Here is a 57,671-nt window from a genome sequence, read left to right on the forward strand (position 1 = left end):
ACATGTGCTGAATCGGCGTCATGAGACACAGCAATAGGTGATCCTTTAAGGTGAAGTTCAATAGAAGCTCGAAATTGTTTGCCTTTGTGTTTGCTGTTGTGCGGAATATCCAGAACTACTCGGGATCGCAGAATGTCGCGGGAATATCGGGAGAGTTTCGCCATTTTTTGGTTAATGGTGTGAGCCAGGGCAGGAGAGTGATCAATATCTCTAAATACGACGTCTGCGTCGGTTCTCATGATAGGCGACCTCCATCAGTGCCAGTTGCTGTGGGTTTTTATGTAGGCCTACGATCTAATCATGGCGGTTCCTAAAAAAAATTCAAGCCCCTTTTACAAAGTTTCTGATGGGTTGTAATTTGTTCCTATTTGAACAAATTTATTGGCGAAATATTTTTTGTCTCGCTACCGAGAAATAAAACGGATGCACGACTTGAAATATATGCTGTCGCCTATATCTAGTTCTCAGCCGGGGTTGCTTAGGGGCTTCGGTAAAGTCCGGTCAAATTATTGACGGAAAATTGTAATTTATTGCTCAATTGAGGATAAACCATGAGAACTTTAGATTTTTCCCCTCTTTATAAATCAGTTATTGGCTTTGATCGTCTGGCGCAAATCCTGGATTCTGCACATAGAGCAGAACAAGCGCAGCCTGCATACCCGCCCTACAACATCGAATTGGTTGGCGAAAATCAGTATCGCATTAGCATGGCTGTCGCCGGTTTCAGTATTCATGAAGTGGATATTGAAGTGGATCATGGACTGCTGAAAATTTCCGGTAAAAAAGCCTCTGAAAATGACAGTAGACAATTTTTGTATCGCGGAATTGCTGCACGCGATTTCGAAAGAAAATTCCAGTTGGCGGATTATGTTCGCGTGATAGGGGCAACTATGGAAAATGGCCTTTTGCATGTGGAGTTAAGGCGCGAAATTCCTGAAGCTATGAAGCCGAGAAAAATTGCTATCCAAGGTGCTACAGGTCCAAAGAAAAGTGCTAGCGAAGCAGCTTGAGTTTTAGAAGTTCCAAAAGCCGCGCACAAGCGCGGCTTTTTTATTCTGCGCTAAATAATTTTGCTCTTACGGTAGTTCGATATTGGCTCGGCGTAGTGCCGAAATATTTTTTAAATAAACTAGTAAAGTGGGATAGGTCCTGATAACCGCAGCGAAAAGCGATTTCCGCAATCGATAAGTTGCTGGTGTGCAATAGTTCACCAGCGGTGCGCATGCGCACATTTTGAGTGTATTGCAGGGGAGTTAAATTGGTGGCCGTTTTAAACCGCCGATTGAATGTGCGCAGACTCATATTCAAGCGTTTGGCAATTTGGCTCATTTGTATGTCCCAATGAGCATTTTGCTGAATCCAGGATTGTGCCTGGGCGATTTCTTCATCGGGATGCGCGTGCAAAGCTTCGTGAATCGAGACTTGTGGATAGGCTTTTCTCACTTCGTGAAAAAAATGTCGTTCCACGTGACGCGCAATGGATTCGCCAAAAAATACTTCAATAAAGTAAACCGTCAAATCTGCGAGAGAGTTAACGCTGGCAGCGCAAAAAAGATTGTCCGACCGTGTAATAAAGTGATTGCGTTTTAACACCACGCGCGGATAGCTTTCGGCAAATTTGTCGAAGTAATACCAATGGGTGGTAGCAGGGCGAAAATCCAGCAGACCTGCCTCCGCCATAAAACAACAACCTGTCCCCACTCCGGCAATAACCCCGCCGCGCTGTTTTTGGTTAACCAGCCAGGGCAGTACCGCTTGGTTGTTTTTGATAACGCTTTTGGGGTTGCGCCAGAGAGCCGGCAGATAAGTGATGGTAGATGTTTCTATGTCGTGAATACTGCAATCCGGCTGGAGCATCATCCCCGTATGAGTTTTGACCGGTTTGCCATTTACGGAGGCGAGCCGGAATTCAATCGGAACCATCTTGGATCGCGAAGCGGCTTTGTGCATAGCTTCCGCAGCGTGGAATTGCTCCATGGGAAGCGCAACGCTTGTCGCCAGCATCTGCTCACATAGAAAAAAGGTAATAGATGTCATTAATGGTGGTGGCCATTTTGCCCGGGGTCGATGGCCAGTTTGCCCTTAGCGTTACGTGGTTTCAACCCTAAACTGCGCGTTATTCAAATTAAACAAAAGAAGGGTTGTGCAGTGGCAAACATTACCCGGTTACCCGTAGTTGTAGGGTTTGGTGGTTTTAATGCGGCAGGTCGATCTTCCGGTCATCGTTCATATGAGCGGATGATATTTGAAAGTTTGACATCTACAGAGAAAAACGCCGTTATCAGGTCCTTGGCCAGTCTGATGGGTAAAGCGGTTGAAGGCTTGGAAGGCGCAGCGCTGGAAAGCGCCGTTCTTGCGGGTACGCTGGTCCGTCGAATCGAGTCAAGTTTTTTCCCGGTTGAGGCAGCGCCTGTTTCACGCCGTTGTCGTGTAACAGGATCGGAATCCAATCCTATTCGTATAGTTCTCTCTCACCGCGACCTACCCAGTCCTTTGCCTGAGGGATGGAAGATCATCAGTGACAGCGCGGGCAGTTGCGCAATTGAAATCGCCCATGAGCAGCATTTCACTGTAGAGACGGCACAAGAAATGGCGGTTCAAGCGGCGGGCCAATTGCCCAGCGGTTTTAACCCAGGAGCACACTACAAATCCACTCACCATCCGCGCGGCTTGCAACTCAACATATTGGCTGCGTCAGATGCCGTTCATTCGATGGGGATCGATTGGGAAGTGATCTGTCGGGAAGTTTCACCTGATCAGATCGGCGTCTACAGCAGCAGTGTTATGAGCCAACTCGACAACAACGGGTTTGGCGGAATGTTGCAAGCCCGTCTGCGCGGTGAGCGCGTTTCGTCCAAGCAGTTGGCGTTGGGCTTGAATACCATGCCAGCTGACTTCGTGAATGCTTATGTATTGGGTAGTGTCGGCGTTACAGGCGGCGTGACGGGAGCGTGTGCCACTTTCCTTTACAACCTGCGCGCAGGCGTAGAAGACATCAAAGCAGGGCGTCGTCGCGTGGTATTGGTTGGCAGTGCAGAAGCGCCCATTTTGCCGGAAGTTATCGACGGTTATGCCGCAATGAGCGCGTTGGCAACGGACGCGGATCTGCGCAAGTTAACTGGCAGCCAAGAGATCGACTACCGACGCGCGAGCCGTCCTTTTGGCGAGAACTGCGGATTTACCCTCGCAGAATCTGGCCAATATGTTGTTTTAATGGACGACGAGCTGGCGCTGCAAATGGGAGCTCAGATCTTCGCAGCGGTCCCGGGCGTGTATGTCCATGCCGACGGTTTCAAAAAATCGATTTCCGCACCAGGTCCTGGCAATTACATCACTATGGCGAAAGCTGCATCTTTGGCGGCGAATATCCTGGGTGTGGATGCGTTACGTCACTCAAGTTTTGTGCAGGCGCACGGCTCCAGCACACCACAAAACCGGGTAACAGAATCGCGCATATTCGATCAGGTTGCACAGGCGTTTGGAGTTGAATCATGGCCGGTTGCCGCTGTTAAGGCCTACCTGGGTCATTCACTTGGCCCCGCCAGTGGTGATCAGATGGCAACCACTCTTGGTGTATTTGCCAGAGGCATTTTGCCGGGAATCAAAACCATTGATGCCGTCGCAGCGGACGTTTACGCCGATCGGCTCAGCATCTCCCGACAGGACCAAAATCTCGGCAAAGAGAAGGTCAAAATCGGCTTGCTGAACTCTAAAGGTTTCGGTGGCAACAACGCGACGGCGACCGTGTTTTCCCCGGAAGTTGCGCAAAGTTTGCTGCAGAAACGTCATGGCTCTGCAGTGTGGAGTGCTTATCTCGGTAAGCTGGAAACTGTCAAAGCGCATGCGGCGAAATATCTGCAGGATGCCGATGAAGGAAAGCTTATGCCTATCTACGAATTTGGATCTCGTATGATTTCAGAGGAGGAAATCCAACTGAATGATCACGAGATCAAAATTCCTGGCTATGACAAGGCAATTGCGCTTGGCGGCTATGACGGATTTGAAGATTTGGCGCATTGATCAGCACGGTTTCATTTATGACTGAAGACGCTGCGCAGGAATTGCAGGCATCGGTGGCAGAGCGCGACTTTGATGTTGGTGCTCGCCTGCGCCGATTGCGCCAGGAGCGGGGCCTGTCGCAGAGGGAGTTGGCGCGGCGGGCAGGAATGACAAATGCCAATTTGTCGATGATCGAACAGGGTAGGGTCAGCCCTTCCGTCGCGACATTGGAGCGGATTTTAACGGCGCTTCCTATGTCTCTGGGGGACTTCTTCCAGGCGGACCTTAATTCAACGCCCGTCGTATACTCGCCGGCGGCGCAGGAACTCATTCGGTACGAAGGGTGCGATTGTTATTTGGTGTTGGGTCAAAATGCTGGTATGCCTAGCGTAGCGCAACTTGTTTTAGCTCCTGGAGGTATGTTTCGCGGTGAAACGCTACCTTTGGCTCCCGGTTGGATTTCCGGGGTAGTGCAAGCGGGCGAATTGAAGCTTTATGTAGGAGACGCAGCCCACCTGGTAAAAAAGGGCGACATGTTTCAGTTTTACTCCCGTCGGGGTTATAGAGTAGAAAACCCTTCGCCTCACGAAGGTTCTCTTGTTATCACTAGCTTTTCCTATGATCCCAACACTCAGGTTCATTCGTAGGAAAGTCTTAATCTTCAGCGCCAGTATTTACTACTCCCGCGGAGTAAAGCTCATCCTTTGACTGTCATTCATAGTTGGATTGATCCATACTTAGGCGCAATCAAACAGGTGTTACGTTCGGCCTCCGTCGAGCGTAACGGCAGATAATGAAAAAGCGAACGGGATTGAGGGTGCGATGATTTTTTCTGGCCAAGCCATAAGAGTCGAAGACTCCGGGGAAGGGCTCCTGCATTTGCAGTTCGATTTGCAGGGCGAATCGGTAAACAAGTTTAACCTGCTGCTCTCCCGTGAATTGGGACAAGCTCTCGACGCAATCGAGAGTGCGGCGGGTGTCAAAGGACTGCTAATCTCCAGCGCTAAAAGCGCCTTTATGGTAGGCGCCGACGTCACAGAATTTGGTCCCGTCTTTGCGCAAGGTGAAGAAGCCATTCGTAAACACCTTGCGGCAAATGTCCGCAGCTTTAATCGCATCGAAGATCTCCCATTTCCGACGGTTGTGGCTATCGAAGGCTATGCCTTGGGTGGCGGATTGGAAATCTGTCTGGCCTGTGATTTTCGTATCATGAGTACAACAGCCAAAATTGGCTTACCGGAAACCAAATTAGGTCTTGTCCCTGGCTGGGGCGGAACCGTGCGTCTGCCTCGCTTGGTTGGTCTGGACACGGCCATCGAGTGGATTGCCAGTGCGGGCGAATATAAGGGCGAGCAGGCGTTAAAAGCCGGTGTGGTGGATGGTGTTGTAGCCCCTGATGTACTGCTTCCTGCTGCGCTTGAAGTCCTAAAACGCGCCGCTTCCGGTAACTTGCCTTATCAGCAAAGACGCGAGCAAAAGAAAGCTCCGCTGCGCCATAACGATATGGAAGGTTTGCTGGCTTTCGAAAGCGCCAAGATGTTCGTCGGTGCTCAAGCAGGCCGCAATTATCCGGCCCCGGTTTCAGCCATCAAAGCAATGCAGGATGGTGCGAAACTTGGACGCGACGAAGCTCAAGTCATAGAAGCCAATACGTTTATCAAACTGGCTCAGACATCCGCAGCGAAAAATCTGGTCGGCCTTTTCCTCAGCGATCAATTCATCGGTAAAAAAGCCAAACAATGGGAAAAGCAATCGGATAAAGCGGTCGCACGAGCTGCTGTTTTGGGCGCCGGTATTATGGGCGGTGGTATTGCCTATCAATCCGCCAGTCGTGGCGTTCCCATCAAAATGAAGGACATCAACCAGAAGGGTATCGATCAGGGCTTGGCGGAAGCGGCCAAACTGCTGGAAAAGCGTGTTGAGAAAGGCAAATTGACTCCCGCTCAAATGGCCGAAACCCTAAATCGAATCGAACCGACACTGCGCTACGATGGTTTTGCCAATGTGGACTTGGTGGTTGAAGCGGTAGTCGAAAACCCCAAAGTCAAAAAAGCGGTGTTGGCGGAAGTGGAACAGCATATAGATCCTTCTGCGATTCTCTGCAGCAACACCTCAACAATTTCCATTGATACTCTCGCCGAAGGTCTTACACGCCCGGAAAACTTTTGCGGCATGCACTTTTTCAATCCAGTGCATGCAATGCCATTGGTTGAAGTCATTCGCGGAGAAAAAACATCAGATCGAGCTGTCGCTCGTACCGTTGCCTACGCTAACGCTCTCGGCAAAAAGCCGGTCGTAGTGCGCAATTGCCCAGGATTTTTGGTTAATCGCGTGTTATTTCCGTACTTTGCCGGATTCTCCATGCTGGTCCGCGACGGCGCCGATTTTCAGGCCATTGATAAAGTGATGGAGCGCTGGGGCTGGCCGATGGGGCCGGCTTATCTTCTGGATGTCGTAGGCCTGGATACAGCCGTTCATGCGCAAGGCGTGATGGCGGAAGGTTTTCCGGAACGGATGGTCAATACATTCAATCCTGCGCCCGACATTCTGTTTAAAGCGGGACGTTTAGGGCAGAAAAACGGCAAAGGTTTCTACAACTACGAAACGGATAAAAAAGGTAAGCCGAACAAGGTTCCTACTCCTGAGACCTACGAATTGCTCAGCGCGCATGTGGCGCCACGCAAAGAATTTGGCGACGAAGAAATCATTGCACGCATGATCGTTCCTATGGCGACCGAATTGGCGCGCTGCCTGGAAGAGGGCGTGGTGGCTTCTCCAGCGGAAGCGGATATGGCCCTGATATACGGTCTTGGATTCCCTCCGTTCCGCGGCGGTATTTTCCGTTGGTTGGACGAGCAGGGAATATCTAATTTCGTCGCACTGGCGAAGCAGTATTCAGATCTGGGACCTTTGTATCAGGTAACCCCGGGCATGTTGTCGTTGGCCTCGGAAGGCAAAACCTATTATCAGGCGTGAGGAAAAAAGCGTGAGTTTGAAGCCAAGAGATGCCGTTATTGTTGATTACGCACGTACCCCAATGGGACGTTCGAAAAATGGCTGTTTCCGATTTCTGCGCGCAGATGAAATGAGCGCGATTCTCCTCAATCGGCTGCTGGAAAGAAATTCCGCTCTGGATCCTGCCACAGTCGACGATGTGATTTGGGGCTGTGTGATGCAGCGTGAAGAGCAAGGTTTCAATATTGCCCGCAACATCATTCTGCGCACGCGCATGCCGCACACAGTACCTGGACAAACAGTTAACCGTTTGTGTGGCTCTTCAATGTCAGCCCTTCACACCGCAGTCGCCAACATTGCCGCTGGCTGGGGCGATGTGTACCTAGTGGGTGGGGTAGAGCATATGGGGCACCTGGACATGAATTCGTCAGTCGATCCCAATCCTTTGCTTGGCTTGTCTGTTGCTAAAGCCGCAGGGTCTATGGGAATGACGGCGGAATATTTATCCCTCCTGCACGGTATCACCCGTGAGCAGATGGACGCCTTTGGCGCTCGCTCTCATCAGCGCGCTGCTGCAGCAACAAAAGAAGGCAAATTTGATCGCGAGATTATCCCTATAGTAGGGCACGATGAAAAAGGCGCTCCGATTCTGGTGACGCACGACGAGACGATTCGTCCAGAGACCACTGTTGAAGTGCTTGCAACTCTGAAACCCGTCTTTAATCCCAAGGGTGGCACTATTACCGCTGGAACTTCGTCGCAAGTAACAGATGGTGCATCAGCAATGATCGTGATGTCCGCCGAACGGGCGCAATCATTGGGAATGAAGCCCATAGCCAAGATAGTGGCGGGCACTGTCGTGGGAGTGGATCCATCAATTATGGGATATGGCCCCGTGCCGGCGTGTCAAAAGCTTCTAAAAAATGCCAATTTGAGTATGTCAGATATCGATGCTTTGGAACTTAACGAAGCTTTTGCGGCGCAGGCGCTTCCAGTTCTAAAGGATCTCAAATTGCTCGATGACATGGATAGCAAAGTGAACCTGTATGGTGGAGCGATTGCGCTTGGGCACCCGTTCGGATGCTCGGGAACCCGAATCACCGGAACTCTTTTATCCGTTATGCAAGATAAAAATGCCACCCTGGGCATTGCAACCATGTGCATTGGTTTGGGGCAAGGCATAGCGACTCTAGTGGAACGGCTCTAGCCGTTAGTGGCTGAGGTGCAATCCGGTGCGCTTCAGCCTTTCGAATCCTGATTTGTCTGAAGTGACCTCATGAATTCACACAAAGTAGTGCGAGACGTTTCGTTCTTCTTTTGTCGTCTCGTTCCCTATTTGGTTCTTTTGTGTCTTTCTTTTCAGGCAAAGGCGGAGGTCAGTCAGCCAGCATTTTGGGAAGTTCGCAAGGGCGATAGCGTTCTTTATTTAATGGGATCGATGCACTTCGGGCATCCGGATTTCTACCCCATGCCTAAGACTATAGAAGACGCATTCGCTAAAGCGGACAGGCTGGTGGTGGAAGTCAATCTGCTGAACTTGTCTCCCCAGGCTGCGCAAATTGTGTTCAAGCATGGCGGGTTGCAGCAGGGGCAAACTTTAAAGGATGTCATTTCACCCTCCACTTACCGGCTTCTGCAAAATCACGTACAGAAAACCAATGTGCCGATCAATGCATTTCATCGATTTCAGCCCTGGTACGTCACCCTATTGCTCGTAGAAACGGAAATACGTAAAACCGAGCTGCAGCAGCAATTGGGCGTCGATCTCTATTTCCTAAAAAAAGCGTCTGGAACCGAAAAGCCAATTGATGAATTGGAAACGCTGGAATCGCAGCTCAGCCTCTTCAGTACCTTTTCTCTAAAGGAGCAGGAGAGATTTTTGCGCCAGACTCTTCAGGATCTACAAAATGGCCGCGACTATCTGACGAAGATGGCTGAAGCTTGGCGTCAAGGTAATGTGGATGTGCTCGAACAAACGTTGATCGAGCCGTTTCGTGCGCAGAAAGATTCACAGCAGTTGTTCGATCGGATGTTTACCCGCAGAAACAAAAAAATGGTTTCCGCAGTAGAGCGTTATCTGCAAAAAGGCCAGCGCGTTTTTCTGGTTGTTGGCGTCGGCCACATGCTTGGGGATGATGGGATTGTCTCATTGTTGCAGCGCCGCGGCATCCAGGTTGAGCGTGTTTTAAGCGCCGCCCCGCAAAAAAATCTCTAGCCCCGCGATCCCACGGGACTTCCTTGTGCCGTCCAGCTATGGCACAATTCCCACCCCTCAAATGAGGCTCAGTCGGAGAAAGTAAGTTTTCCCTTTAAAATCAGCGGATTACTTCGATTAGCTCTCGTGTGACTTTAATTGTGCGGTCGTGGCGGAATTGGTAGACGCGCTGGATTTAGGTTCCAGTGTCCCTGGCGTGAGAGTTCGAGTCTCTCCGACCGCACCACTTATTTAATGACGCAGTCATTTCGCAGAACACCCTTTTTCCTTTTTGAATAGACGAGGCAGAGAATGCAAGTTTCGATCGAAACAACGTCTGGCTTGGAACGACGCCTGACCGTTGGAGTTCCGGCTGATGTAATTGATAACGAGGTCAACAAGCGGTTACAAGAAGCCGCTAAAAAAGTCCGCATCAACGGATTCCGCCAAGGAAAAGTGCCTCTTAAAGTGGTGTCGCAGAAGTTTGGTGCGGGCATTCGTCAAGAAGTTCTGGGAGACACTATCAGCCGATCTTTCCAGGAAGCGGTCCGTCAGAAAGATCTGAAACCAGCCGGTCAACCACGCATCGAGCCCAAGCAGTTCGAAGAAGGTAAGGATCTCGAATACATTGCGACTTTCGAGGTATTCCCCGAGATCGACGTTAAGTACATCGATGGCGTCGAAATCACCCAGTACGCAGCAGAAATCTCTGAAGCAGACGTTGATGAGATGATTGAAACTCTGCGTAAAAGCCAAGCCGGTTGGGCTTCTGTCGATCGTGCAGCCGCAGACGGCGACCGCGTCAATATCGACTTCGTGGGAACCAAAGACGGCGAAGCATTTGATGGCGGCACTGCGACTGGCTACAACCTGCAGCTTGGCTCCAATACCATGATTCCTGGATTCGAGTCCGGTATCGTTGGTTTGAAGGCTGGCGAAACCAAAACTTTGAACCTGGTCTTCCCTGAAGATTACCAAGTTGAGTCCCTCAAAGGTGCTGCTGTTGAGTTCAAGGTGACCTTGAATTCTGTCTCTGAGCAAAAACTTCCTGAGCTGGACGACGCTTTCTTCGCTTCATTTGGCGTAAAAGAAGGTGGACTGGAGAAATTCCGCGCTGATGTAAAAGAAAACATGGAGCGCGAGAAGGAGCGCATGATCAAGAACAAGCTGAAAATTCAGGTTCTTGATGCTTTGTTGGCAGCCAACCCCATCGAAGTGCCTAAAGCGCTGGTCCAGAATGAAATTGATGCATTGCGTCAGCAAGCAGTACAGCAGTATGGCCAATTGGCGGCCCGACTGGATGTGCGCTCGCTGCTGCCCGACGACCTGTTCCGTAAGCGCGCTGAGCGCCGAACTGCTCTGGGACTGCTGATTTCAGAAGTTGTTACCAAAGAAAAGATCACGGTAGACAACGATCGCGTACGTCAGCTGGTAGAAAGTATCGCTGCTACTTATGAAGATCCGGAAAGCGTCATCAAGTACTACTACAGCAACAATGAGCTGTTGTCTGGTGCGCGAGCTGCGGTTCTCGAAGACCAAGTGGTTGACCTTTTGGCTGCAAAAGCATCGATCAATACCAAGACAGTCGGCTATCAAGAGCTGATCAAGCCTGAAAACGACGCCGAAGGCGACGAATAAATACTCAAATTGTTCTTAAAATGACTGGCATCGCTGTAAAGCGGCGATGCCAGGCTCTTCAAACTGGCATATCTCCTACGCACGAGTTAAGCTTTCTAAAAGCTGTCTAATCCAACTCTTATAACCAAAACAAACTCGGCCACTCACCATATCCAAGGAAAAAGAAAATATGTCCAAATTTGATACTTTTGGTTCTGTAGCGTCATCACCTCTTAGTGCACTTGTGCCGATAGTGGTGGAGCAGACAGCCAGAGGAGAGCGGTCTTACGACATTTATTCAAGGTTATTAAAGGAGCGTGTCATATTCTTGGTTGGCCCCGTAGAAGATCACATGGCTAATCTCGTAGTGGCACAACTATTGTTTCTTGAGGCTGAGAATCCAGATAAAGATATCCATCTGTATATCAACTCACCTGGCGGTTCGGTTACCGCGGGAATGTCCATTTACGACACCATGCAATTCATCAAGCCCGACGTAAGTACCATGTGTATTGGTCAGGCATGTAGCATGGGAGCTTTCCTGCTGACAGCGGGGGCTAAAGGGAAGCGTTATTGTTTGCCAAATGCGCGCACAATGATCCACCAGCCATCTGGCGGAGCGCAGGGACAGGCAACTGACATCCATATTCACGCTCAGGAAATTCTGAAGATCAGAGAGCGGCTCAACCAACTGATGGCATTCCATACAGGGCGTAGTGTTGAGGAGATTGCACGGGACACAGAAAGGGATAACTTTATGAGCGCGCAGGAGTCGAAGGCGTACGGTTTGGTTGATGAGGTTCTTACCAAGCGCGTCCTGGCGGAGGGTTAATCAGGGGGCTGGCGCCTCTTGATACTTCCACCCTGTATTAGATGAGGAAGAACTCTTGAAACGTGAAACTCAAATAAACCTCTGTGCTGGATAGATTTGATCTTAGGCGCGTCTATACGCGTCAATCCAGTGAAACTATGGTTTAATTGATTCAATGCAATCTGGCGGAGAGGTTTAATGACCGACCACACCAACGATAATGACGACAACGGCAAACTGCTTTACTGCTCTTTTTGTGGCAAAAGCCAGCATGAAGTGCGCAAGCTGATTGCAGGGCCTTCAGTCTTCATTTGTGATGAATGTGTCGACCTATGTAACGACATCATTCGCGAAGAGATCCAAGAGAACACGCAAGAGGGTGCCGGCGACAAACTGCCGACTCCTAAAGAAATTGCTGCAACTCTAGATGAGTACGTAATCGGCCAGGTGGATGCCAAAAAGGTATTGGCTGTTGCCGTTTACAACCATTACAAACGGTTGCGGGTCGGCAACAAGAAAAAGAGCAAAGAAGATGTAGAGCTCGGCAAGAGCAATATTCTTCTGGTAGGTCCGACCGGTAGCGGCAAGACGTTATTGGCTGAGACCTTGGCTCGTTTGCTGAACGTTCCATTTACCATTGCTGACGCAACGACTCTGACCGAAGCAGGGTATGTGGGTGAAGATGTTGAGAACATCATTCAGAAGCTCCTGCAGAAATGCGATTACGATGTCGAGAAAGCCCAGCAGGGCATCGTCTACATTGACGAAATCGATAAGATCTCCCGCAAATCAGACAATCCTTCTATCACCCGCGACGTGTCCGGTGAAGGTGTACAGCAGGCATTGCTCAAACTGATCGAGGGTACGATTGCCTCTGTGCCTCCACAGGGCGGCAGAAAACATCCGCAACAAGAGTTTCTGCAGGTAGATACATCAAATATCTTGTTTATCTGCGGCGGCGCTTTCGCGGGCTTGGACAGAATCATTCGTGATCGATCTGAAAAAGGCGGTATCGGTTTCGGTGCCGAAGTGAAGAGTAAGGACAGCAAAAATATCGGTCAGACTCTAAAAGGGCTGGAGACGGAAGACCTGATCAAATATGGCCTGATCCCGGAATTTGTTGGCCGTTTGCCGGTTATAGCGACGCTTGAAGAGTTGGATAAGGCCGCTCTGGTTGCGATTCTGACGGAGCCAAAAAACTCCCTGGTCAAACAATATCGCAAATTGTTTGAAATGGAGGGGGTTGAGATTGACTTCCGTGATGACGCTTTGGATGCAGTTGCTACCAAGGCAATGGAACGGAAAACGGGCGCCCGGGGACTCCGGTCTATTATGGAGTCTGTGTTGCTAGACACTATGTTCCGTCTGCCATCGGAAAGAAATGTTGCGAAAGTTGTGATCGACGCTTCTGTTATCCGTGGCGAATCTGCACCCCTTATTGTTTACGAGAAGCAGAACACGCAGAAGGCAATGCCAGATGATTAATGGTTGCTCTGTTTTGTTGTGACATATTGCAAGAAAGGGCTCATCAGGGCCCTTTTTTGCTTTATCAAACTTGCATTTGAAATAAACGCCCCAAATTCGATGTCGTAATAATCGATCAGACATCTCGAACAAAGAGAGGGTTACATGACTAATCGCGAAAAGTCTTCCAATGGCATAACTTTACCTCTGCTTCCTCTGCGAGATGTGGTGGTCTATCCGCACATGGTTATTCCATTATTTGTCGGAAGAAGTAAATCCATTGCCGCGCTCGAGCGGGCAATGGCGGACGACAAACAAGTATTACTCGTTGCCCAAAAAACACCCTCCGTAGACGATCCCGGCGCTGACGATTTGTACACTGTCGGCACCATTTCCCAGATTCTGCAAATACTAAAGCTCCCTGATGGCACCGTTAAAGTTTTGGTAGAAGGAAAGGAGCGCTCAGAAATCAGCCAAATCGAAGGTGAAGCCTATTTTCAGGCTCTGGCGACGCCAATTTCCGGCACTGAACCAAATGCAAGAGAAGCTGAGGCCCTGGCAAAAACTCTGCTAAATGGTTTTGAGCAATACGTCAATTTGAGTAAAAAAGTTCCTTCCGAAGTGCTGACTTCGATTACCGGAATTGATGAGCCGGGCCGTTTGGCGGATACGGTTGCTGCTCATATGTCGTTGGATTTGGCTCAGAAGCAGCAAATTCTCGAGATATACGATGTCACTGAACGAGTAGAACATCTGGTCGGCCTCATGGAGACCGAGGCTGAATTATTTCAGGTTGAAAAACGTATTCGCGGCCGCGTTAAAAAACAAATGGAAAAAAGTCAGCGCGAATACTATTTGAATGAGCAAATGAAAGCCATTCAGCGCGAACTTGGTGAGTTGACTGATGAGCCTAATGAAATCGAAGAGCTCGAGAAGAAAATCGCCAACGCTGGTATGCCGAAAGAAGCGGAAGGCAAAACCCGTGCGGAATTAAATAAATTGAAAATGATGTCTCCAATGTCTGCGGAGGCGTCAGTGGTTCGCTCTTATATCGACTGGATGGTCAATGTGCCTTGGACCAAGCGCAGCAAGGTTCGACACGATCTTGCTGCAGCGGAGGAAATTCTCGAGGCCGACCATTATGGCTTGGAGGAGGTAAAAGAGCGGATCCTGGAATATTTGGCTGTGCAGCAACGGGTGAAAAAAGTTAAAGGGCCTGTGCTGTGCTTGGTTGGCCCTCCGGGTGTCGGTAAAACATCTCTCGGCGAGTCTATTGCCAGGGCAACCAATCGCAAGTTTGTCCGCATGGCCTTAGGTGGCGTGCGCGATGAGGCGGAAATCCGCGGCCACAGACGCACTTACATCGGGTCCTTGCCAGGAAAACTCATTCAAAAAATGTCAAAAGTCGGCGTGAAAAACCCGCTTTTCCTATTGGATGAAGTTGACAAAATGGGCATGGATCATCGCGGTGATCCTGCATCTGCGTTGCTGGAAGTTCTTGATCCTGAACAAAACAGCCACTTCAACGATCACTATTTGGAGGTCGATTATGACCTTTCAGATGTGATGTTTATTTGTACTTCTAATACGATGAATATTCCCGGCCCATTGCTGGATCGTATGGAAGTCATTCGTATTCCTGGCTACACCGAAGACGAGAAAGTGAATATCGCTTCCCGTTATTTGATTCCTAAGCAGATGAAAAATAACGGTTTAAAAGAAGGTGAAATTCATTTTGCGGAACAGGCGATTCGTGACATCGTGCGTTATTACACTCGGGAAGCGGGTGTTCGTGGATTGGACCGTGAGATTGCCAAAATTTGCCGAAAAGTTGTCACACAAAACGTTAAGAAAAATAAGGCAGCGGCTCACACAATCGATTCTTCTCAGTTGGAAGAATACTTAGGTGTTCGTAAACACGATTTTGGTCGAGCAGAAGAAAAGAATCAGGTGGGACAGGTTACTGGTCTTGCCTGGACTCAGGTTGGCGGCGAACTGTTGACTATCGAAGCATCGGTTGTGAAAGGCAAAGGGCGTCTGGTGAAAACTGGATCTTTGGGCGATGTGATGCAAGAGTCGATTCAAGCCGCTATAACAGTTGTTCGTTCTCGATCTCAGGTTCTTGGCGTAGCGCCTGATTTCAGTGAGAAGCATGATTTGCATATCCACGTCCCGGAAGGGGCTACACCTAAAGATGGACCGAGCGCCGGTATCGCTATGTGCACGGCGTTGGTGTCCGTCTACTGCAATATCCCGGTCAGGGCAGATGTTGCTATGACTGGGGAAATTACCTTGCGGGGAGAGGTGTTAAAAATTGGTGGACTGAAAGAGAAGTTGTTGGCTGCCCATCGCGGCGGCATCAGGACGGTTATCATTCCGAAGGATAATGAAGCAGATTTGCGGGAGATCCCGGACAATATTAAAGCGGATCTGCAAATCAAGCCGGTCAAATGGATTGATGAGGTTCTTGCAATAGCACTACAGCACATGCCAACACCTTATACGGATGAAGAGTATCGGGCTTTAGAGGCAAAAGCTTTTGATCACGCTCGTGATGAAAGCAGAATGAGCACTCATTAAACAGTTGACCACAATTGCAGCAGCTAAATTTACGGCAGATAGTCAATTTGGCGTATATCCTTGTTGTTTGCGATGTGATGCGGGCTTAAGTTAACCAAAATCAGCTCGCGTCCTTGACCGGCCAAACCGCAGTTGGTATAAATCGCAGTCCGTCGAACATTACTAGAAGGCTTGGCGCTGTAACCAAGTGAGTGCCCTTGATTACCGTCGTTCCAATGCCTAAATAATCATCTTGTCTCGAATAATAAGAGGGGTTAAACGTGAACAAATCTGAGTTGATCGATGCCATTGCCGCTTCTGCGGATATTTCAAAAGCAGCGGCTGGTCGAGCCTTGGACGCGGTGACTGAATCTATAACTCAGGCACTCAAAAATAACGACCAAGTATCATTGGTTGGTTTTGGTACATTCGTAGTTAAAGAGAGAGCCGCTCGTACTGGACGCAATCCACAGACCGGCAATCCAATCGAAATTGCAGCCGCTAAAATTCCAACATTTAAAGCTGGCAAAGCATTGAAGGACGCTGTAAATCTCTCTTAATTTTCAATGCCTTCCATGAGGGCAATAGTTCGAGAATTTCACATATATTAGTCCGACAAAATAAAGGCGCAGAAAATGCGCCTTTTTTATATACCTATTTGTTTTGAGGTGCATGATGCTGCAAAGCGTGCGTGACAATCTGAAGGGAACAGTTGCGGTATTTGTTCTTGCGATTTTTATTATCCCTCTCATTTTGTTTGGGGTTGAGCAACTGTTTGTCGGATCCCTTGGGGGCGCAGAGGTTGCGACCGTCAATGGGGAAAGCATTAATCGTGTGGACTTCCAAAGAGAGCTCACTCTGGAGAAGCAGAGGCTGCAACAGCAGTTTGAACTCGAACCAAATAACCCCCAGCTGGATGACAGCGTATTGAGCGGTCCTGTTTTGCAGCGAATGGTTCAGCGTGAAGCGCTTTATCAAGCTGCTGTCGATGGTGGAATGGGTGCCTCAACAGAAACTTTGTGGAAGCAGATAGCCGCTATTGAAGCTTTCCAAGTGGATGGCAAATTTAATTCTCAGGTTTTTAAAGACCGCATTTCTTATTTGTACACCCCGGCAACTTTTCTTGCCGCTACTGAAAAAGATTTTATTCTCAGCCACATCAACACTGGGATTGCTGGTTCAAGCTTTGTAACTCCGGAAGAGCTGAAGTTGCTAGCAAGTATCACTCAGCAGAAGCGAACATTTTTCACGGTTGAAATTCCTAAAGCGGATAAGCCCGAAGTGGCGGTTACCGATGGCGATGTTGAGCAGTATTATCAAAACAACAGCGCCCAATTTATTGAGCCAGAAAAAGTAAGCATAGATTATGTCGAGCTGAGTTTGGATCAGTTGGCAAGCAAGGTTCAGGTTTCAGAAGCAGATATACAAGCGGTTTATCAAGAAGAAGTTAGCAACTTCAAAGCAGATCCGCGTTATGTAGTTGCGCACATTTTGATTGAAGATAAAGACGGTGCGGCCGACAAGGTAAAAGAAGTTGCCGCCAAGTTGGAAGGTGGTGCTGATTTTGCTGCTTTGGCCAAAGAATATTCCGATGACCTGGGTTCAAAGCAGAGCGGTGGTAATCTCGGGATCCTGATCGAGAACGCTTATCCGAAGGAATTTGTTGAAGCCGCAAAAAAACTTGAAGTTGGTGCGGTATCCGCTGCTGTCAAAACCGATGTTGGTCACCACTTCATCAAGTTGGTCGAAAAAACCAACGTAGTACCGCCAACTTTTGAAGAGCGCAAAGATACTATCGCGAAACAATTGGCTACGCAGCTCGCCCAGGAAGAATATATTCGCTTGTCCAATGTATTGGATGAAAGAACCTTCGGGGCAGACTCGCTGAAATACGCTGCAGAAGCTTTGGGAGTTGAAGTGCAAACCAGCGAATTGTTTAGCCGATCAGGTGGCGCTGGAGTTGCGGCTATATCGCAAGTCGTAAATGAAGCATTCGGTGATGAAGTTTTGGCCCAAGGGCATAACAGCCGCGTAATTGATGTGGGCGGTGTTCGGTCGTTCGTTATCCGATTAAAAGAACATAAGCCAGAGCAATTGAAGCCGTTGGCTGATGTCAAAGAAGAAATTTTTGCGCAGTTGACTGCTCAACGTATTGCTAGCGAATCCGCCGCACGAGCTCGCGAAGTGCTGCAACAGATTCAAAGCGGTAAAGCGGCGGAAGATGTCGCCAAAGAAGCTGGTTTGGAATACAAGCTGCACGAAAACGCTTCGCGAACTTCATTTGAGATTGGCGGCGCTGTGTTACAAAAAGCGTTTTCCTTGGCTCGTCCAGCAGATGGAAATTCCGTATTTGACTTGGCATCAGTTCCGGGTGGTGGCGCTGTTGTTGTGGGCTTGAAAGAAGTGATTGACGGCACGATTGAAGATTTGGTCGATGCGCAAAAAACTGGCATGCAAAATCAGTTGCGTTTCCAGATTTCTCAATCTGAGCTAGAGGCTTTCGAAAATAACGTAATTGCGAAAGCAAAGATTAAGCGATAGCTCTAGTAAAAAGGCCGCTTCGGCGGCCTTTTTTTATTTCAGCGATGAATATTCGAATTCCCCCAGAAGCTCAAGCATAAGTGGCTTGTAGTAGGGGGCTTGTGTTGCGGCAGTATTGATAAAGAGATTCTTTTTGTTGCCCGATGTAATCTGGCTCGCTCCTTCGCCTAACAGATCCAAAACTCTCCGTGCTATGGCATTTCCTGAGTCAACCCAGAATTTGATTTGCGGGAATCCCGCAATTAGTTCTTCGCGTAACAGTGGAAAATGAGTGCAGGCGAGCACAACTGTATCCATACTTTGGGATTTCGAAATGAGCGGCCATGCTTCTCGTTTGACCTCTTCAGGATCAACTTGACCGGACCTTAGTTTTTCCTCGGCAAGAAGCACTAAATGAGCACTGCCGTGCAGAAATACTTCCCGATGATGGGCAAATTCTTTAATCAGATTGTGTGTGTAAGATCGGTTAACTGTTCCCTCCGTTGCCAACATTCCGATAACACCTGTATGTGTCAATTTGGCAGCGGGTTTGATTGCTGGCACAACTCCGACAACAGGGATGTCGAACTGTTGACGTATCGCGGGTAAGGCAACGGTACTCGCCGTATTGCAGGCCACAACGGCGAGTTGAGGTGAGATAATAGGAACCAGTTGCTCCATCAAATACACGACTCTGTCGACGATTTGCTCGCCGGATTTGGGCCCGTAAGGAAAAGCCGCCAAGTCTGCCAGGTAGGTAATATGGAGCTGAGGGCAGAGTTTGCGGATCTCCTGGGTGATGCTCAATCCCCCGATTCCGGAGTCGAGTACAAGCACGGAAGGGTTTTGCATAAAAATATCGAGATTTAACAAACACGGTTGATCTGGCCGGTAAGATACCACATCCCGATTTGTTTGATTTGGAGTTTTCAGTGACTGTCATGACCAATGAACTACTTCTGCCGATATGGTCGCTGACTCTATGGTTGGTAGCTACATTTGCGCTGCTTCTGGCAGTTGTCATAGTGGTTGTCCGGAGTCGTGCGCAGTTACGAATCAAGGAGGGCGAATGGCAAGTCCAGCTCGCTGAACTGATGGCGAAACTGAGCGCAGCAGAAAATGAAATAGCCAGTTTTAAGGCGGAAAAACAAAGGTTTTTAGCTGATTTGGCACAGGCTAACCAACAAAATCATGAGTTGAAGTTGGATTTGGCCACAGCGCGTGCGCGGTTCGAAGAGAAAGAGCAGGCGTGGCAGTCTGAGCTTAACTTATTGAAGTCATCGCGGGAAATTTTGGCCAAAGAATTTGAGAGTTTGGCCAACCGCGTCTTCGAGGCCAAACAGGAACATTTTTCTCGCCACACGAAAATTCAGTTAGAACAGCTGATTCTGCCTTTTCGCGATCAATTGAAAGAATTTCGCGACAGAACCGATGAGGCGCAGAAGCAGGGTATTGCACAACATCACCAGTTGATGGGGCAGATTTTTGAACTGCAGAAACAGTCGCAGCAAATTGGCCAGGATGCGGTAAATCTCGCCAATGCTTTAAAAGGCAATAATAAAATTATCGGCAATTGGGGCGAGCTGATTCTTGCCAATATCCTCGAAAATATGGGGCTGCAAAAAGGGCGAGAATATCAGCTGCAGGTTTCGCATAGAGACGATGATGGGCGGCGAATCCAGCCTGACGCAGTTGTCTATTTGCCGGACGAAAAATCCATCGTAATCGATGCGAAAGTCTCCCTGGTGGCATACGAGCGTTTTTGTATCGCTGAGAGCGAACAAGAGCGTGAGCAAGCATTGAAGGAGCATGTGGAATCTATTCGCACGCACATCCGAGGACTTGCCGCGAAAAATTATGCAGACGTGGTCAGTAAAGGATCCATTGATTTCGTCTGTATGTTTGTGCCCGTCGAAGCGGCATTTATAACAGCAGTGCAAAATGTTCCGGAGTTGTTGCAAGAGGCTTACGACAAACGCGTTTTGTTGGTCAGTCCGTCCGGAATTTTTGTCGTGCTGCGAACCGTGAGTGCACTATGGCAGCGTGAAAGGCAGGATCGTAACGTGGAAAATATCGTGGTATCCGCGGGTCGCTTACACGATCAATTCGTTCGTTTTGTTGAAGCTTTGGAAGATATAGGTGTCGGTTTGGAGCGGGTCGGCAAAAGTTACGAGCTGGCGATGAGCCGGTTGGTCTCTGGCAGCGGTAATCTCGTAAAACGTGTTGATGATTTCCGCAAGTTGGGCGCAAAAACCAGCAAGAAATTTTCATCGACAATCGCTGAGCGCGCTTGTCTCGATGCGGAAGCTGTAGAGGATCCTTCAAATGATTAATGCATTATGGCTTATAGGATCGGCAATCATCCTGGTGCTTGCGGGGATTGCGATTTATTTGCATTGGAAGCTTTATAAATTAAGAAAATTAAACAAACAGAAACAGGAAGAGGCGGACCGGCAGTATCAACAGGCTCGCATCCAGATTAATCAAAGTATTCAGATTATTTGCCGGGCGATGTTGGACGGTCAGGTGCGTTATGCAGAAGCCAGTTTGCGTATCTCGCGTCTTATGGATCAATTATCCGTAGATGGAGCACCGCGAGAGGAATTTGTCGCTTTTGATAAGCTTGCCCAGTCCATTGCTCATATCCCGATTCTGGATGAATGGAAACAGCTACCGAAAAAGCAGAGAAGGGAGTATGAGCAACATATTGAACGGCAGGAGGAAGAGCTGGGCGATTTTGTGCGCGATGCAGCACAACGTCTTATAGGGCGAACGTTCTGATACATCGCGCTAGGTCTTCAGATCTTGCGCAATATAACTCCGCATTCGCGATGTTCCGTGTAGGGGAACTGATCAAACAAAGCCATTTTGACAACACAATGGCTTTGTTCCAGGGTTTTCAGGTTGTCTTTCAGCGTGTTGGGATTACAGGAAATATAAATAATATTGTCAAAGCGCTGAATAAATTGATTGGTTAAAGGATCGAGTCCCGCTCTAGGTGGATCGACAAAAACCGTTGTGAACTGGTAGTCGCTTAAGGTCACATGCTTTAACCGTTCAAAGGCACGCACACCATTAAGTGCATTGCACAATTCTTCGCTGGATAAGCGCGCGAAAGCGATATTGTCAATCTGGTTTTGCTCGCAATTGAGCAGCGCCGATTGAATGCCGGATTTGGCTACTTCCGTTGCCAGTACCTTGTTGAAATTGCGAGATAAAGGCAAAGTGAAATTGCCATTGCCGCAATATAGCTCCAACAAATCTCCGGCAAAATTGCGACTATTTTCCACCGCCCAATTGAGCATATGCTGGCAAACTGGGCCATTGGGCTGGGTGAACGAACCTTCCAGCTGTTGATAGCGGTATTCTCTACCTGCGACAACAAACTTTTCCGTGACAAAGTCCTGCGTCACTATGACTTTTTGATTGCGACTGCGACCGACGACGTGAATGGACAAGGTTTTTGCTAGTTCTTCGGCTTCTTTTGTCCACGGATCATCCAGCGATTTGTGGTAAATCAGGGTAACCAACACCTCGCCACTCATGGTGGTCAAAAATTCGATCTGGTAGAGCCGGCGGCGCAATAGCTCGTTGCCGCTGAGTTGTTGTGCTAATTTCGGCATTATCTCCTGCATAGCGGGAGACCCAGCGGGAAATTGGCCGACCTTGTATGCCAAGCGGCTGCCTGGTTGATACATGGCATAGTGGACGCCATCATCCTCTTGCCACGCTCTGAATTCCGCGCGCATACGATAGCTATTGACGGGTGAGCGAAAAACTTCGATTTCTTTCACTCCAAATTCCGCAAACTCAGTCAATGTTTGCTGATATTTTTCTAGCAGCTGAGATTCGTATTCACCCGAAAGGATTTGATTCGTCATGATAATGTCAGTGGTGCTTGATTAGAGTGGGTTGGCGGCGACTGATTATTCGCCGACAGGTTTTTTGGCGAGTTTGCGCTGCAATGTTCTGCGGTGCATTTTGAGCTGGCGAGCGGTGGCCGAAATATTGCCCGCATTGTCGGCCAGTGCTTTTTGAATGTGCTCCCATTCGATTCTGCGCAGTGGAACTACGTGGGCCGTATCAGCTTCGTCCGCACATGTCGGAGCATCGTTCTCAAATGCCTGCAAAATCTGGTCGATGGTTGCAGGTTTACTTAAATAATTGGTTGCACCCAATTTGATGGTTTGTACTGCGGTTGCGATGCTGGCATAAGCGGTGAGCACAACAATTTTTATATCCGGATTTTTGTCCAGCAGCAATCCGATCAGCTCCAGTGAGGAGCCGTCTTCCAATTTGAGATCCAGCAAAGCCCAGGTGAATTCCTGTAACTGCGAGCCGCTTCGCGCCGCGCTGATGGATTCGTAATGTACTACGTCAAAGCCGCGTCGGGTCAGGGCGCGCGTGGTGACTGATGCCAGAGTTGCATCGTCTTCGACATACAAAATTCGAATCGCAGTATTGCTCATGACAAATGTGGTTGTTGTGACAGTGGCAGTTTCACCTGAACATGGGTTTGCGGTACCTGTTTAGGGGCCGCAGTATCCAGGTCAACCACGTGAATTGCAACCGTTCCCCCCAATCGCTCGATGGTGCTGTTGGCCAAAAGAACACCAATCCCTAGCCCGTCCTTTTTGCTCGAATGTTGCGGTTTTCCCCAATCCTTTACTGCCTTCAGCGGCATTCCCGGGCCATCGTCCACAATGGAGATATAGAGAAAATCCCGATCGGTATCGAAATCCACCGAAACCCGGTTTTGCGCGGCTTCAATGGCGTTATCAACCAAGTTGATTAATGCATGATGCAGCAGCAAGCTGTGCCGGATACGCTGATGTTGAGTGGATTCAGGCAGATTAATGCTGGGATAAAGCGACGGTTTGCTTAAGACATAGTGTTCGCGCAAGGTTGCCGCAAGTTCCGCGACAGATTCTTGCTGATTGGAATCATCTTCGTAATCCGCGAGCATGGACAATTTTTTCATGGTGGTGGTGCAGCGCTGGATCTGCGTCAGCATGGTATCTATATCAGTGCGTTTTTCTTCGGTATCAGCGGAATTGCGCATTTCGCCCAGCAATACGGCCAGGGTAGAGAGTGGTGTGCCGAGTGCGTGAACGGTGGAGGCTGCAAGGGTGCCGATGCCGATAAGCTGCTCGTTTTTGAGTGTTTCTTCGCGAATCTTCCCCAGTTGCTGTTGTTGCTCGCGCAGCGCATTAGCCAATTTGGAAATGAAATAACAGGTCACCAGAGAGCTGCCAAAAAAATTCACCCACATGCCGAGCAAATGGAATTGGTATTGATCTGACATGTGGTGAAAATGTTCGTTGATGTCGAGATATAAAAATAAGGAATAGACACACACGCCCACTGCGGCAAAAAGCCACGCAATTTTGCCGCTCAGCACTGTGGCGGCAACCGCGATCAGTACCAGAAAATAATAAATAAAAGGATTTTCTGAGCGACCGGAGAGAAACACTACTAATGCCAGACAACACCCGTCGATGATCAGTTCGCGCAGAATTGCGCGCTGTTCTATAAGGTGATGGCGCGCGCTAGGAATTGCCCTGGATTCAAATAGTCGGCGTTTGAAGTGGAATAACAGCCAGGCAGACCACACAATTGCGCAACCGACAATCAGCAATATCGACGAATAATGTACCGGCCATGCGGTTTGTTTATCGAGAATCCACAAAAAGCCGACTAGTGCACCGAACACCAATACGCGCAATTGCAGCAACGTGCGCAAAATAACGGCGCTATCGCCAAATAAGGCGTTTTCAAAGAAGGAAAAACTGCGCATCAAGTAGATGATCCGTTATTTAAAGAAATATCCGTCAATGCCTGCGCAAGGGTTGGATAAAACATCACCTCGCCGGGAATTGACGTTAACTTCGCGCGCTTGAGGGTTTTTAATGGCTGACTTTGTAACTCGCACAGGTAAAGAGGTGTGTTGCTCTTGTGGCAGTGATCGATCAGTTTGGTCAATGCCGCCAATCCACCTGCATCCAATAAAGTGACATCCTCCAGCTCCAGCACGAGGCCTTTGGCGTCGGCTACCAAAAAGGCCAGTTCGCTAAACACTCGGTCCGCAGCGGCAAAAAATAAGGGGCCTCTGATTCTGAATACCTTCCACCCCTCGGGTGGTGTCTTGCTTGCGGTTAAATCTTCAAGACGCGTCAGAGCGGCGATTTCCTTCATAAACAATACCGCCGCCAGCAGTATGCCCGCAGTGATCGCAATCACCATATCGAAAAAGATGGTTAGCGCGAGGCAGGTCAGTAAAACCAGAACATCGCTGCGTGGCGCCGCGCGCACAAAATGCGCAGACTTGGGAAATTCACTCATATTCCAGGCGACCACCAACAGCAAAGCCGCCATTCCCGCCATAGGCAGATGCGACAGCGCCGGAGCCAAAGCAACCAGCCCGAGCAATACCACCACTGCATGAATCATGGCTGCAACCGGCGTGCGGCCACCTGCACGCAGATTGGCGACCGAGCGGGCGAGGGCGGCAGTGGCAGTGATCCCGCCAAAAAATGGCACGATCAAGTTGCCAATTCCCTGACCGAGTAGTTCGCTATTCGCGCTGTGACGCCGACCTGTCATACCGTCCAGGATCACAGCACAGAGAAGGGATTCGATGGCGCCGAGCATGGCGATGGCAAACGAGGAGGGTAAAAGCTCGACGATCATTGGCCAGCTGATACTGAGCGGCGCGCCGCCTGGCCCCGGTTGTTGCCAAGGCCAGCTAAAGGTGGGCGGATAAGGCGGAATTCCAGCTTGTAATCCTTCGCTGGACATATAGCTAAAGCGGGTGGCGATAGTATCGACCGGGAAACCGAATTTTTGCAGCAGCCAGGCACAGAGACTAGCGGCCAGGACTGCGGGTAGATGTGGCGGAATTGGGGTACGCAATTTCGGCCATAAAAACATAACAGTAAGTGTGAGACCGCCGATAAAGAGTGCAGGCCAAGAAGCGTCTGGAATGTGTTCTGCCAAGATGGCCAGCTTTTCCGTGAAGTGCTCGGGCATGCTGTCGATCGGCAACCCCGCAAAGTCTTTTATTTGCAGCGTTGCTATGACAACCGCGATGCCGCCGGTAAAGCCAAGCGTTACCGATTCCGGCACATATTCAATAAGTCTCCCCAGGCGGGCGTAAGCCATGGCAACCATAATTGCCCCGGCCATAAGGGTCGCCAGTAGAAGTCCTCCCAAGCCGTGCTTTTGCACTACCGGGTAGAGAATCACCACAAATGCCGCCGTAGGCCCTGAGATGCTTAAGCGGCTCCCGCCAGCAAGTGCGATGATAAAACCGGCAATAATCGATGTGTACAGGCCGTGTTGCGGCGCTACGCCGCTAGCAATGGCCAATGCCATAGCCAGCGGAATCGCGATAATGCCGACCGTAATGCCGGCCATCAGATCGCGGCTAAAGGATTGGAGTGAATAGGGAGAGGCTACGCAGGATTCTCTTAATGCATGAGCAAAACGCAAAGAAAACAAATGGGAGCGGTGCGGCATAGTTTTTAGTCCCGTCGACAAACTACAAACGTGCGAATTGAAACCGTCATTCAAAAAACACCTGCATTTTTTTGCGAAGGCTTCTAATAAAGTTAGCAGGTGGAAAACTGTCGGGCGCAGATTGTATATCGCGACGCCGCTTTTCGCTCGGGTGGAATACTTAATGTCGTTTTAAAGCCCGCATCAATTCGTCGCGCGACATTTGGCTGCGGCCGGGGATATGCAATTCCTTGGCAAGCTCATAGAGTTCCGCTCGGCTCGCGTTTTGATCTATATCAAGTTCAGGTTTATTTTTTTCGCTTGATGATTTTTTAGGCGCAGATTTGGTTGCTTTTGTTGATTTTGCTCGACTGGATTTAGGCGATTCAGCTTTTCTCTCGGTCTTGCCCTCCAGACTGCGTTTCAACACCTGTATAAGGTCGATCACCTGGGCGGTTTCCTGTGTAGGCAGGTTAGCTGGATGCACCACGTCTTCCCCTTCGTCCAGTTTTTTCTCGACCAGCTCCTGCAGGCGTTGAGCTGTATCGTCAGCCAGCTCTTCCGGACTAAAAGTCTTGGTGGAGAGCTGGTCCACCTGTTTTTTCAGTCGTGCTACCAGGGTTTTATCGGCAGTCGCGGGAGAGGGTAAGCCTATGTCTTCGGGAGAGCGGATTTCGTCGTGAAAGCGCAAGGTTTCCGCGCGCAAAATGCCGCCCTCGGAAATAATCGCAATCAAATATTCTTTGTCGCGCATAACGAAGGTGGCAATTCCCGCTCTTCCCATATTGGCCATGGAAGCGGCCAATAATCGATAGGCTTTTTGCGCGCCTTCATCCGGCACCAGGAAATAGGCTTTATCAAAATACAGCGGATCTATAGATTCCAAAGGGACAAATTGCGTGAGATTGATTTCGCGGGATTTTTCCGGTTCGAGTGCTTCCAATTCCTCATCTCGAATTTCCACAAAAGTATCTTTGCTGACTTCGTAACCACGCACCAAATCGTCAGGTTCCAGGGGCTCGTCGTCTTTGGAGCAAAAATAGCGGCGGGAAAGTGGCGTGCCGTCACTATCCAACATACGCAGTGAAACCGCATTGCGCTTGCTGGCCATATAAAGATTGACTGGCAAGCTCAACAGGCCAAACGCGACTGTGCCGGACCAAAAGGAACGGGTGCCGCCGGATTCTTCTTCGTCAATGTCGTCGGGCATGTTGTTTCTCCTGAATGCTGGCTTGCAGCAGTTTGCTGAGATCCTGCGGCGGCGCTTTGCGGGTTTTGTGCAGGTGCGTCACTTTGTTTTTACCGCCTTTTGCTTTGGCTTCCACCAAGGCTTCAACCCGTTCACGGTATTCGTCGTGATATTGCTCGGGAGTAAAGTCGGCGGCGAGCATTTGAATTAATTGTCGAGCCATGGCCACTTCGCGTTCATTGGGTTCAGAGCCTTTTGGGGGGCGAATACTGCTGATGGCAACCACTTCGTCTGCGCTGCGCAGAGCAATTAAAATCGGATAACCCTCATGCAGACGCAATGCGCCGACATAGGATTTATTGCGCATGACCCAATGCGCCAAACCTTCCTTGCCCGACTCTTCCAGCACTTTAATTAAAGCGGCGTATTTCGCATCAGAACCATCTGGTCCGAGGTAATAAGGGCGGCGATAGAAGCGTCGATCAATGGCGCCTAGGGGAAGAAAATGCATCAGCTGAATTTCCCGCGAAGGTTCTGGCTGCAGCGAAGCAAGTTCATCTTCTTCCAGAATAACCACATCACCGTCTGAGGAAATAACACCGCGTTTGACCAATTCTTTGGGCACCACTTCCTCTGTCTCCGGATTCACCATGGCTTGTTTAACCGGGACATCATCTTTCGCGTGTAGAAGGCGGAAATGCACGTCGCGATCCTGTAAAGCAGCGTATAGCTTTACCGGAATCTGTTCCGATCCAATGGTAAGAGAGGCTTTCCACATGGCTCTCGCTGGCATAGCTAATTCCTCAATTGACTCCCCATTGCATTAATTGAAGTCACTGTCTTTCACTCCGAGTTTTTCCAACAATTTGCGCGTCAAGGGTTTGCGCGCTTTATCGAAATCCTGCCAGGGATCTTTTTTTAAGGCGCTGAGTCGGCGCTGGAGATTTTCAACCGTAAAACGGTTTGGTGTCAGTCCATCATTGACCTCATCCCAACTGACCGGCACAGCGACCGGCGCGCCGGGTTTGGCGCGTGTTGAATAGGACGATATAGCCGTAGCGCTGCGGCCATTGCGTAAATAATCAATAAAGGTGCGCCCGCGACGTTTGCTTTTGGCCATATTGGCGGTAAGACGGGTTTTATCGTCGGCAGCGGCTTGCGTCGCTATGGTCTTGCAAAAAGCTTTAACTGCCGGCCAATCCAGTTTGGGTTGTAGTGGCACAACTAAATGCAACCCTTTTCCGCCTGTAACCCGCGGAAAACTCACTAATCCAACATCTTCCAAGCGCTCGCGCAATTCATGGGCGACACGGAAAATTTCGTGCATCGGAATATTGGGTGCTGGATCCAAATCGAAGACCAATTGATCCGGCTTTTCTACATTGTGGATAGTGCTCCCCCAAACGTGCAGTTCCAGCGCGCCAGCCTGAACCAGGCCAATCAGGTGGGGCAGGGTTTTGACATAAAAATAGGGTTTTGTACCTTCTTTCTCGGCAATTTCAATCAGCGATATCTCTTTAGAAATCACGGAATGAGGATGTTTCTGGAAAAAACATTCGCCGGTTTGTCCGCTGGGGCAGCGTACCAGAGACAATGGGCGCTCGATAATCAATGGCAAAATCCAGTCGGCAATATCTTCGTAAAATTGTGCCAACTGCAGTTTGGTAATGCCTTCGTCAGGGAAAAAGATGCGATCTGGATTGGTCAAAGAGACTCCCGCAACTTCAGCCTGATTGCGGATATTTTTAATAGCACCTTTGGTTTTTGCTGCCGTATTTTTCACGACAGTTTTTTTGCGCGTTTCAGTGGCGGAAGATTTCAAAGCAGCCTCCGGTAGGATGATATCGCTGGGATTTTTATCTTCGCGCAGACCGCGAAAACTCGAATGACGTAATACTCCATCTCGTGTCCATTCGCTAAATTCGACTTCCGCAATCATCTCCGGCTTAACCCAACGGATGCCTTTCTCATCCAAGGGATAAACATCCAGTGGACACTCCGGAATTTCCAGCTCGCGCAGGCGTTCATAAATGGATTGCATCATTTTATTGCTAAAACCTGTGCCCACTCGGCCCGCGTAGGTCAATTTATCTTTATGCCAAGCGGCTAATAAAAGTGAGCCAAAGCCCTTGCGGGAGCCGTTGGGTCGGGTGAAACCGCACACCAACAACTCTTCATCATTGGAGCATTTGGTTTTTAGCCAGATATTTCCTCTACCGCTTTGATAAGTGCTATCACTTTTTTTGGAAACCACACCCTCCAGTCCCAAAACACAGGCCTGCTGAAGAAAATCTGGTCCATGGCCGAAAATATGATCTGTGTAGCGGATCTGTGAGGTGTCTGCAAAATCCGAAGCATCTAATACGTCTTTGAGAATGGCTTTGCGCTGCGTCAGTGGAAGCTTTGTCAGGTCGTGGCCATCGAGATACAAAATGTCGAACACCTGGTAGACCACGCCGCGCGTATCGTTTGCCGACAAAGCTTCTTGCAATCCCCTGAAGCTGCTGGTGCCATTGTCGGATAGGGAAACAATTTCTCCATCGAGCACAATTTCCTTTGCGGCAAGACCATGCAGCAAACGAGCAATTTCACCGAATCGGCTTGTCCAGTTGTGGTTATTGCGGCTGATCAATTGAATTTTGCCGTGCTGCAATTTCGTTAGAATTCGATAGCCGTCGAACTTGATTTCATGAATCCAATTTTCGTCCGACGGTGTTTCTTTGGCCAAGCTTGCCAGAGCGGGAGATAATTTTTCGGGGAAAGGCGATTTTTTGGCTCCCTTGGTTTCGGCCAAATTCCATTGGGATTTGCGTTTGGTTTTTGTGGTTTTCTTGTTTGTTTCCGCTTGTACAAGCCCTTCTGATGTCCAGCGCGCGCTATTGCCGTCGGCCGCAATTTGCTCCATGGTGCGACCGGACGCGACGCTCAAGTCCGTCAATTGATTTTGTTCTTCCAGCGCGTCGTGGCGTTTGATGAGCAGCCACTGATTATCGTTTTTTTTATTTTTGCTGCTGCCGTGAACCAGCGTCCAGGCGCCGCGTAATTTTTCCCCTGAGAGAACAAAATCAATGCGGTCGGGCGATTCCGGATGTTTGGTTTCCAACGGAGCCCAGCGCCCTCTGTCCCACAGCATCACGGTTCCGCCACCGTATTCTTTCGCCGGAATAACCCCCTCAAAATTGCCGTATTCCAACGGATGGTCTTCCACTTTCACCGCCAGGCGTTTTTCTCCCGGCACGAGGCTTGGGCCTTTAGGAACCGCCCAACTGACGAGCACGCCGTTTTGTTCGAGGCGCAGGTCGTAGTGCAGGTGACTGGCCGCATGTTTGTGAATAACAAAGGTTCCGCCCTTTGTAGAATCTGCCACTTTCAATGCAGCTTCTATAGTTCCCGGCGGTTCGGATGTACGGGAAAAATTGCGTTTTCGCTGGTAGGTTTCCAGGCTTGCCATGGCTTAACCGCTATCACAATCAATCGGTATTGCATTGGAGCAATGTTCAAGCCAGCGGTAGAAATTTTGTCTTTGCAATGGAATTCACCTTTGGAAAATAAGTTATAAGCTTCGTCTTAATTGTTATAAGCGAGGCATTGAAAGCCATTTAAGCCCCCAAAAGCTCTCTTTCAGGCGTCGCAGCGCGTCCAATCGCGGTTTCTTCATAAGCATTTCGATTTTTCTTGGTTCTGAAAGCCGCATCTCATTGATAGATTGCGGACTTACATTTCCATTGACCTATGCGTTTTACCCAGGGGGCATTTGTGACAATCAAGGCAATCAATGCACGTAACCAGTTTCAAGGCACTGTACGGCATATCAAACGTGGCGATGTGGTATCTGAAGTAGAGGTCGATATCGGTCATCACGGCACTATTACATCCATCGTTTCAACTACTTCCGTGGACGAATTGGGGCTGAAACCAGGCAGCCCAGTCATAGCGTTGTTCAAGTCCACCGAGGTGGCCCTTGCGAGCTTCGCGCCGGCTTAAGCGCTCCTTTTGAACATAAGGTCTGAGAGGATTGGTGTTATGAGTTACAGAGTTTTGGTGGTTCCGGGATTCCACGGCAGCGGTGATGCACATTGGCAGACTTGGGTCGAAAAAGAGCTGGGTTCCGCCGAACGCGTCAGGGGAATTGACTGGGAGCAACCGATCGTCAAGCAGTGGGCCAGGGCAATTACCCGTGCACTGGATGAAAGCTCTGTGCCGACAGTGGTTGTTGCGCACAGCTTCGGATGCCTTGCGAGTTCTGTAGCCATCGCCAGCCGACCCCACCTCGACCTTGCAGCGGTTTTTGTGGCGCCGGCACATCCAGAGCGTTTTGCCCCTTTCGGTGTGCGCAATGATCCTTCATTGCCGAGTATTGCCCAGTACCTGCCGGACCGAGCGCTGAATGTGCCTGGCGTGGTGGTGGCGAGTCAAAACGATCCATGGATGAAACTACAACATGCCTATGCATGGGCGCGCCGTTGGGACTTGGTATTTCACGACGCTGGTGCAGTCGGCCATATCAATGTGGATTCCGGTTTTGGTCCCTGGCCGTGGATTATCGGTGTAATCGAATCTGTTGGTGAAAATCTATCTCCGCTGCACACACGAAAAGCTGCCAAAAAAGAGTTTCTCCGTGCTCGCTTGAAGCGAGTCTCGCCCACACCTGGGCTGATCACGCGAGCTTCGGCAAAGCCAGAAATTTTGTATTACGCCTAGTTGTTTTTTTATTTGCTAACGTGAGGAAAAAAAGATGAGTTTACGTTTAGGTGATACCGCTCCAGATTTTCAACAAGATTCAACCGAAGGAGTAATTCGTTTTCACGAGTGGTTAGGTGATTCCTGGGGCGTTTTGTTCTCCCATCCAGCGGATTTCACTCCTGTTTGCACCACTGAACTGGGCTTGACCGCAAAACTGAAAAGCGATTTTGCCAAGCGCAATACCAAAGTAATCGCTCTATCTGTTGACCCGGTTGAGTCCCATAAGCGCTGGATCGACGACATCAACGATACTCAGGACGTGCAGGTGAATTTCCCGATCATTGCGGATTCCGATCGCAAGGTTGCAGAGCTGTACGACATGATCCACCCGAACGCCAACGCCACACTGACCGTGCGTTCGCTCTTTATTATCGACCCCGCGAAAAAAGTTCGTCTAATTATTACGTACCCCGCCAGCACTGGACGTAATTTTGACGAGATTTTACGTGTATTGGATTCGCTGCAATTGACGGATAACGAAAAAGTAGCGACGCCAGGAAACTGGAAGCCAGGTGATGAAGTGGTAATCGTGCCCTCACTGCAAGATGCCGAAGAAATTCAGCGTCGCTTCCCGCAGGGCTATCGAGCGCCACGTCCTTATCTGCGTCTTACCAAATTAGCAAAATAGACGATTTGTTAAGAACGAGACAATGTGCCAGCTGTTTGCACTGACCAGCCCCCAACCTATCTCACCGGATTTTTCCCTGCGCGGGTTTTTCCAGCGCGGTGGAAATACCGGTGAGCATGCCGACGGATGGGGACTGGCTTTATTCCATTCCGGTGAAACCAAAATCCACACCCACGTTACCGCGGCGCATAGTTGTAGTACCGCACGGGAAATTCTGCACGCAAAACCGCGTGCAACCACTGTGCTTGCACATATTCGCAAAGCGACTGCTGGGGCTATCTCTACAGTCAATACTCATCCGTTTATGCGCGAGCTTTGGGGCGAGTCCTGGTTGTTTGCGCACAATGGTGATTTGAAAGAGTTTTATCCTGAATTAAACGGTTGCTTCCAGCCGCTCGGTCAAACCGATAGCGAGCGCGCCTTCTGCCTCTTGTGCACAGAACTTGAAGCTCGCTTCCCATCCAAGCCGGCGGTAAATGAGCTTGCGGAGTTTTTGCAGGAGCGCAGCGCAGAAATTGCGAAATTCGGCACATTTAATTTTTTGCTCAGTAATGGCAATTTGCTCTTTGCCCATTGCACCACCGAGCTGTATTGGACATGCAGAAAACCGCCATTTGGAAAAATTCAGTTGGTGGATGTGGATTTTTCCATTGATCTAGCGGAGATCAATCGGGCCGAAGAGCAGATGTTCGTTATTGCCACTAAACCTTTGACTCGAGGCGAACCTTGGTCGCCGATGGGAAGAGGGGAACTGCGCGTTTTCCAAAATGGCGACATGATCATTGGACTGTTGCCAACTCCATCAACGCCAGCGGCATCACTCGATTGGAATCGGGGCTGGCAGTCTCAACAGATCGTTATTTCTTGAGAAGTGCGCCGGTTCCCGCCCATCTATAAGGGCAATGTAAAGGAGCCGGAGCATTTCAAATATCTAGATAAGCTAAGCAGAATATCTTGGTTTTCGATAAAAACACCTTTGAGTAAGATCACACCCGTCATAACGCCAAACGGTAAATTAAGATGACTAATCGAGATATCAATGTTCTCGGCGGACTGGAAGAAGTCCTTGAAGATATCCGAGGACAGCTTTCCCAAATTCAGTTCGGTTCGCTTGAAATATCGGTTCATAACGGACAAGTCGTTCAAATCGAACGCCGCGAAAAAAAGCGATACGAAAGAAGAGAACAGCAAAAGTCGTTACGCTGATATTGAAAACAATTCGCCGACCGGTAAACCGAAGGCTCTTTAAACCTAAACCAAAAAACATTTGTTATGTGCGCCCCACCGAATAAACGGACGGCGTTAACCAAAAAAATATTGAGAGAGAGAAAATGAAAAAGTTGCCATTGTATGTTGCCCTTGGGGTTGTTTTTTCTGGTGCTCAGCCGGTTTTGGCTGACGACACTGCTGGCTTGAAATTTTATGGCCGCGCCCACGTTTCCACAGATTATCTGGACAACGGCGAAGACAGTGATTTGAACGTTTCCAGCAACTCCAGCCGAATTGGTGTGCGTGCCAGTACTGATCTCGGAAATGGCTTGAAAGGTATTTTGCAAGTTGAAACTCAGATTAACTACGACAATGGTAATGGTAATCTCGCAAGCCGTGATACCTTTGTTGGTTTGGAAGGTGGTTTTGGTCGAGTTCGATTCGGTCAAATTGATACCCCACTCAAGCAAATCCGCACTGCGGTAGATTTCTTCGGTGATCAAATTGGTGATTTGCGTGCTCTGACTCGTCTTAACGGCAGTACTGGTGCGCCTTTCACTGGGCAAGATTTTGATGCTCGCTTCCGCAACGGCGTTTATTACAACACCCCTTCTTTTGGTGGTGGTCTGGTATTCAATTTCCACTACACCCCGGAAGTAAAAGAAGCAACCAATCTGGAAGACAAATCTGCCGCTTACAGCACATCGCTGACTTACGATTCAGGAAAACTTTATTTAGCTGTTGCTCATGAACAATGGGAAAGCGTGGAAGATTCCAGTGCACTGCGTCTGGGTGCTCGTTACAAATTGAATGATTGGACTTTCGGCGCATTGTTCCAACAAGCCACCATCAAAAATATCCCAACTGGCGATGAAGATGTACAAGTGGTTGGCTTAGGTGCTTCTTACAAAATTTCTTCCAAATGGCTGGTTAAAGGTCAAGTCTACAACCTGGATGCAAAAGATCGAGAAGATAGCGGCACCAATCTGTTGGCCATAGGTGCTGACTATGTTCTCAGCAATCAATTCCGAGTTCTCTTTGCGTATGCGCAAGCTGACAACGAGGATGTTGCTGCTTACCGGATCACCGGCGGTGGCGGTTATGGTGATTCCATCGCGACCAAACCGGGCGAAACTGCTAGCGGTTTGTCAGTTGGATTTCGCTACGACTTTTAATGGTTTGGCCCACAACATTGTTGCGGGCTCCTAGTTCAACTTTTTTTATGAATGCCGCTTATCGGTATTTGCTAACGGTCTCTAGATAAAAGGAATATTCCATGTTGCTTAAAAGTGTTAAAAAGTCCTTGCTGGTCCTGACCCTGGGGCTCACCGCCAGCGCCGCAAGCTGGGCTCAAGAAGTGAAATTGTTGAATGTCTCTTACGATCCAACTCGCGAACTGTACGCAGAATTCAACAAGGCATTTGTTGCCCACTGGCAAAAAACTGCGAACCAAAAAGTGACTGTGAGTCAGTCTCACGGCGGTTCTGGTAAACAAGCTCGTTCCGTTATCGACGGTTTGGCGGCAGACGTGGTGACTTTGGCTTTGGCGTACGATATTGACGCTCTGTACGATGAAGCCAAGCTGATTCCAGAAAACTGGCAATCTCGTTTGCCCAATAACAGCTCTCCTTACACCTCTACCATCGTATTCGTAGTGCGTAAGGGCAACCCAAAAAATATCAAAGACTGGGATGATCTGGTAAAACCGGGCATTCAAGTGATTACGCCAAACCCCAAAACCTCGGGTGGAGCGCGCTGGAACTACCTGGCTGCATGGGCTTACGCGAAAAAAGCCTACGGTTCTGACGAAAAAGCACGTGAATTCGTTGCCAAACTCTACAAAAACGTTCCAGTTCTGGACTCTGGCGCTCGCGGCAGTACCACCACATTTGCCCAACGCCAATTGGGTGATGTATTCCTGTCTTGGGAAAACGAAGCCTTCTTGATCGAAAAAGAATTCGGTGTTGGCAAATTCGAAGTAATCGTTCCATCACTGTCAATTCTCGCGGAACCGCCGGTAACTGTCGTCGACAAGAATGTCGAGAAAAATGGTACTCGTAAAGTGGCTGAAGCTTACCTGAATTTCTTGTACTCCAAAGAAGGTCAGGAAATTGCGGGCAAAAACTTCTACCGTCCACGTGATCCAGAAGTTGCTGCGAAATTCTCCAACATCTTCCCTGAAGTCAAGTTGGTAACCATCGACGAAGAATTCGGCGGCTGGCGTAAAGCCCAAACCGAACACTTCAGTGATGGTGGAATTTTCGACCAGATCTACCAGCCACAGTAAGTAATTAATAGGTAGCATTCACCTGCACCGGCATTCGCCGGTGCGGTTTTATCCAAAACAAGAAAATAGAAACATGCGCTCTATTAGAAAACCCTCCGTTATACCCGGTTTCGGATTATCATTGGGATTTGCCGCATTTTACGCCAGTCTCATAGTGTTTATTCCTTTAGCCGCCTTGTTTGCCAAGTCATTTACGCTGACGTGGGATGAATTTTGGAAAACGGTGCTCCACCCTCAAGCTATAGCAAGTTATAAACTAAGTTTGGGTGCATCCTTTATTGGTGCCTGTATCAACCTTGTTTTTGGCTTTATCGTCGCTTGGGTTTTGGTGCGTTATCAATTTTTTGGAAAAAAGGTCGTCGACGCATTAGTTGATCTTCCTTTTGCTCTGCCTACAGCTGTAGCTGGTATCGCATTAACAACGCTTTATGCTCCCCAGGGTTGGATAGGTCAATTCTTGTCCCCACTTGGGATTAAGGTTGCTTATGCCCCATTGGGCGTAGTCGTGGCACTGACTTTTATTGGATTACCTTTTGTCGTTCGCACAGTGCAGCCAGTATTGGAAGAATTGGAAAAAGAAATCGAAGAAGCGGCTGCGAGCTTGGGAGCAGGACGCTGGGCTACCTTCCGTCGAATTCTTTTCCCCGCATTGTTACCTGCGCTTTTAACCGGTTTTGCTTTGGCATTTGCCCGAGCTGTAGGTGAGTATGGTTCGGTGGTATTTATCAGCGGCAACATGCCTTACAAAACTGAAATTACTCCGCTTTTGATCGTCACCAAGCTTGAACAATATAACTATGCCGGAGCAGCTGCGCTTGCCGTCGTATTGTTGACGTTTTCATTTGTTCTTCTGTTGCTAATCAACATTTTGCAACATTGGAGCAGCAAAAGGGCTGGAGGTTAAGATGGCAGGTGCTGTTTCCAATTTAGGGCGACGTAGCGCAAATATAACTGACGCTGTTAGCGAGCCTTTTTTGGTTCGTTGGGGTTTGATCGCGGTTGCGCTGATATTTTTGGCGTTATTCCTTGTAATACCACTGATTGCAGTATTTAAAGAAGCTTTTTCAAAAGGCGTGGAAGTTTATTTTGCCTCGATTCGCGAGCCGGATGCGTGGGCTGCGGTTAAACTGACACTGCTGGCCGCTGCTATTGCGGTACCTTTGAATGTGATTTTTGGTATTTCCGCTGCATGGGCTATCACTAAATTTCGTTTTCGCGGAAAACAGGTGTTGATTACCTTGATCGATTTGCCATTTGCCGTATCGCCAGTTGTTGCAGGTTTGATTTATGTATTGTTGTTCGGTACGAAAGGCTGGCTTGGTCCCTGGTTAGGGGAACATGACATCAAGATTATTTTTGCGGTACCCGGGATTGTTCTCGCCACAATTTTTGTGACCTTCCCGTTTGTTGCGAGAGAGTTGATTCCCTTGATGGAAGAGCAGGGGACTTCTTATGAAGAAGCCGCTCTTACATTGGGTGCAAGTGGTTGGCAAACCTTTTGGAAAGTCACTTTGCCATCGATTAAGTGGGGTTTGTTGTACGGCATTATTTTGTGTAATGCGCGCGCTATGGGCGAGTTCGGTGCGGTATCGGTTGTATCCGGACATATTCGCGGTCAAACCAATACGCTGCCGCTGCACATTGAGATTCTTTACAACGAATATCAATTCGCAGCCGCATTTGCAGCAGCTTCGCTGCTGGCGGGATTGGCGTTGGTAACGCTGGCTGTCAAATCCTTTTTGGAGTGGCAGCACGTTCGCGATAGAGAAAAAGCGGCGCGGGCGGCAGCGCAACAAGAATAACCGCAACTGAGGATATCGTCATGAATACAGCAGTCGGCTTGGGGTCAGGTACATCCGATCAAGTATTCGAAGGAAGCACTGAAAGATTTTCTTTGAGAGAGACTATGAGTATCGAAGTCAAAAACATACAAAAGAAATTCGGCGAATTTAAAGCGCTGGACGATGTATCACTGGATTTCCCTACGGGAGAACTGGTTGCGCTGCTCGGTCCGTCTGGTTGCGGAAAAACTACGTTGCTGCGAATTATTGCCGGTTTGGAAACGCCAGATGCCGGGATTGTACAATTTCACGGTGAAGATGCGACTCATGTACATGTGCGTCAGCGCAAGGTCGGTTTCGTATTTCAACACTACGCGCTGTTCCGCCATATGACCGTATTCGACAACGTCGCATTCGGTTTGACGGTGCGTCCGCGTGACAAGCGTCCGAGCAAAAAAGAAATTGCCGAGCGCGTGCACGAGTTGCTGCGTTTGGTTCAATTGGACTGGTTGGCAGATCGTTACCCGGATCAATTATCCGGCGGTCAGCGCCAACGTATTGCCTTGGCTCGTGCTTTGGCGGTAGAACCTAAAGTACTGTTGTTGGATGAACCCTTCGGTGCTCTGGACGCTAAAGTTCGCAAGGATCTGCGTCGCTGGCTGCGCCGTCTGCACGATGAACTGCATATCACCTCTATCTTTGTGACACATGATCAGGAAGAAGCAATGGAAGTTGCGGATCGCATAGTCGTGTTGAACAAAGGAAAAATCGAACAGATTGGCACTCCAGACGAAGTCTATAACAACCCGGCAACGCCGTTTGTTTACGACTTTATCGGCCAGGTGAATTTATTCCACAGCCGTGTTCAGCAAGGTTGGGCGCATATTGGCGATATAAAACTGCCTGCGCCCGAGCACAACGAAGTGCATGATCAAGCGGCTGTCACCTATGTGCGCCCGCACGATATCGAATTGCAGGCCGGCCCTGGCGAAGGATTTATTCCGGCGACTGTCGACAGTATAAGTACCGCAGGTGCGGTGTTGCGTATCGAACTGCGTCATTCCCTGGGTGACAATATCATTCACGTGGAATTGCCGCGTTCTCAGGAGCGCTTGTTGGATTTGCGTCCGGGTGCGCAGGTTTATGCACGGCCGACCAATTCCAAAGTGTTCCTGCAAGGTTAAAGTTAGTATAGAGAGAAGATCAGCGGCTTAGATGGCCAATGATCTTCACGGAAGGTAAAAAAATTCAAGGACGGGATATTCCCAAGCCTGGGATTCTAAGAGTTGCGAGAGAGAGCTGACCAATGAAAAAAATACTATTGTCGTTTTTGGTTTTGTTTGCTGCGGGTAATGTTGCAGCACAAGAAATTCTGAATGCATCTTACGATGTATCGCGCGAACTGTTCGCGGCCATCAACCCGAAATTTGAAGCTGAGTGGAAAAACAGAATGGTCAAGAGATCAAAGTGCAACAATCGCACGCTGGTTCGTCTACACAGGCCACGGCAATTTTGCAGGGCTTGAAAGCCGATGTTGTCACTTTCAATCAGTCAACGGATATTGATGTACTTCATCAAAAAGGCAAGTTGGTCAGCCCGGATTGGCGCAACAAGTTCCCCAATAACGCCTCGCCATTTTACTCGACTACTGCATTTTTAGTGCGCAAAGGCAATCCCAAAAATGTGCAGGATTGGGGTGATTTGGCTCGTCCTGACGTAAAACTGGTTTTCCCCAATCCCAAAACTTCTGGCAATGCCCGTTACACCTATTTGGCAGCATGGATTTATGCCAACGAAACCTTTGCCGGAGACCAGAAAAAAATCCGCGATTTCGTCGGGAAAGTACTTGGCAATGTAGTGGTATTTGATACCGGCGGTCGCGGTGCAACCACGTCATTCGTCGAGCGTGAGCTTGGCGACGTGCTCTTGACCTTTGAATCCGAAGTCAATTTGATTCGCAAACAATATGGTGAAGACAAATATGATGTTGTTGTGCCGAAAATCAGTGTATTGGCTGAGTTTCCTGTTGCTGTAGTGGAAAAAGTGGCTGCCGCAAAAGGTACTAGCAAAGCTGCTCAAGCTTATTTGGATTATCTCTACTCAGCGGACGCACAAGAAATTCTGGCGAGTTTCTTTTATCGCGTTCACCACCCAGACGTAGTTGCTGCACATACGGCCCAATTCCCTGCGCTCAAGTTGGTAGCGGTCGAGAACGTGTTTGGCGATTGGCAAAAAATCAATGAAGAGCATTTTGCTACAGGTGCGACATTGGATCAGTTACTGCGCCAGATTAGCCGTAAATAGGCCCATCAACATATATGAACGGTAGCCATAGTGTTTTACCTGGCTTCCGCCTGAGCCTTGGCCTCGGGGTCCTTTATCTGAGTCTGATTGTGTTGTTGCCTGCAACCACTTTGGTGTTGCAGGCCTCACAAATCCGCTGGTCGGAATTGGTGTTTTATTTCACCGATCCAAGATTGCTGGCGGCGATTCGGGTAACGTTCCTCGCGGCCATTTGTGCGTCTTTAAGTAATGCTGTGCTCGGGCTGCTGCTGGCTTGGATAATCTCTCGTTACGAATTCCCCGGTAGACGATTTGTCGATACGCTTATTGATTTGCCTTTTGCGCTTCCCACTGCTGTTGCCGGTTTAACTTTATCTGCGCTATTTGCAAAAAATGGCTGGATAGGGCAATGGCTTGCGCCTTTAGGGTTTGAGGTGTCTTACGGTTTTGTGGGGATTGTGCTGGCCATGACCTTTACCAGCCTGCCATTTGTGGTGCGAACCCTGCAGCCGGTGATCGAAGATCTTGCGCCGGAATATGAAGAGGCAGCCGAATGTTTGGGTGCTACGCGCTGGCAAATTTTCTATCGAATTATTTTGCCCCCGTTAATGCCGGCATTAAGCATTGGTAGTGCCCTTGCTTTGGTGCGCAGTCTCGGTGAATTTGGCGCGGTCATTTTTATTGCTGGTAACAAACCATTTGAGACGGAAGTGGTGTCGCTCATGATATTCACTTATATCGGTGAATATGCGTATGAAGCTGCATCAGCGGTAGCATTTTTCCTGTTGTTGACGTCTTTGTTGATTCTCTTGATCGTGCAACTGCTGCAGCGACGTTATCGCGCCAGGGGGGCTGCATGAGAATTTCTCATTCGCATTTGCGTCGACCATCAAAAAGCGCATGGTTGCTAATCGGCACTGGATTGCTATGCGTTCTTCTACTGCTGGTGCTACCACTGATTTTAATTGTGGTTTCAGCCTTTAGTAGCGGTTGGAAATTGTTTGTCAGAAATTTGCTGGATGCAGATATGTTGGCGGCGATTCGGCTTACACTTTGGGTGGCATTACTCACGGTGCCGGTTAATTTGGTGTTTGGTACTCTGACCGCGTGGTGTGTAACGCGTTTTGAGTTTTTCGGCAAAAAACTTTTGCTCGCTTTGGTAGATACGCCATACGCCATATCGCCGGTAGTGGCAGGGCTTTGTTATTTATTGCTATACGGCAATCAAGGCTGGTTGGGAAGCTGGTTGGATGCGCATGGTATCCAAGTAATGTTCGCCTGGCCGGGCATAGTGTTGGTTACCATTTTTGTGACCAGTCCCTATGTTGCGCGGGAATTGATTCCATTGATGCAAGTGCAGGGAAGTCAGGAGGAAGAAGCCGCAGTATTGCTCGGCGCAGGTGGTTGGACTTTGTTTCGGCGAATTACGCTGCCCAATATTCAATGGGCGTTAATTTATGGAACGGTTCTGACCACCGCGCGAGCGGTAGGGGAGTTCGGTTCTGTCGCCGTTGTTTCGGGTTCTATTCGCGGCCAAACCAATACACTAGCACTGCAAGTGCAATTGCTGCAGCAGGACTATAACGCCGTAGGAGCATTTACTGCGTCTTTATTGCTGGCCTGTATTGCGTTGCTCACCTTGTTTTTAAAAGTTTTATTGGAATACCGGCAAAGGAAAGCTCTCAAAGTTTAGTAAAAGCGAGCGCTGTTTGGCTTTGGCTGAATACGCGCTCTTTTTCTATTTCCGTATTTCGTAATAATTCCCGGAGAGATTCAAATGGCGCTGTCCACTTACGTCGACGCCAATTATCGGTTTATTGCAGCTTATCAGGAAGTCAATGCGCGAATTGCGCAACGGCAGCAGGCGTTGATTCTTTACACAACTTTGGTGGTGAGTTTGCTGGCGGCATTGGTGGCCTTGCAGTCCACCCCTAGAATTCAGGAAATTCCCGTTGAGTGGTTGGCGTTGGGTTTTCCGGTCGCGTCGATTTGTTTGGCGTGTCTGAATTTTAAAACTGAGCGCGCTATTACCCACTTACGCCATTTTCTTTCCGCTCTTGAACAGTTACAGGATGCTCATAAATCGCTGCCCAGTTACAACACGGACGCGCGTTGGGCGGAAGGGGCAAATCATGCCCGGCGTTTTCAGGATTGGGCTGCTGCAGTTTTGGTAACTGGCGGCAATGGATTAGGACTGGGAGCGATTTTTAGTATTTATCACACGCGAGTTGCCGAGCACTGGATAATTCCCTGGATCACAGTCGGTCTGACGGTAGGGTCTGTTATTGCTTTGCTGGCGATTCCTCGATGGGGTTATAAATCGCGGGTCAGAAATCCTTAATTAATGGTTGTTGTTAGTGCTTATTTGCAAAAATGAGTGCTAACAATTTCACAAAAATAATGTTTTTCCGCTGTATAAAAACCAACAATTCTTGCTTGTTTTGAAACACGATAAGCAAAAGTTGTAAACGTTTTAGCTGCTTTGTCTGCCATCAATGTGTTAAGTGCGCCAAAGCGAATCTTTTTGCGAGTAGATAATAAGTTTAGCTTTTTTTGTTGTTTAGAATTTTCGCTTCCACCCCATAAAATCACGGCTTTCAAGATGTCTGCAACGGCAGAGCCCTAGAGGTGAGTTGTGAGTGAATACACTGAAGAACCTTTGATTTTGGCCCTCCAAGGTGGGGAGGCGCAGCCGCTATCGGTGCGCGCTAAAGCGCTTGTTTTTTCTGATCCTGCGTCCGCGGCACTTCTGCAATATATTGAACGGATTGGCCCCAGCGATGCGCCGGTTTTGATTTCCGGTGAGACAGGCACGGGTAAGGAATTGGTGGCGCGGCACATTCATTTGTTGAGCGGTCGCAAAGGCCCATTCCTGGCGGTCAACTGCGGCGCTATCAGCGACCACCTAGCGGAAAGTGAATTATTTGGTCACGAAGCTGGCTCATTTACCGGCGCCACAGGCAAGCGGGAAGGTTGGTTTGAAGCTGCTAACGGTGGGACGCTTTTTTTAGATGAAATTGGCGATTTACCATTACCTTTGCAAGTCAAACTGTTGCGTGTGTTGCAGGAGCGCGAAGTTGTACGCATTGGGGCGCGCAAGCCAATTCCGGTAGACATTCGTTTAGTGGCTGCAACCAACGTGGATTTGGCCCACGCGGTTTCCGCCGGTCACTTTCGTCGCGATCTTCTGTACCGGATCAATATCGCGCAAGTGCGTTTGCCGCCGCTGCGTGAACGCCCGGGCGATATCATGCCGCTGGCCCGTTATTTTTCGAAATTGTACAGTCAGCGTATGGGTTATCCGCAGCCGGAGTTTTCCCGCGAGTCCATTGATCTGCTTGTGCGTTACGCATGGCCCGGAAATATTCGCGAACTGGAAAATGTCGTGCACTTCGCGCTGTTGGTCTCCAAATCCGGACGTATTGAGCCGGAGGATTTGCGAGTAACGGGAGGTTGGGATTTTACGGCTCCGCCACTTGCGCGCGTGGCTCAAACACAACCAGTAGCCAATACACAAGTGCCGGAAGTTAACCGGGCGGTTGTGGATGATGATCCTTTTGCTGTGATTTCACGACAATTGAATCGATTGTTTCAGTCCGGCGAATCCCGACCTTTATTCCAGGAATTGGAGGAATTATTGGTCAGGGAAGCGTTTAGTCATTGCCGTAATAATCAGGTGCATACGGCCGCCTTGCTGGGCATTTCACGCAACGTTATGAGGACTTTGTTGAAGCGCTACGGTTTTTTGCCGGATAACAATCACTCACATCAGGAGCATGCAGCAGAAGAGGATGAATCCTACGAGGATGCTGTTGCGACTTATTGATTTCTAGAGCATTTCACTAATCTGACGGCGCTTTACAGGTATGATCCAAGATCTGTTGAGCGCCGTTTATGTTTATGCCATCTCAGTAGCCCGATGGAAATTTGAAACGGGTGTCTATGAGATAAGTATTCAATGTTGCGGTCTCAGCAGTTTGAACGGGCTTGTGTTGGCTCTGCAGCAGGAGCAGGCCGATAGAAGCGTGAATTCCTGAACTTATTTGCCAAATTGTGGGATTTTGCAGCCATGGATGCGTGGCACAAGTGTTGCTCTTGAGCATCGAAGTGTTGCCGAACAAGCAGAATCCGCATCGGGCATTAGCGAACAACCACGACATGACCAACCGACTTTTTAACCCCGCTGGCGAAAACTGCGCATCTTTGCGCTTTTCTCTTTTTGCCGCTTTAAGCTGCCTGCTTTTTTCCGGTTTTCGCAGGTGGCTTTTTTTCTTTTTTCGCAGTCGGCTCGCAGCCTGCAATCTCGCTGGATTAAGCCTTTGCATTTTGGGGCTGCCAGCTTTGCAGTCTTATGCAGCTGATTATGTTGCGACAGAACAGGTGGAAGCGCGCTTGGTCGCTGGTGTGGACGCGGTTTCTCCCGGTGCGGAAGTTTATCTGGGTGTTCATCAAAAGATCATTGCCCACTGGCACACTTATTGGCTCAACCCTGGCGATTCGGGCAGCCCCACCACAATTGCATGGCATTTACCGGAAGGCGCTGCAGCCAGCGATATCCTATGGCCCATCCCTGGCCGGAGTTCGATGGGGCCGATCACCAATTACAGTTATGAAAATGACGTAACCCTGCTGACACGCATCAAGGTTCCAGACAATGTCGTTGTAGGCGGCGAATTTCCCATAAAAGCCGTTGTGGATTGGCTGGTGTGCGAAGAAGAGTGCATTCCGCAACAGGTGGAATTGGATCTGGTGCTGCCCGTTGTGGAGCCGGGTGAGGATTTAGGGCAGGGCAGTGAGCTGGTTGAAGCCGCTTTGGCGCGTTTGCCGGTTGAAAGTCCCTGGCCAGTCAAAGTTTTTCGTGTGTCGGATGAGACCTTGGAATTGTGGTTGGAATTTCCCAATGCCGATCCAGCCACCATTCGCGATCTTTGGTTTTATCCGAATGAATGGGGCAGGTTGAAACAAAGCAGTCCACAGACCTATGAGGTATTCCCGGATGGAATTAAATTGCAGCTGCCTGCAGGGGAGCTCATTCCGGCGGTGGGCGAGTCCCTTGATGGAGTTTTGGTTCTGACCGAGCAAGGCTCGTCGGGTGACATGCAGCGCGGTTTTGAACTGGTTGTGCCGGTACAAGCGGCTGCGCTTCCAGGAGCTTCTTTGAGTTTTGCGCTGGCGCTACTGCTGGCCTTGGCCGGTGGCGTAATCCTGAATTTGATGCCCTGCGTTTTCCCGGTTTTATCGCTTAAAGCCCTGTCTCTTGTGCGCCATGCGGAACACTCCGCAACGCACATTCGCAATCACGGATTGGTTTACACCTTGGGTGTTGTCGCCAGTTTTGCTGTGCTTGCCTTTATCTTGATCGCCCTTAAAGCGGGTGGAGCCCAAATTGGTTGGGGCTTTCAATTTCAATCGCCGTTATTTGTGCTGATCGCTGCCTACCTGATGTTTGCGGTTGGCTTGAGTTTGTCCGGCGTATTTTATATCGGCGGTTCTCTTGCCGGTGCAGGATCCGGGCTGACGCAGAGATCCGGTTATGCGGGAAGTTTTTTTACCGGCGTATTGGCAACCGTGGTTGCAACACCTTGCACTGCGCCTTTTATGGCTGCTGCTCTTGGTTATGCACTTGTTCAGCCAGCACCAAAATTATTGGCGGTATTTTTGAGTTTGGGATTGGGACTGGCTCTGCCGTTTCTGTTGTTGAGCTATTGGCCCGGTTTACAACGCTGGCTACCGCGCCCAGGAATTTGGATGGAACGCCTTAAACAGGTATTAGCATTCCCGATGTATGGCGCAGCTGCGTGGTTGGTTTGGGTGTTGGTACAGCAAGCCGGCGCTGATGCGGCTGCCATTGCACTCGCGGGCCTTGTATTGATTGGTTTTGCCGCCTGGCTCTACAGCGTTACTCGTCAAATCAGCACGCGCGCATCATTATTTGGATCATTAGGGGCGGCAGCAGCTGTGGTGATTGCGTTGGCTGGCGGATCTGCCTTGCGTGCAGGTTCCGCAGATGTGCCTCAAATTGCAGAAAACTGGCGTCCTTACGAGGAAGCTGAATTACAGCAATTATTAGCGAATGGTGAACCGGTATTTTTGAATTTTACGGCTAGCTGGTGTATCAGCTGTCTTGTTAATGAAAAGGTTGCATTAAAAAATGAAAGTGTTATCCGCGAATTTGAAGAAGCCGGAGTGCATTATTTAAAAGGGGATTGGACCAATCGCGATCCTCAGATCACCACATTTTTAAGCCGTTTCGGCCGCAGTGGTGTGCCTTTGTATTTGTACTATCCGCCCAATAAAGATAAGCCTGTTTTACTTCCTCAGATTTTGACGCCGGACATTGTCATAGGCGCGCTCAGAGCAAATTCCACGGCAATTAGTTCGTCAACCGATTTCACTTCCGGGAGGAACTGAAAAACTGCTGGCCCCGCGTCAGTTTATTTTGCGTCTTTCAAAAAACCACAACGATCAGTTGATCGATAACCTATAGGAGTCTTTATATGGCCATATCACATATTGCCAAACTATTTTGTGCTGGCGTGGCAATGACCTTTGCCGCCGCGGTGGCCGTTGCGGAACCGGTTGTTGGCAAGCCAGCTCCAACGTTCGAAGCCAAAACGGCGGATGGCACCACTTTGAATCTTGAATCTCTGCGAGGTAGAACTGTCGTGCTGGAGTGGACCAATCATGAGTGTCCGTACGTGGTAAAACACTACGAAAAAAGCGGCAATATACCCAAGCTGCAAAAAGAAGCGGCAGAGCAGGGCGTTGTCTGGTTGCAGGTGATTTCCTCTGCACCAGGTAAACAAGGCCATGTGGATGGCGCAACTGCGCTGAAATTAAATGAAGAGCGCGGTGCCGCTCCGAGTGGTGTAATTCTCGATGCAGATGGCTCTGTAGGCAAATTGTACGCAGCGCAAACCAGCCCACATTTGTTCATTATCAATCCGCAGGGAATTTTGGAATACAAAGGTGGAATCGACAGCATTAAGTCCGCTAAAGAAGACGATATTCCAAAAGCCACCAATTACGTTCGCGAAGCATTGAATGCATTGGCCGCTGGCAAAAAAGTACCGCATGCCAGCACTGCGCCATATGGATGTTCAATTAAATACGCTGGCTGATTTTAAGCTGCAATAAAAAGGGGCCTTTTGGCCCTTTTTTATTTGTTCGAATGACAAGTTCTTTTTTCTGCAATAAACGACGCATCTACATTTCGTTTTAATTGCTCGCTTAGTACGTCCTTAGTGTGATCAGCCATCCATAACGTTTAGTGCAATTGCATAATATGAGAATTATTTTCGCTTCGCTTGTTGGATTTTCCAAAGGCTGGTTGAAAAGGGAGCCTCTGGTTAAGTCCAAAAATTTGGCATAATTAGCACAGCTCAACTCTTAGGGTAATCGATTATGAATCAGCTCACTTTTGCCGAAGCCGAATATAACGCAAAGAAGCGCAAAACCCGGCGGGAAAAGTTTCTCGAACAAATGGATACGCTGATTCCCTGGAAGCAATTGGAGCGCAAGATCCAGCGGCATTACCCCAAAAATGGCCAAGGGCGCCATCCCTACCCGTTAAATGTCATGCTGCGAGTTCACTGCATGCAGCTGTTTTACAATCTCAGCGACCCAGCTATGGAGGATTCACTGTACGAGATCGAATCCATGCGCAGATTCGCAGGCTTGAGCTTGAGCGGTTCCATACCGGACGAAACCACTATTTTGAAATTCCGCCATTTGTTAGAGCGCTACAATTTAGGCGAAGCCCTTTTTAAAGAAGTGAACCGCCATCTCGACAAACAGGGATTAATACTGAAAGAAGGTAGTATTGTTGATGCCACTATTATCGAAGCGCCCACCTCGACCAAAAATGAAAATGGTGAGCGTGATCCCGAAATGCATCAAACCAAGAAAGGCAACGAATGGCATTTTGGGATGAAAATGCATGTTGGCGTGGATGATACTTTGGGTGTTGTTCATACGCTAACTACCACGTCTGCCAATGAGCACGATATAACGCAATTGTCGGAACTGCTGCACGGCGAAGAGGGTACCGTTTGGGGCGACGCGGGATATCGCGGCGCAGAAAAAAGACCCGAGCTAAAAGATGTGGAAGTGGATTGGCTAATTAGTCAGCGTCCCGGTGTTCGCAAAACATTAAGAGGAATTGCCGCACGGGCAGAAAAAGCCAAGGCCCAAGTGCGAGCGAAAGTAGAGCACGTATTTTTAAAGATCAAACAGCAGTTTGGCTATGCCAAAGTGCGTTACCGGGGACTCGCCAAAAATACCAACCGGCTTTATGTTTTAGCGGGTTTTGCAAACCTGCTTACCTGCAAGAAATTCTTGCTGACCTAGGGTCAGTGCGCCTTAAATCTGGCAATTGGCCAGATTTAAGGCAAAACAAGTAGGAAAAACGGGAAAAATCATGCCTTTTCCGCCATGAATGAAATTGAGAATTATTCAAAAAATATGAGTGAAAAAATTTGAACTTAATCAGAGCTTCCAAAGCATCAGATAAAGAGCTTTGCTGCCAATCTGTTTTGTGATCAGGATTCGGCACCTCGCCCACTGTTGGCTCCATATTTCGCAAATGTGGTTATCAAAACAGCTGTTGTTGCTTATCCAGCAGAGGCTGGATTGATTGAGGTTGGCGAGATCTGGTGAATCATAAATTTCATAATAGAATCATTAGGTTAATTATTTCTTTGGCGGTCAGATGCATCTGGCGCGATCCTTGCGATAGGGCTGGCTTCTCGTAGATAACCCGGATTCGCGTCATGAAAAACACCACATCACTGAAACGCAATTCATTGTTGCAGGCTGCCATTGCCGCCTTTTCCTTGTCGTCTTCTCTGGTTTTTGCCGCAGCTACGCAAGCTCCGGTTATTCCTGGTGTTATCAAAGAAGGCACACAAATCGAATTTATTAAAGAGGGATTCGAGGGTACAGAAGGGCCAATTGCTGCACCAGACGGCAGTTTGTTGTTTACCGAAACACGCGCCAATCGCATCACGCGAATCGCGCCTGATAATTCCATTTCAACATTTTTGGAAAACACCAACGGCGCCAATGGTCTTGCATTTAATAAGCAGGGGGAACTGGTTGCGGTACAAGTCGCTGATACGCAAGTCGGTGTAATTTATCCGCAAGAGCGCAAGAAAGCCCTGGTTAAAGATTTCGACGGCAAAAAGTTCCAGCGGCCGAATGATCTGGTTTTGGCCAAAAATGGTGGAGTTTATTTTACCGACAGCGGCCTGAATCCAGGCGCTGATGCTAACGAAGAAAACCGTACCGGTGTTTATTACATTTCGCCGGAGGGTAAAACTTTGAAAGTGGCTGATGGAATTGAACGACCCAACGGTATTCAATTGAGTCGGGATGAAAAAACGCTTTATGTTGCCAACACCTACAGTGACTACGTGCTGGCGTTTGACGTGAAAAAAGATGGCACTCTCGGCAAGCGTCGCAATTTCGCCAAACTTTCCGCTGGCTTGACGAAAAGCGATGCAGGTGTTTTAACGAGCGGCGCGGACGGTCTAGCAGTGGATGATAAAGATCGTCTTTACGTTGCCACTAACAGCGGTATCGAAGTGTTCGATAAAAAGGGTAAAGCAGTCGGCGTTATCCCTGTTCCGCACAAACCACAAAATATCGCATTTGCCGGTGCAGATAAAAAGACGCTGTATGTTGTGGGACGCGGCGCTGCCTACAAAATTGCGGTGGAAACGCCCGGATATACCGGCAGAGCTAAATAATCGAATCAGAGGGCCTCGCAATGACACGCAAAACTGTCAACGATTTTCATCCCGAAGTTCTGCGCTTGTTTGATCGTTATGTTCACGGCGACGCATCGCGACGAGATTTTTTGCTCGGCGCGGCAAAATATGCGGCGCTAAGTGGCGTGAGCGCCACAACATTGCTGCAGGCATTGAGTCCAAAATTTGCAGAAGCGCAACAAATCAAACCTGACGATGCGCGTCTGCATGCTGAATATGTGGAATATCCATCATCCAAGGGCAATGGAAAATTGCGCGGTTATCTGGTGAAGCCTGCAAAAGCCTCCGGGAAATTGCCAACCGTATTGGTGGTGCATGAAAATCGCGGTTTGAATCCGCATATCGAAGACATTACTCGCCGTATTGCCCTGGATAATTTTATTGCGTTTGCGCCAGATGCTTTGTTTACCGTCGGCGGTTATCCAGGTGACGAAGATAAAGCGCGCGAATTGTTCCAAACCTTGGATCAAACCAAAACCTTGGAAGATTTTGTTACTGCTGCGGATATTCTGAAAAAACATCCGGAAGGCAACGGCAAAGTAGGGGTGGTCGGCTTCTGTTATGGCGGAGGTATTTCCAATGCGCTCGCCACACGTATTCCAGATTTGGGCGCAGCCGTACCGTTTTACGGACGCCCGGCAGAAACCAAGGAAGTAAGCAAAATCAAAGCGCCGCTGTTGATTCATTTCGCTGAGAATGACGAGCGAATTAATGCGGCTTGGCCGGAATACGAAGCAGCCTTGAAAGCCGCCAAGGTAAATTATCAGGCCTATCTCTATCCAGGTACTCAGCACGGATTCAATAACGACACTACGCCGCGTTTCGACGAGGCTGCCGCAAAACTGGCCTGGAGCCGCACGATTAATTTCTTCAACCAACACTTGCGCGGATAAGCCGCGCAAGATCTTTTTGTTTATTAAGGACCTGCTATGAAGTTACGCAAAATAGTTGCTGTATTTCCCTTGGTTTTGATGTGTTCACAAGGGTTTGCGCAAACTACCGCTCAACCGGAACAACCCAAACCACCGCTTAGCTTTTTTGTGACCAGTGTTGGTACAGGTAAAGGTGCCGACCTTGGCGGCTTGGCTGGCGCTGATGCACATTGCCAAAAATTGGCGACTGCAGTGGGGGCTGGAAATAAAACATGGCGTGCTTACCTCAGCACACAGGCGGTTGATGGCAAACCTGCGGTCAATGCACGAGATCGTATTGGTAAAGGCCCTTGGTACAACGCTGCGGGTGTTGCGATTGCCAATGATGTTGCCCATTTGCACGGTGACACACTGGAGCAAGCTCGTCTGGGTAACAACCTCAGTCTGCGTACGGTTTTGACGGAAAAAAATGAATCCATCAACGGCGGTTTTGCTCGACCCAACCAGCACGACATCCTGACCGGTTCACAGCCTGACGGCACTGCCTATCCTCCAGGCGAAGACAAGACCTGTTCCAATTTCACCAGCAGCGCGGATGGCAAAGGTTCTGCGCGTGTAGGTCACTTCGATAGAACCGGTGGTGGCAGCACCTCCTGGAACTCTGTTCACGACAGCCGCGGTTGCAGTCAGAGCAATCTGGAAGCGACTGGTGGGGCTGGTCTCTTTTATTGTTTCGCGATTAATTAATCGTTGGCTTTAAAAAACACCCAGTGTTGTTGACGCTGGGTGGGGGACATTTATTGTCTCGACAAGGTTGTCTTTCATGGATGCACGGATGCGCGTGTTTTTAGCGCGTATCACCTTCACTCGCGACGCCGCCCAGGCTAGCGCTTTTGGGGTATGAGTTTTCATACCCTTTTTTTGTTTTCTCTAGCTTATTTTTCCACCAATTTCTGAGCTGTTACCTTTCGCGATTGCCCGCACTTTCCATCACTGCTGTAGCGGCAAATGAATAATTTAATCGTTTGCTATTGAGTAAAAAAATTACGCAATCTTTTTGGAATATGGCCCGCTAGTTGCTCCTACCCCTGCGGAAGCACGAAGTGGAAAAAATCTGCTGCTTTTCCACCAAAAATAATCGGCAATAGCAACAGTTGTGGAGTCATTTGATGAAAATTAAAAAGTTATATCTCGCTCTGCTCTTGAGCGTACCGGCGGCCTGGGCCGCCAGTGGCGATAAAGGCAAAAAAGATGAGAAAGACGAACTCGTATATAAGCCCGCTGCTGTTGCCCGTGACTGGGCGTATAAGCCAGTAGCGCATGTATCCGTTCCTGATGTTAAACAGAAGGATTGGGTTCGCACTCCAATTGATGCCTTCATCCTGGAGAAAATCGAAAGCTATGGCTTGAAACCAGCACCAGATGCTGACCGCGGCACCTTTATCCGCCGTGCAACTCTGGATGCATGGGGCTTGCTGCCAACGCCAGAGGAAATCGAAGCCTTTGAAAAAGATCGCTCTCCCAACGCTTATGAAAAGCTGGTGGATCGCCTGTTGGCTTCTCCACACTTTGGTGAGCGCCAAGCACGTCGCTGGTTGGATTTGGCTCGTTATGCCGATAGTTCTGGTTTCCAAAACGACCAAACACGTCCGAACAACTGGCGCTATCGCGACTATGTGATTAACGCATTTAACACCGATAAGCCGTTCGACCGTTTCATCCAAGAGCAAATCGCCGGTGATGAATTGTGGCCAGATAATCAGGAAGCCAAAATCGCAACCGGATTCCTGGCAGGCTATCCAGATAACGCCAACTCACGCGACCTGGTACAGCGCCATTATCAAATTGCTACCGATATCACTGATCTCGTGGGCGAAACATTCCTTGCATCGACTATTGGTTGCGCCCGTTGCCACAACCACAAAGTCGACAAGATTACGCAAAAAGAATATTTCGAGTTGCAGGCTTATTTCTCCAACGTAGCCTTCAACGAGAAAACTCCAATTCAACCGGGCACTGAAACTGAGTGGGATTTGCGTTTTGCTGAACAGCAGGCCATTTACCAAGAAGCCACGAAAGACATTCGCGCAGCACAAAAAGCGGTTGTCGATGAAATTCGCGATATAGGTCTGCGCTACTACAAAGAGCGTTATCTGACCGACAGTCGTGAGGCGATTTTCAAGCCTGAAAAAGATTGGACTCCGCTGGATAAATGGGTCAACCACCGTTTGAAAAGCGTAGTAACTGAAGGCAACATCGCCAGCTATTTGGCTGATGCGAGCAAAAAGGGTTTCCCTGATTATTCTCTGCGTTATGTTGAGTTGAAGCTGGAATACGACCGCTTGGCCGCTGAGCTGAAAAAATACGACAGCCTGCGTCCTACAGGTGGTTCTGCTTTCTACACTACAGCAATCGAGTTAGGACCGGAGCCGATTCCAATTCATGTTCGCTTTACCGGTATTCATGAGCGTCCATTGGAAGAAGTTCAGCCTGGCTTACCCGCACTTTGGGTTGGCGATAACGAACCTGAAATTATTCCGACCGCAACCTCTACAGGTCGTCGCAGCGCATTGGCTAAATGGATTTCCAGTCCGGAAAACCCGCTGACAGCTCGCGTATATGTCAACCGTGTGTGGGCTCAGTATTTCAGCCGCGGCATAGTTGGCACTCCGGGTGACTTCGGTCGCGCTGGTGATAAACCAACACATCCGGAATTGTTGGATTACCTCGCGCGCACATTTGTGGAAAACAACTGGAGCGTAAAACAACTGCATCGCGAAATTTTGTTGTCGCATGTATACCGCCAATCTTCTGAAGAGCGCCCTGAAGTCAATGCGATAGACCCTGACAACCATTTGTTGGCTGTTTATCCACGCAAGCGTTTGGAAGCGGAAGAAATTCGTGATGCCTTGTTGTATGCGGCTGGTGAATTGAATCCGACAGTTGGTGGTCCTGCGGTATTCCCCCCATTGCCGCCCAATATCAACTCTTTGGGTACCGACTTTAATGGTGGTGGTTTGTGGGCAGTGTCTAAGAACCCAGAGGATCACAAGCGTCGCAGCATTTACACCTTTGTTCGTCGCAGCTTGCCGTATCCGTTCACTGCAACATTTGACCCGGCTGATCCGTCTGCGCCACACCATAAACGTGATGTCACCACGACTCCGTTGCAGGCTCTGACGTTGTTCAACAGTGATTTGGTGACTGCATGGTCGCAGTCTTTGGCTGGCCGAGTTATTTCTGAAGCGGGAACCAATACGGACGCACAGATTGCACACTTGTATCGCATTTTGTTTGCACGTACTCCGACGCGCACTGAAAAAGCTGAATTAAAGAACTTCTTAAAAGAGCAGGAAAAAATTATTCAAGAAAAAGCATGGACCGATAAGTTTGAAGTCGCCGTACCAGTCGGTTTGAAGGATACGCGTAAGCTGGATCCGTTCAAGGCTGCCGCATTTGTCGATCTTGTGCACACGGTCGCGAATTCCAACGACTTTGCCTATCGCTTCTAGATGCCGTTCAAATTGCTGAGCTTGGTATCTCGACTGCCAGAGCTCAGCAGATTTTTGATAAGGCATCCATAAATTTGAATAAACGAGGATTATTTATGACAAACGAATCACGACGACATTTTTTGCAACACGCTGGATTGGGGCTTGGAGCTGCAGCATTATCTGGATTTGTTCCTGGTCTCGGTTTTATCAACGCCGCAACCGCAGCGCAATTAATTGATCCGCTGGCACCGAAGGAACCACATTTTCCGGCGAAAGTAAAATCAGTGATCTGGCTCCACCAGAACGGTGCTCCCAGTACTCTGGATTTGTACGATTACAAACCCGATTTGATTAAATTGGCTGGCAAACCGGTACCCGATTCATTTTTGACTGGTATCAAAACCAGTACCCAAGGTGGCGTGAACACGTTGTTCGACGGCAAGCGCTCTTGGAAACAATACGGTGAGAGCGGCGCATGGTTTTCTGACTTGCTGCCAAACTTGGCTCAACACGCGGATAAATTGACTTTTATTAAATCCAGCGTGACCATAGGTGCGACTCACGATATTTCCATTTTGAAACTCAATACTGGTGACCTGAACCCTGGCCGTCCTTCATTGGGCGCTTGGATTTCTTACGCATTGGGTTCCGCAAATCCCGATTTGCCGCCTTATGTCGTAATGTACAACAGTCCATCCGAGCCTCGCGCTGGATCGGCCAACTGGAATTCCGGCTTCCTGCCTGCGGTTTATCAAGGTACTGCTTTCCGTCCTGGCCCGTCTCCGATTTATTACCTGGAGCGCCCAGAGTTGCGTACCGCAGAACAGCAACGCAAATCATTGGATCTGTTGCGTCGCCTGAACCAATTGGGCAGCGAACGCTATCCATCTGATACCGAATTGAAAGCGCGTCTGCGTTCATACGATTTGGCCGATCGCATGCAAGTTGCCGCGCCTGCAGCGGTTGATTTGAGCAACGAATCTGAAGCTACCAAAGAACTGTACGGCATCAACGATCCCATCAGCAGCAGCTACGGTACCGTGTTGCTGCGCGCTCGACGCCTGGTAGAACGCGGTGTGCGTTTTATTCAGGTCGTGAGTGGTGCGCCGGAAGGTGAGACCGATATCGTCAGCTGGGATGCGCATGACGAATTGGATAAGAACCACGGTTTGATGGCGAAAATGGTCGACAAACCCATCGCCGGTTTGTTGCACGATCTGAAAACCCTCGGTTTGCTCGACACCACATTGGTTGTTTGGACTTCCGAATTCGGTCGTACTTCCTGGGGCGAAAGCGGTACTGGTCGCGACCACAACCCATGGGGTTACACCCAGTGGTTGGCCGGTGGCGGCTTGAAAGCTGGTTTCACCTACGGCGGAACCGACGAAATTGGTTTGCAGGTTGCGGATAAAAACACCGCAGTCGATACCTACGATCTACACGCGACTGTGCTGCATCTGTTGGGTCTCAACCACCTGAAGACCACTTTCATTCACAACGGCCGTTCAGAGCGACCAACGGTAGTGTATGGCAAGGTAGTCAAGGACATCCTGGCCTAACACTTTCGGCCGCTTGATTACTGTCTCTCTCTTGGCGGAGCGAAGGAGTGACACCTTCGCATCCGCGTTTTTTGGAAGAGGTTTATGAAGAAGTTTTTTGCACCTGCATTAACGGTGCTGGTACTAACCGCTCAAGTAACATTTTCTACCCATGCCGCCTACACCACAGTGGACATGGATTTGATGCAGGAAATTGAAGAAATCAATGATAGTCTTGCATCCAATATCGCACTGGAAAAAGCCGAAGCTTCACTGGCCGATGCTCGTCAGCTCAAAGAGTTATTTGTGGTTGTCGAAGGGCATTACGCGACTTTGAATGAGCCAAACGCCGAAGATGCCTTGGCCATTTCCCGCGATAGTCTCAGGCTTGCAGGATCCATCATTGATTTTGTAACGCAAAAGGATTTTGAAAGCGCAGCAAACTCTGCAACAGATCTTTCCCGTGCCTGCCGTGCATGTCATGTGTTTTATCGAGAAGATTGATGCGCAAACAAAATTGGTTGGTAGTTACAGTATTGGTTGCGTGTCAAAGTTTCAGCGTTCCAATCCAAGCCTTGGACACTTCCGGACTGGTGGGCGATCCCGCAGCAGGTGCGTTTAAAGCGGATGACGAACGCTGTCGCGAGTGCCATGGCGATCACGGCGAAATTAAAACTCACGGCAGTAATGAAGCCACAAAAATACCGCGGCTTGCTGGTCAGCATCCGCAGTATTTGCTCAAGCAACTGGGGGATTTTGCCAGCGGAGCGCGCAAATACGATTTTATGAATCGTATTGCGGCGGATATAGCAGCGCAGGACGCTGTCGATATCATTGCGCACTTCACCAGACCTGAATTTGATGTGCGCAACCCCAAAGAGAGCACAGATTTCACAGATGAATCGGCTCGCGCAAATGCACAGCGAATTTATCAGCAAGGTGATAGCGCGCGCGGACTGCCAAGTTGCGCTTCCTGTCACGGTGCCGACGGTCGTAGCACAGTGACACAACCCGAAGTCGTAGCGGAGCTGATTCCAGTGGTAGCAGGGCAGGACCGTTATTATCTGCAGGAGCAATTGTTGAACTGGCGCAGCGGTGCGCGCAGCAATAGCCCGGCAGGCATAATGAACCGTGCGGTGCAGGGGCTTAGTGATAGCGAAATAAACGCATTGGCGATTTATCTCGAAGGCCTGTAACCTTCGGACATTAACAATTGAACGTTGCTTTTACATGGTCTTGCTAATGTGGCAATGACTTTGCTCTGGCGGAATGATCTGAACAGGTAAAAAGCAGTCTCAACTATCAGCCGACTAAAAAGGGGCGAGTATGAAAAATCGAATTTGGCTTACCAGCGTAATCAGTGGCTTTTTTATGCAGTCAGCAATCGCAGCGTTACCAGAAGGTGCAAAGGCTCCTGACTTTAAAATTCCGGCATCGCTGGCTGGCAAAGAATTCAGTTACTCACTGCAGGAAAATCTCAAGCATGGCCCTGTTGTGGTCTATTTCTATCCTTCCGCCTATACCCGAGGTTGCAATATTCAAGCGCATGAATTTTCTGTACATACGGACAAATTCAAAGCGGCTGGTGCCAGTGTGGTCGGAGTTTCACTCGACAGCATTGCGCGCCTGAATGAGTACTCCGCCGATCCGGAATATTGCGCAGGTAAATTCCCCGTCGCATCCGATAAAGATGGCAAAGTCGCCAAAGCCTTCGATCTGAATGTGCGCGACGCGGAAGAGGGAAGAGTGGATAGCCGAGGCGCAGCTATTGATCACGGCTTTGCTGAACGCACCACCTTCATTATCACCCCCGACGGCAAAATCGCCGCAACCATCGGCGGTTTGACACCGAAGGAAAATGTTTTGAAAGCTCTGGAAGTGGTGCAGGAGTTAGGTAACAGCGTCGCCAGCAAATCTCTTTAATCAGATTTTTGATACAGCTCAACGAATTTATTTGGTCCTTGGCAATATTTGGTATTGATTGAAGATTGTGCATTTGAAACAGAAATTGGATGGCGAGGCTTTTGATCGAATATGGCTGTCAGATGCGAAATTCGAGTCGGGCACTCTCTCTCCCTGATAGGGAGCTTTAGATTGTGCATTTGGAAAAGAATTAGGTGGCGAGGCTTTTGAACGGACATGCACGGTTAATACGAAATTAGAGCAGGGGCACTCTAGTTTGGGAGAGGGTTAGGGTGAGGGCGATCTTTGAGAACTGCTTCTAAGTACCCAGCTTGGTTGAATCGATTTTTCCGGATTGT

52 protein-coding genes and 1 tRNA gene (1 of these 53 only partly in view) are annotated in these 57,671 nt (G+C 49.1%); 41 read left to right on the plus strand and 12 right to left on the minus strand.

Annotated elements, in window-relative coordinates; genetic code table 11:
- Positions 1 to 239 carry the 5' portion of an HPF/RaiA family ribosome-associated protein gene (locus tag DWB84_RS15800; protein WP_187410771.1) on the minus strand. It extends 73 nt beyond the left edge of the window, so the window shows 239 of its 312 coding nt (coding positions 1-239); the start codon lies at positions 237 to 239; the stop codon falls past the left edge of the window.
- Positions 240 to 551: 312 nt separating this feature from the next.
- Here DWB84_RS15800 and DWB84_RS15805 point away from each other — a divergent pair, with 312 nt between their 5' ends.
- On the plus strand, positions 552 to 1,010 hold the full coding sequence (locus tag DWB84_RS15805) for an Hsp20 family protein (protein WP_187410772.1): 459 nt from the start codon (positions 552 to 554) through the stop codon (positions 1,008 to 1,010).
- Positions 1,011 to 1,050: 40 nt separating this feature from the next.
- Here the strand turns inward: DWB84_RS15805 and DWB84_RS15810 are convergent, their stop codons facing one another.
- Positions 1,051 to 2,037: a GlxA family transcriptional regulator gene (locus DWB84_RS15810; RefSeq protein ID WP_187410773.1), complete on the minus strand. Its 987-nt coding sequence runs from the start codon at positions 2,035 to 2,037 to the stop codon at positions 1,051 to 1,053.
- Between the two features lie 120 nt (positions 2,038 to 2,157).
- Between DWB84_RS15810 and DWB84_RS15815 the strand changes: the two genes are divergently transcribed.
- The 12 genes from DWB84_RS15815 to DWB84_RS15870 all read left to right on the plus strand — a co-directional run bounded on the left by DWB84_RS15815 (position 2,158) and on the right by DWB84_RS15870 (position 18,140).
- Positions 2,158 to 4,020, plus strand: coding sequence for a beta-ketoacyl synthase (locus DWB84_RS15815; RefSeq protein WP_370589737.1), 1,863 nt, complete (start codon positions 2,158 to 2,160; stop codon positions 4,018 to 4,020).
- Positions 4,021 to 4,037: 17 nt separating this feature from the next.
- The gene (locus tag DWB84_RS19430) at positions 4,038 to 4,646 is read left to right on the plus strand and encodes a helix-turn-helix domain-containing protein (protein ID WP_187410775.1); all 609 of its coding nucleotides are present in this window, start codon (positions 4,038 to 4,040) and stop codon (positions 4,644 to 4,646) included.
- A 175-nt stretch (positions 4,647 to 4,821) separates the two neighbouring features.
- Positions 4,822 to 6,975, plus strand: a complete 2,154-nt coding sequence (gene fadB, locus DWB84_RS15825; protein WP_187410776.1) for a fatty acid oxidation complex subunit alpha FadB — start codon at positions 4,822 to 4,824, stop codon at positions 6,973 to 6,975.
- A gap of 10 nt (positions 6,976 to 6,985) precedes the next feature.
- A complete protein-coding gene (fadA, locus tag DWB84_RS15830; RefSeq protein ID WP_187410777.1) occupies positions 6,986 to 8,161 on the plus strand; it encodes an acetyl-CoA C-acyltransferase FadA in 1,176 nt (391 codons plus the stop codon).
- 69 nt (positions 8,162 to 8,230) lie between these two features.
- Entirely contained in the window at positions 8,231 to 9,169 is a 939-nt protein-coding gene (locus DWB84_RS15835; protein ID WP_187410778.1) for a TraB/GumN family protein, read from the plus strand.
- Positions 9,170 to 9,311: 142 nt separating this feature from the next.
- Positions 9,312 to 9,395 (plus strand) — tRNA-Leu (locus DWB84_RS15840).
- Positions 9,396 to 9,460: 65 nt separating this feature from the next.
- Positions 9,461 to 10,786: a trigger factor gene (tig, locus tag DWB84_RS15845; RefSeq protein ID WP_187410779.1), complete on the plus strand. Its 1,326-nt coding sequence runs from the start codon at positions 9,461 to 9,463 to the stop codon at positions 10,784 to 10,786.
- A 169-nt stretch (positions 10,787 to 10,955) separates the two neighbouring features.
- Complete coding sequence (gene clpP / locus DWB84_RS15850; RefSeq protein ID WP_187410780.1) at positions 10,956 to 11,597, plus strand: ATP-dependent Clp endopeptidase proteolytic subunit ClpP; 642 nt, start codon at positions 10,956 to 10,958, stop codon at positions 11,595 to 11,597.
- Between the two features lie 177 nt (positions 11,598 to 11,774).
- Entirely contained in the window at positions 11,775 to 13,061 is a 1,287-nt protein-coding gene (gene clpX / locus DWB84_RS15855) for an ATP-dependent Clp protease ATP-binding subunit ClpX (RefSeq protein WP_187410781.1), read from the plus strand.
- Positions 13,062 to 13,205: 144 nt separating this feature from the next.
- A complete protein-coding gene (gene lon / locus DWB84_RS15860) occupies positions 13,206 to 15,620 on the plus strand; it encodes an endopeptidase La (protein ID WP_187410782.1) in 2,415 nt (804 codons plus the stop codon).
- 260 nt (positions 15,621 to 15,880) lie between these two features.
- Positions 15,881 to 16,159 carry an HU family DNA-binding protein gene (locus tag DWB84_RS15865; RefSeq protein WP_187410783.1) on the plus strand — a complete coding sequence of 93 codons (279 nt, stop codon included), beginning with the start codon at positions 15,881 to 15,883 and terminating at the stop codon, positions 16,157 to 16,159.
- Between the two features lie 112 nt (positions 16,160 to 16,271).
- Positions 16,272 to 18,140, plus strand: coding sequence for a SurA N-terminal domain-containing protein (locus tag DWB84_RS15870; protein ID WP_187410784.1), 1,869 nt, complete (start codon positions 16,272 to 16,274; stop codon positions 18,138 to 18,140).
- Positions 18,141 to 18,173: 33 nt separating this feature from the next.
- On the opposite strand, the gene murI is transcribed toward DWB84_RS15870, so the two are convergent.
- Positions 18,174 to 18,971: a glutamate racemase gene (gene murI / locus DWB84_RS15875; protein ID WP_187410785.1), complete on the minus strand. Its 798-nt coding sequence runs from the start codon at positions 18,969 to 18,971 to the stop codon at positions 18,174 to 18,176.
- A gap of 89 nt (positions 18,972 to 19,060) precedes the next feature.
- On the opposite strand from murI, the gene rmuC reads away from it, so the two are divergent.
- The gene (gene rmuC, locus DWB84_RS15880; protein ID WP_255429039.1) at positions 19,061 to 20,452 is read left to right on the plus strand and encodes a DNA recombination protein RmuC; all 1,392 of its coding nucleotides are present in this window, start codon (positions 19,061 to 19,063) and stop codon (positions 20,450 to 20,452) included.
- Positions 20,445 to 20,900, plus strand: coding sequence for a DUF2489 domain-containing protein (locus DWB84_RS15885; RefSeq protein WP_187410787.1), 456 nt, complete (start codon positions 20,445 to 20,447; stop codon positions 20,898 to 20,900). The genes rmuC and DWB84_RS15885 overlap by 8 nt, the downstream gene beginning before the upstream one ends.
- A gap of 17 nt (positions 20,901 to 20,917) precedes the next feature.
- Here the strand turns inward: DWB84_RS15885 and trmA are convergent, their stop codons facing one another.
- From trmA to ligD, 7 genes are all read right to left on the minus strand, one after another.
- On the minus strand, positions 20,918 to 22,000 hold the full coding sequence (gene trmA, locus DWB84_RS15890; protein ID WP_187410788.1) for a tRNA (uridine(54)-C5)-methyltransferase TrmA: 1,083 nt from the start codon (positions 21,998 to 22,000) through the stop codon (positions 20,918 to 20,920).
- A gap of 45 nt (positions 22,001 to 22,045) precedes the next feature.
- Positions 22,046 to 22,588, minus strand: a complete 543-nt coding sequence (locus DWB84_RS15895; RefSeq protein WP_187410789.1) for a response regulator transcription factor — start codon at positions 22,586 to 22,588, stop codon at positions 22,046 to 22,048.
- Positions 22,585 to 23,916, minus strand: coding sequence for a sensor histidine kinase KdpD (locus DWB84_RS15900; RefSeq protein WP_187410790.1), 1,332 nt, complete (start codon positions 23,914 to 23,916; stop codon positions 22,585 to 22,587). Before DWB84_RS15900 ends, DWB84_RS15895 begins: the two co-directional genes overlap by 4 nt.
- Positions 23,916 to 25,637, minus strand: a complete 1,722-nt coding sequence (dauA, locus tag DWB84_RS15905) for a C4-dicarboxylic acid transporter DauA (RefSeq protein WP_187410791.1) — start codon at positions 25,635 to 25,637, stop codon at positions 23,916 to 23,918. The genes DWB84_RS15900 and dauA overlap by 1 nt, the downstream gene beginning before the upstream one ends.
- 160 nt (positions 25,638 to 25,797) lie before the next feature.
- Positions 25,798 to 26,826: a Ku protein gene (locus DWB84_RS15910; RefSeq protein WP_187410792.1), complete on the minus strand. Its 1,029-nt coding sequence runs from the start codon at positions 26,824 to 26,826 to the stop codon at positions 25,798 to 25,800.
- Entirely contained in the window at positions 26,810 to 27,598 is a 789-nt protein-coding gene (locus DWB84_RS15915) for a Ku protein (protein ID WP_187410793.1), read from the minus strand. Before DWB84_RS15915 ends, DWB84_RS15910 begins: the two co-directional genes overlap by 17 nt.
- A 30-nt stretch (positions 27,599 to 27,628) precedes the next feature.
- Positions 27,629 to 30,256, minus strand: coding sequence for a DNA ligase D (gene ligD, locus DWB84_RS15920; RefSeq protein ID WP_187410794.1), 2,628 nt, complete (start codon positions 30,254 to 30,256; stop codon positions 27,629 to 27,631).
- 305 nt (positions 30,257 to 30,561) lie between these two features.
- On the opposite strand from ligD, the gene DWB84_RS15925 reads away from it, so the two are divergent.
- The 14 genes from DWB84_RS15925 (at position 30,562) to DWB84_RS15990 (ending at position 42,077) form a co-directional block, all read left to right on the plus strand.
- On the plus strand, positions 30,562 to 30,789 hold the full coding sequence (locus DWB84_RS15925) for a TOBE domain-containing protein (RefSeq protein WP_187410795.1): 228 nt from the start codon (positions 30,562 to 30,564) through the stop codon (positions 30,787 to 30,789).
- A gap of 39 nt (positions 30,790 to 30,828) precedes the next feature.
- On the plus strand, positions 30,829 to 31,506 hold the full coding sequence (locus DWB84_RS15930; protein ID WP_187410796.1) for an alpha/beta hydrolase: 678 nt from the start codon (positions 30,829 to 30,831) through the stop codon (positions 31,504 to 31,506).
- Positions 31,507 to 31,540: 34 nt separating this feature from the next.
- Positions 31,541 to 32,176, plus strand: coding sequence for a peroxiredoxin (locus DWB84_RS15935; RefSeq protein ID WP_187410797.1), 636 nt, complete (start codon positions 31,541 to 31,543; stop codon positions 32,174 to 32,176).
- Between the two features lie 22 nt (positions 32,177 to 32,198).
- Entirely contained in the window at positions 32,199 to 33,044 is an 846-nt protein-coding gene (locus DWB84_RS15940; protein ID WP_187410798.1) for a class II glutamine amidotransferase, read from the plus strand.
- A gap of 152 nt (positions 33,045 to 33,196) precedes the next feature.
- Positions 33,197 to 33,382: a DUF2292 domain-containing protein gene (locus tag DWB84_RS15945; protein ID WP_187410799.1), complete on the plus strand. Its 186-nt coding sequence runs from the start codon at positions 33,197 to 33,199 to the stop codon at positions 33,380 to 33,382.
- A 125-nt stretch (positions 33,383 to 33,507) separates the two neighbouring features.
- The gene (locus tag DWB84_RS15950) at positions 33,508 to 34,560 is read left to right on the plus strand and encodes a porin (RefSeq protein WP_187410800.1); all 1,053 of its coding nucleotides are present in this window, start codon (positions 33,508 to 33,510) and stop codon (positions 34,558 to 34,560) included.
- 101 nt (positions 34,561 to 34,661) lie between these two features.
- Positions 34,662 to 35,672, plus strand: coding sequence for a sulfate ABC transporter substrate-binding protein (locus DWB84_RS15955; RefSeq protein WP_187410801.1), 1,011 nt, complete (start codon positions 34,662 to 34,664; stop codon positions 35,670 to 35,672).
- 73 nt (positions 35,673 to 35,745) lie between these two features.
- Positions 35,746 to 36,576 carry a sulfate ABC transporter permease subunit CysT gene (cysT, locus tag DWB84_RS15960; protein WP_187410802.1) on the plus strand — a complete coding sequence of 277 codons (831 nt, stop codon included), beginning with the start codon at positions 35,746 to 35,748 and terminating at the stop codon, positions 36,574 to 36,576.
- A 1-nt stretch (position 36,577) separates the two neighbouring features.
- Positions 36,578 to 37,474, plus strand: coding sequence for a sulfate ABC transporter permease subunit CysW (gene cysW / locus DWB84_RS15965; protein WP_187410803.1), 897 nt, complete (start codon positions 36,578 to 36,580; stop codon positions 37,472 to 37,474).
- 20 nt (positions 37,475 to 37,494) lie between these two features.
- Complete coding sequence (locus tag DWB84_RS15970) at positions 37,495 to 38,637, plus strand: sulfate ABC transporter ATP-binding protein (RefSeq protein ID WP_255429022.1); 1,143 nt, start codon at positions 37,495 to 37,497, stop codon at positions 38,635 to 38,637.
- A 283-nt stretch (positions 38,638 to 38,920) separates the two neighbouring features.
- Positions 38,921 to 39,757, plus strand: coding sequence for a thiosulfate ABC transporter substrate-binding protein CysP (cysP, locus tag DWB84_RS15975; protein ID WP_370589734.1), 837 nt, complete (start codon positions 38,921 to 38,923; stop codon positions 39,755 to 39,757).
- Positions 39,758 to 39,771: 14 nt separating this feature from the next.
- Positions 39,772 to 40,596, plus strand: a complete 825-nt coding sequence (cysT, locus tag DWB84_RS15980; RefSeq protein WP_187410804.1) for a sulfate ABC transporter permease subunit CysT — start codon at positions 39,772 to 39,774, stop codon at positions 40,594 to 40,596.
- Positions 40,593 to 41,429, plus strand: coding sequence for a sulfate ABC transporter permease subunit CysW (gene cysW, locus DWB84_RS15985; protein ID WP_187410805.1), 837 nt, complete (start codon positions 40,593 to 40,595; stop codon positions 41,427 to 41,429). Before cysT (DWB84_RS15980) ends, cysW (DWB84_RS15985) begins: the two co-directional genes overlap by 4 nt.
- A gap of 84 nt (positions 41,430 to 41,513) precedes the next feature.
- On the plus strand, positions 41,514 to 42,077 hold the full coding sequence (locus DWB84_RS15990; RefSeq protein WP_187410806.1) for a hypothetical protein: 564 nt from the start codon (positions 41,514 to 41,516) through the stop codon (positions 42,075 to 42,077).
- Positions 42,078 to 42,097: 20 nt separating this feature from the next.
- Here DWB84_RS15990 and DWB84_RS15995 read toward each other — a convergent pair whose 3' ends face one another.
- Entirely contained in the window at positions 42,098 to 42,337 is a 240-nt protein-coding gene (locus tag DWB84_RS15995; protein WP_187410807.1) for a hypothetical protein, read from the minus strand.
- Between the two features lie 34 nt (positions 42,338 to 42,371).
- Between DWB84_RS15995 and DWB84_RS16000 the strand changes: the two genes are divergently transcribed.
- On the plus strand, positions 42,372 to 43,562 hold the full coding sequence (locus DWB84_RS16000) for a sigma-54 dependent transcriptional regulator (RefSeq protein ID WP_187410808.1): 1,191 nt from the start codon (positions 42,372 to 42,374) through the stop codon (positions 43,560 to 43,562).
- A gap of 82 nt (positions 43,563 to 43,644) precedes the next feature.
- Here the strand turns inward: DWB84_RS16000 and DWB84_RS19175 are convergent, their stop codons facing one another.
- Positions 43,645 to 44,061 (minus strand): hypothetical protein, encoded by a 417-nt coding sequence (locus DWB84_RS19175; RefSeq protein ID WP_255429023.1) that lies wholly within the window; start codon positions 44,059 to 44,061, stop codon positions 43,645 to 43,647.
- Between the two features lie 16 nt (positions 44,062 to 44,077).
- On the opposite strand from DWB84_RS19175, the gene DWB84_RS16005 reads away from it, so the two are divergent.
- The 11 genes from DWB84_RS16005 to DWB84_RS16055 all read left to right on the plus strand — a co-directional run bounded on the left by DWB84_RS16005 (position 44,078) and on the right by DWB84_RS16055 (position 57,333).
- Positions 44,078 to 46,147 carry a protein-disulfide reductase DsbD gene (locus DWB84_RS16005; RefSeq protein ID WP_255429024.1) on the plus strand — a complete coding sequence of 690 codons (2,070 nt, stop codon included), beginning with the start codon at positions 44,078 to 44,080 and terminating at the stop codon, positions 46,145 to 46,147.
- 86 nt (positions 46,148 to 46,233) lie between these two features.
- Entirely contained in the window at positions 46,234 to 46,857 is a 624-nt protein-coding gene (locus DWB84_RS16010) for a redoxin domain-containing protein (RefSeq protein WP_187410809.1), read from the plus strand.
- A 283-nt stretch (positions 46,858 to 47,140) separates the two neighbouring features.
- A complete protein-coding gene (locus DWB84_RS16015; RefSeq protein ID WP_187408337.1) occupies positions 47,141 to 48,085 on the plus strand; it encodes an IS5 family transposase in 945 nt (314 codons plus the stop codon).
- A gap of 422 nt (positions 48,086 to 48,507) precedes the next feature.
- Positions 48,508 to 49,485: an SMP-30/gluconolactonase/LRE family protein gene (locus DWB84_RS16020; RefSeq protein ID WP_187410810.1), complete on the plus strand. Its 978-nt coding sequence runs from the start codon at positions 48,508 to 48,510 to the stop codon at positions 49,483 to 49,485.
- Positions 49,486 to 49,505: 20 nt separating this feature from the next.
- Entirely contained in the window at positions 49,506 to 50,399 is an 894-nt protein-coding gene (locus tag DWB84_RS16025) for a dienelactone hydrolase family protein (RefSeq protein ID WP_187410811.1), read from the plus strand.
- 36 nt (positions 50,400 to 50,435) lie between these two features.
- On the plus strand, positions 50,436 to 51,125 hold the full coding sequence (locus DWB84_RS16030) for a hypothetical protein (RefSeq protein WP_222868213.1): 690 nt from the start codon (positions 50,436 to 50,438) through the stop codon (positions 51,123 to 51,125).
- A gap of 422 nt (positions 51,126 to 51,547) precedes the next feature.
- A complete protein-coding gene (locus DWB84_RS16035; protein WP_187410812.1) occupies positions 51,548 to 53,890 on the plus strand; it encodes a DUF1549 and DUF1553 domain-containing protein in 2,343 nt (780 codons plus the stop codon).
- A 95-nt stretch (positions 53,891 to 53,985) separates the two neighbouring features.
- Positions 53,986 to 55,431: a DUF1501 domain-containing protein gene (locus DWB84_RS16040; RefSeq protein ID WP_187410813.1), complete on the plus strand. Its 1,446-nt coding sequence runs from the start codon at positions 53,986 to 53,988 to the stop codon at positions 55,429 to 55,431.
- A gap of 84 nt (positions 55,432 to 55,515) precedes the next feature.
- A complete protein-coding gene (locus DWB84_RS16045) occupies positions 55,516 to 55,914 on the plus strand; it encodes a hypothetical protein (RefSeq protein WP_187410814.1) in 399 nt (132 codons plus the stop codon).
- A complete protein-coding gene (locus DWB84_RS16050) occupies positions 55,914 to 56,606 on the plus strand; it encodes a c-type cytochrome (protein WP_187410815.1) in 693 nt (230 codons plus the stop codon). Before DWB84_RS16045 ends, DWB84_RS16050 begins: the two co-directional genes overlap by 1 nt.
- A gap of 130 nt (positions 56,607 to 56,736) precedes the next feature.
- The gene (locus DWB84_RS16055; RefSeq protein WP_187410816.1) at positions 56,737 to 57,333 is read left to right on the plus strand and encodes a peroxiredoxin; all 597 of its coding nucleotides are present in this window, start codon (positions 56,737 to 56,739) and stop codon (positions 57,331 to 57,333) included.
- Positions 57,334 to 57,671 lie beyond the last annotated feature (338 nt).

Source organism: Saccharophagus sp. K07 (genome assembly GCF_014336955.1).
Taxonomy (GTDB): Bacteria; Pseudomonadota; Gammaproteobacteria; order Pseudomonadales; family Cellvibrionaceae; genus UBA5868.

What these genes read in the sequence shown, in the direction of transcription:
- DWB84_RS15805 (WP_187410772.1), top strand. Translation starts at nt 552, where the DNA reads ATGAGAACTTTAGATTTTTCCCCTCTTTATAAATCAGTTATTGGCTTT.
- DWB84_RS15810 (WP_187410773.1), bottom strand. Translation starts at nt 2,037, where the DNA reads ATGACATCTATTACCTTTTTTCTATGTGAGCAGATGCTGGCGACAAGC.
- DWB84_RS19430 (WP_187410775.1), top strand. Translation starts at nt 4,038, where the DNA reads ATGACTGAAGACGCTGCGCAGGAATTGCAGGCATCGGTGGCAGAGCGC.
- fadB (WP_187410776.1), top strand. Translation starts at nt 4,822, where the DNA reads ATGATTTTTTCTGGCCAAGCCATAAGAGTCGAAGACTCCGGGGAAGGG.
- DWB84_RS15835 (WP_187410778.1), top strand. Translation starts at nt 8,231, where the DNA reads ATGAATTCACACAAAGTAGTGCGAGACGTTTCGTTCTTCTTTTGTCGT.
- tig (WP_187410779.1), top strand. Translation starts at nt 9,461, where the DNA reads ATGCAAGTTTCGATCGAAACAACGTCTGGCTTGGAACGACGCCTGACC.
- clpP (WP_187410780.1), top strand. Translation starts at nt 10,956, where the DNA reads ATGTCCAAATTTGATACTTTTGGTTCTGTAGCGTCATCACCTCTTAGT.
- clpX (WP_187410781.1), top strand. Translation starts at nt 11,775, where the DNA reads ATGACCGACCACACCAACGATAATGACGACAACGGCAAACTGCTTTAC.
- lon (WP_187410782.1), top strand. Translation starts at nt 13,206, where the DNA reads ATGACTAATCGCGAAAAGTCTTCCAATGGCATAACTTTACCTCTGCTT.
- DWB84_RS15870 (WP_187410784.1), top strand. Translation starts at nt 16,272, where the DNA reads ATGATGCTGCAAAGCGTGCGTGACAATCTGAAGGGAACAGTTGCGGTA.
- murI (WP_187410785.1), bottom strand. Translation starts at nt 18,971, where the DNA reads ATGCAAAACCCTTCCGTGCTTGTACTCGACTCCGGAATCGGGGGATTG.
- rmuC (WP_255429039.1), top strand. Translation starts at nt 19,061, where the DNA reads ATGACCAATGAACTACTTCTGCCGATATGGTCGCTGACTCTATGGTTG.
- DWB84_RS15885 (WP_187410787.1), top strand. Translation starts at nt 20,445, where the DNA reads ATGATTAATGCATTATGGCTTATAGGATCGGCAATCATCCTGGTGCTT.
- trmA (WP_187410788.1), bottom strand. Translation starts at nt 22,000, where the DNA reads ATGACGAATCAAATCCTTTCGGGTGAATACGAATCTCAGCTGCTAGAA.
- DWB84_RS15895 (WP_187410789.1), bottom strand. Translation starts at nt 22,588, where the DNA reads ATGAGCAATACTGCGATTCGAATTTTGTATGTCGAAGACGATGCAACT.
- DWB84_RS15900 (WP_187410790.1), bottom strand. Translation starts at nt 23,916, where the DNA reads ATGCGCAGTTTTTCCTTCTTTGAAAACGCCTTATTTGGCGATAGCGCC.
- dauA (WP_187410791.1), bottom strand. Translation starts at nt 25,637, where the DNA reads ATGCCGCACCGCTCCCATTTGTTTTCTTTGCGTTTTGCTCATGCATTA.
- DWB84_RS15910 (WP_187410792.1), bottom strand. Translation starts at nt 26,826, where the DNA reads ATGCCCGACGACATTGACGAAGAAGAATCCGGCGGCACCCGTTCCTTT.
- DWB84_RS15915 (WP_187410793.1), bottom strand. Translation starts at nt 27,598, where the DNA reads ATGCCAGCGAGAGCCATGTGGAAAGCCTCTCTTACCATTGGATCGGAA.
- ligD (WP_187410794.1), bottom strand. Translation starts at nt 30,256, where the DNA reads ATGGCAAGCCTGGAAACCTACCAGCGAAAACGCAATTTTTCCCGTACA.
- DWB84_RS15930 (WP_187410796.1), top strand. Translation starts at nt 30,829, where the DNA reads ATGAGTTACAGAGTTTTGGTGGTTCCGGGATTCCACGGCAGCGGTGAT.
- DWB84_RS15935 (WP_187410797.1), top strand. Translation starts at nt 31,541, where the DNA reads ATGAGTTTACGTTTAGGTGATACCGCTCCAGATTTTCAACAAGATTCA.
- DWB84_RS15940 (WP_187410798.1), top strand. Translation starts at nt 32,199, where the DNA reads ATGTGCCAGCTGTTTGCACTGACCAGCCCCCAACCTATCTCACCGGAT.
- DWB84_RS15945 (WP_187410799.1), top strand. Translation starts at nt 33,197, where the DNA reads ATGACTAATCGAGATATCAATGTTCTCGGCGGACTGGAAGAAGTCCTT.
- DWB84_RS15950 (WP_187410800.1), top strand. Translation starts at nt 33,508, where the DNA reads ATGAAAAAGTTGCCATTGTATGTTGCCCTTGGGGTTGTTTTTTCTGGT.
- DWB84_RS15955 (WP_187410801.1), top strand. Translation starts at nt 34,662, where the DNA reads ATGTTGCTTAAAAGTGTTAAAAAGTCCTTGCTGGTCCTGACCCTGGGG.
- cysT (WP_187410802.1), top strand. Translation starts at nt 35,746, where the DNA reads ATGCGCTCTATTAGAAAACCCTCCGTTATACCCGGTTTCGGATTATCA.
- cysW (WP_187410803.1), top strand. Translation starts at nt 36,578, where the DNA reads ATGGCAGGTGCTGTTTCCAATTTAGGGCGACGTAGCGCAAATATAACT.
- DWB84_RS15970 (WP_255429022.1), top strand. Translation starts at nt 37,495, where the DNA reads ATGAATACAGCAGTCGGCTTGGGGTCAGGTACATCCGATCAAGTATTC.
- cysT (WP_187410804.1), top strand. Translation starts at nt 39,772, where the DNA reads ATGAACGGTAGCCATAGTGTTTTACCTGGCTTCCGCCTGAGCCTTGGC.
- cysW (WP_187410805.1), top strand. Translation starts at nt 40,593, where the DNA reads ATGAGAATTTCTCATTCGCATTTGCGTCGACCATCAAAAAGCGCATGG.
- DWB84_RS15990 (WP_187410806.1), top strand. Translation starts at nt 41,514, where the DNA reads ATGGCGCTGTCCACTTACGTCGACGCCAATTATCGGTTTATTGCAGCT.
- DWB84_RS19175 (WP_255429023.1), bottom strand. Translation starts at nt 44,061, where the DNA reads ATGCAAAGGCTTAATCCAGCGAGATTGCAGGCTGCGAGCCGACTGCGA.
- DWB84_RS16010 (WP_187410809.1), top strand. Translation starts at nt 46,234, where the DNA reads ATGGCCATATCACATATTGCCAAACTATTTTGTGCTGGCGTGGCAATG.
- DWB84_RS16015 (WP_187408337.1), top strand. Translation starts at nt 47,141, where the DNA reads ATGAATCAGCTCACTTTTGCCGAAGCCGAATATAACGCAAAGAAGCGC.
- DWB84_RS16020 (WP_187410810.1), top strand. Translation starts at nt 48,508, where the DNA reads ATGAAAAACACCACATCACTGAAACGCAATTCATTGTTGCAGGCTGCC.
- DWB84_RS16025 (WP_187410811.1), top strand. Translation starts at nt 49,506, where the DNA reads ATGACACGCAAAACTGTCAACGATTTTCATCCCGAAGTTCTGCGCTTG.
- DWB84_RS16030 (WP_222868213.1), top strand. Translation starts at nt 50,436, where the DNA reads ATGAAGTTACGCAAAATAGTTGCTGTATTTCCCTTGGTTTTGATGTGT.
- DWB84_RS16035 (WP_187410812.1), top strand. Translation starts at nt 51,548, where the DNA reads ATGAAAATTAAAAAGTTATATCTCGCTCTGCTCTTGAGCGTACCGGCG.
- DWB84_RS16040 (WP_187410813.1), top strand. Translation starts at nt 53,986, where the DNA reads ATGACAAACGAATCACGACGACATTTTTTGCAACACGCTGGATTGGGG.
- DWB84_RS16045 (WP_187410814.1), top strand. Translation starts at nt 55,516, where the DNA reads ATGAAGAAGTTTTTTGCACCTGCATTAACGGTGCTGGTACTAACCGCT.
- DWB84_RS16050 (WP_187410815.1), top strand. Translation starts at nt 55,914, where the DNA reads ATGCGCAAACAAAATTGGTTGGTAGTTACAGTATTGGTTGCGTGTCAA.
- DWB84_RS16055 (WP_187410816.1), top strand. Translation starts at nt 56,737, where the DNA reads ATGAAAAATCGAATTTGGCTTACCAGCGTAATCAGTGGCTTTTTTATG.